Annotated in this window: 37 protein-coding genes; 22 read left to right on the forward strand and 15 right to left on the reverse strand. The window is 68.5% G+C overall.

Annotation, left to right across the window (positions count from 1 at the left end; translation table 11 throughout):
- The first annotated feature begins 171 nt into the window (after nt 1–171).
- Nucleotides 172–840, forward strand: a complete 669-nt coding sequence (locus AC3ERS_RS29660) for a S1 family peptidase (protein WP_431971419.1) — start codon at nt 172–174, stop codon at nt 838–840.
- A gap of 70 nt (nt 841–910) precedes the next feature.
- On the opposite strand, the gene AC3ERS_RS29665 is transcribed toward AC3ERS_RS29660, so the two are convergent.
- Both AC3ERS_RS29665 and lppU read right to left on the reverse strand, forming a co-directional pair.
- The gene (locus AC3ERS_RS29665) at nt 911–2398 is read right to left on the reverse strand and encodes an MFS transporter (RefSeq protein ID WP_431971421.1); all 1488 of its coding nucleotides are present in this window, start codon (nt 2396–2398) and stop codon (nt 911–913) included.
- A gap of 19 nt (nt 2399–2417) precedes the next feature.
- A complete protein-coding gene (gene lppU / locus AC3ERS_RS29670; RefSeq protein WP_431971422.1) occupies nt 2418–3035 on the reverse strand; it encodes an LppU family putative lipoprotein in 618 nt (205 codons plus the stop codon).
- 220 nt (nt 3036–3255) lie between these two features.
- Here lppU and AC3ERS_RS29675 point away from each other — a divergent pair, with 220 nt between their 5' ends.
- The 7 genes from AC3ERS_RS29675 to AC3ERS_RS29705 all read left to right on the forward strand — a co-directional run bounded on the left by AC3ERS_RS29675 (nt 3256) and on the right by AC3ERS_RS29705 (nt 10938).
- Nucleotides 3256–3774 carry a DUF6764 family protein gene (locus AC3ERS_RS29675; protein ID WP_431971423.1) on the forward strand — a complete coding sequence of 173 codons (519 nt, stop codon included), beginning with the start codon at nt 3256–3258 and terminating at the stop codon, nt 3772–3774.
- A gap of 45 nt (nt 3775–3819) precedes the next feature.
- Nucleotides 3820–5187 carry a cytochrome P450 gene (locus tag AC3ERS_RS29680; RefSeq protein WP_431971424.1) on the forward strand — a complete coding sequence of 456 codons (1368 nt, stop codon included), beginning with the start codon at nt 3820–3822 and terminating at the stop codon, nt 5185–5187.
- Between the two features lie 368 nt (nt 5188–5555).
- A complete protein-coding gene (locus AC3ERS_RS29685; protein ID WP_431971425.1) occupies nt 5556–6458 on the forward strand; it encodes a L,D-transpeptidase in 903 nt (300 codons plus the stop codon).
- 197 nt (nt 6459–6655) lie between these two features.
- On the forward strand, nt 6656–7585 hold the full coding sequence (locus tag AC3ERS_RS29690; RefSeq protein ID WP_431971426.1) for a carbohydrate ABC transporter permease: 930 nt from the start codon (nt 6656–6658) through the stop codon (nt 7583–7585).
- Nucleotides 7586–7598: 13 nt separating this feature from the next.
- Complete coding sequence (locus AC3ERS_RS29695; RefSeq protein WP_431971427.1) at nt 7599–8465, forward strand: carbohydrate ABC transporter permease; 867 nt, start codon at nt 7599–7601, stop codon at nt 8463–8465.
- A 31-nt stretch (nt 8466–8496) separates the two neighbouring features.
- Entirely contained in the window at nt 8497–9825 is a 1329-nt protein-coding gene (locus AC3ERS_RS29700) for an ABC transporter substrate-binding protein (protein ID WP_431971428.1), read from the forward strand.
- Nucleotides 9826–9855: 30 nt separating this feature from the next.
- Entirely contained in the window at nt 9856–10938 is a 1083-nt protein-coding gene (locus AC3ERS_RS29705) for an ABC transporter ATP-binding protein (RefSeq protein WP_431971429.1), read from the forward strand.
- A 16-nt stretch (nt 10939–10954) separates the two neighbouring features.
- On the opposite strand, the gene AC3ERS_RS29710 is transcribed toward AC3ERS_RS29705, so the two are convergent.
- The 3 genes from AC3ERS_RS29710 to AC3ERS_RS29720 all read right to left on the reverse strand — a co-directional run bounded on the left by AC3ERS_RS29710 (nt 10955) and on the right by AC3ERS_RS29720 (nt 14322).
- The gene (locus tag AC3ERS_RS29710; RefSeq protein ID WP_431971430.1) at nt 10955–12973 is read right to left on the reverse strand and encodes a M13 family metallopeptidase; all 2019 of its coding nucleotides are present in this window, start codon (nt 12971–12973) and stop codon (nt 10955–10957) included.
- A 109-nt stretch (nt 12974–13082) separates the two neighbouring features.
- Nucleotides 13083–13460, reverse strand: coding sequence for a DUF397 domain-containing protein (locus AC3ERS_RS29715; RefSeq protein ID WP_431971431.1), 378 nt, complete (start codon nt 13458–13460; stop codon nt 13083–13085).
- Between the two features lie 10 nt (nt 13461–13470).
- Nucleotides 13471–14322 carry a Scr1 family TA system antitoxin-like transcriptional regulator gene (locus tag AC3ERS_RS29720; RefSeq protein ID WP_431971432.1) on the reverse strand — a complete coding sequence of 284 codons (852 nt, stop codon included), beginning with the start codon at nt 14320–14322 and terminating at the stop codon, nt 13471–13473.
- A gap of 129 nt (nt 14323–14451) precedes the next feature.
- On the opposite strand from AC3ERS_RS29720, the gene AC3ERS_RS29725 reads away from it, so the two are divergent.
- Entirely contained in the window at nt 14452–14994 is a 543-nt protein-coding gene (locus AC3ERS_RS29725) for a hypothetical protein (protein ID WP_431971433.1), read from the forward strand.
- Between the two features lie 6 nt (nt 14995–15000).
- Here the strand turns inward: AC3ERS_RS29725 and AC3ERS_RS29730 are convergent, their stop codons facing one another.
- Nucleotides 15001–15495: a DUF4190 domain-containing protein gene (locus AC3ERS_RS29730; protein ID WP_431971434.1), complete on the reverse strand. Its 495-nt coding sequence runs from the start codon at nt 15493–15495 to the stop codon at nt 15001–15003.
- A 137-nt stretch (nt 15496–15632) separates the two neighbouring features.
- Nucleotides 15633–16421, reverse strand: a complete 789-nt coding sequence (locus tag AC3ERS_RS29735) for a pirin family protein (protein ID WP_431971435.1) — start codon at nt 16419–16421, stop codon at nt 15633–15635.
- Between the two features lie 251 nt (nt 16422–16672).
- Between AC3ERS_RS29735 and AC3ERS_RS29740 the strand changes: the two genes are divergently transcribed.
- Both AC3ERS_RS29740 and AC3ERS_RS29745 read left to right on the forward strand, forming a co-directional pair.
- Entirely contained in the window at nt 16673–17146 is a 474-nt protein-coding gene (locus AC3ERS_RS29740; protein WP_245668567.1) for an NUDIX domain-containing protein, read from the forward strand.
- A 51-nt stretch (nt 17147–17197) separates the two neighbouring features.
- Entirely contained in the window at nt 17198–18547 is a 1350-nt protein-coding gene (locus AC3ERS_RS29745) for an MFS transporter (protein ID WP_431971436.1), read from the forward strand.
- Between the two features lie 19 nt (nt 18548–18566).
- On the opposite strand, the gene AC3ERS_RS29750 is transcribed toward AC3ERS_RS29745, so the two are convergent.
- A complete protein-coding gene (locus AC3ERS_RS29750; protein WP_431971437.1) occupies nt 18567–19217 on the reverse strand; it encodes a hypothetical protein in 651 nt (216 codons plus the stop codon).
- Between the two features lie 134 nt (nt 19218–19351).
- Here AC3ERS_RS29750 and AC3ERS_RS29755 point away from each other — a divergent pair, with 134 nt between their 5' ends.
- Nucleotides 19352–21019 carry a glycoside hydrolase family 183 protein gene (locus AC3ERS_RS29755; protein WP_431971438.1) on the forward strand — a complete coding sequence of 556 codons (1668 nt, stop codon included), beginning with the start codon at nt 19352–19354 and terminating at the stop codon, nt 21017–21019.
- Here AC3ERS_RS29755 and AC3ERS_RS29760 read toward each other — a convergent pair whose 3' ends face one another.
- The 3 genes from AC3ERS_RS29760 to AC3ERS_RS29770 are packed head-to-tail and all read right to left on the reverse strand — an operon-like array spanning nt 21020 to nt 23339.
- Nucleotides 21020–21877, reverse strand: a complete 858-nt coding sequence (locus tag AC3ERS_RS29760) for a 5-oxoprolinase subunit C family protein (protein ID WP_431971439.1) — start codon at nt 21875–21877, stop codon at nt 21020–21022. It lies immediately after the preceding gene.
- Nucleotides 21874–22572, reverse strand: a complete 699-nt coding sequence (locus AC3ERS_RS29765) for a 5-oxoprolinase subunit B family protein (protein WP_431971440.1) — start codon at nt 22570–22572, stop codon at nt 21874–21876. Before AC3ERS_RS29765 ends, AC3ERS_RS29760 begins: the two co-directional genes overlap by 4 nt.
- A 14-nt stretch (nt 22573–22586) precedes the next feature.
- Entirely contained in the window at nt 22587–23339 is a 753-nt protein-coding gene (locus AC3ERS_RS29770) for a LamB/YcsF family protein (protein WP_431971441.1), read from the reverse strand.
- Between the two features lie 169 nt (nt 23340–23508).
- Here AC3ERS_RS29770 and AC3ERS_RS29775 point away from each other — a divergent pair, with 169 nt between their 5' ends.
- Nucleotides 23509–24324: a hypothetical protein gene (locus AC3ERS_RS29775; protein ID WP_431971442.1), complete on the forward strand. Its 816-nt coding sequence runs from the start codon at nt 23509–23511 to the stop codon at nt 24322–24324.
- A 12-nt stretch (nt 24325–24336) separates the two neighbouring features.
- Here AC3ERS_RS29775 and AC3ERS_RS29780 read toward each other — a convergent pair whose 3' ends face one another.
- Nucleotides 24337–25794 carry a CCA tRNA nucleotidyltransferase gene (locus tag AC3ERS_RS29780; RefSeq protein WP_431971443.1) on the reverse strand — a complete coding sequence of 486 codons (1458 nt, stop codon included), beginning with the start codon at nt 25792–25794 and terminating at the stop codon, nt 24337–24339.
- A 640-nt stretch (nt 25795–26434) separates the two neighbouring features.
- Between AC3ERS_RS29780 and AC3ERS_RS29785 the strand changes: the two genes are divergently transcribed.
- The 8 genes from AC3ERS_RS29785 to AC3ERS_RS29820 all read left to right on the forward strand — a co-directional run bounded on the left by AC3ERS_RS29785 (nt 26435) and on the right by AC3ERS_RS29820 (nt 38632).
- Nucleotides 26435–26971, forward strand: coding sequence for an NUDIX hydrolase (locus tag AC3ERS_RS29785; RefSeq protein ID WP_084501546.1), 537 nt, complete (start codon nt 26435–26437; stop codon nt 26969–26971).
- Nucleotides 26968–29499, forward strand: coding sequence for a DUF6049 family protein (locus tag AC3ERS_RS29790; protein WP_431971444.1), 2532 nt, complete (start codon nt 26968–26970; stop codon nt 29497–29499). Before AC3ERS_RS29785 ends, AC3ERS_RS29790 begins: the two co-directional genes overlap by 4 nt.
- 636 nt (nt 29500–30135) lie before the next feature.
- A complete protein-coding gene (locus AC3ERS_RS29795; protein ID WP_431971456.1) occupies nt 30136–34032 on the forward strand; it encodes a murein biosynthesis integral membrane protein MurJ in 3897 nt (1298 codons plus the stop codon).
- Nucleotides 34033–34251: 219 nt separating this feature from the next.
- Entirely contained in the window at nt 34252–34881 is a 630-nt protein-coding gene (gene sigM / locus AC3ERS_RS29800) for an RNA polymerase sigma factor SigM (protein WP_431971445.1), read from the forward strand.
- A 120-nt stretch (nt 34882–35001) separates the two neighbouring features.
- Entirely contained in the window at nt 35002–35838 is an 837-nt protein-coding gene (locus AC3ERS_RS29805) for a hypothetical protein (RefSeq protein ID WP_431971446.1), read from the forward strand.
- A gap of 88 nt (nt 35839–35926) precedes the next feature.
- Complete coding sequence (trxB, locus tag AC3ERS_RS29810) at nt 35927–36913, forward strand: thioredoxin-disulfide reductase (protein WP_431971447.1); 987 nt, start codon at nt 35927–35929, stop codon at nt 36911–36913.
- Between the two features lie 35 nt (nt 36914–36948).
- On the forward strand, nt 36949–37275 hold the full coding sequence (trxA, locus tag AC3ERS_RS29815) for a thioredoxin (protein WP_431971448.1): 327 nt from the start codon (nt 36949–36951) through the stop codon (nt 37273–37275).
- Between the two features lie 160 nt (nt 37276–37435).
- Nucleotides 37436–38632 (forward strand): N-acetylmuramoyl-L-alanine amidase, encoded by a 1197-nt coding sequence (locus AC3ERS_RS29820; RefSeq protein ID WP_431971449.1) that lies wholly within the window; start codon nt 37436–37438, stop codon nt 38630–38632.
- A 55-nt stretch (nt 38633–38687) separates the two neighbouring features.
- Here AC3ERS_RS29820 and AC3ERS_RS29825 read toward each other — a convergent pair whose 3' ends face one another.
- The 3 genes from AC3ERS_RS29825 to AC3ERS_RS29835 all read right to left on the reverse strand — a co-directional run bounded on the left by AC3ERS_RS29825 (nt 38688) and on the right by AC3ERS_RS29835 (nt 41713).
- Entirely contained in the window at nt 38688–39416 is a 729-nt protein-coding gene (locus AC3ERS_RS29825) for a GNAT family N-acetyltransferase (RefSeq protein WP_431971450.1), read from the reverse strand.
- A gap of 250 nt (nt 39417–39666) precedes the next feature.
- Complete coding sequence (locus AC3ERS_RS29830; protein ID WP_431971451.1) at nt 39667–40692, reverse strand: ParB/RepB/Spo0J family partition protein; 1026 nt, start codon at nt 40690–40692, stop codon at nt 39667–39669.
- Between the two features lie 70 nt (nt 40693–40762).
- Nucleotides 40763–41713 (reverse strand): ParA family protein, encoded by a 951-nt coding sequence (locus tag AC3ERS_RS29835; RefSeq protein WP_431954254.1) that lies wholly within the window; start codon nt 41711–41713, stop codon nt 40763–40765.
- 659 nt (nt 41714–42372) lie between these two features.
- Here AC3ERS_RS29835 and AC3ERS_RS29840 point away from each other — a divergent pair.
- Nucleotides 42373–42837, forward strand: a complete 465-nt coding sequence (locus AC3ERS_RS29840) for a hypothetical protein (protein WP_431971452.1) — start codon at nt 42373–42375, stop codon at nt 42835–42837.
- Nucleotides 42838–45375: the final 2538 nt, after the last annotated feature.

The raw sequence follows: 45375 nt of genomic DNA on the forward strand, positions 1-45375 counted from the left end.
AACACATTGGGCGTGTCGTCCAATTGAGCTCAGTAATAGAGATTAGCTATCGCGATTACGATTCGGCGGCACCTCCGAGGCATCCTCGGTACGAGACGCGCCCGAGACCGAATACTGACACGATGGGTGCGACAGATTGATATCGTGCGGGCTTCCGACATCTGGAGGGACATGTTCAGCAAACTCGTCAAGGCGGCCAACGCCGTCTTCGCCGTCGCCCTCGGCGCGGCGCTGCTAGGGACGGGCGCGGGCCCCGCGGCTGCCGCGCCGCCGGTGATCGGGGGCGGATCCGGCATCATCATCGACAATATGTTCGAGTGCACCGTCACCACGGTGGGTCACGACAGCGCGGGCAGACTTGTCGGACTGACCGCCGGACACTGCGGCGACGCGGGTGCGAAGGTGTACTCCGAGGCCGATCGCGGCGCGGGCCAGATCGGTCGTTTCGTCTACTCCAACTCCGAGCTGGACTACGCCGTCATCGAGTTCGACGGGGGCGCGATCACCCCGGTCAACCGGATCGGCAACGTCACCATCACCGGCATCGGCGCGCCTGCCCAGTTCCCGATGATCGTCTGCAAGGAAGGCCGCACCACCGGCAACACTTGTGGCATCGCGTGGGGCGACGTGTTCGGCACCAATGTCGAGACCTGGAGCCAGATGTGCGTCGTGGAGGGTGATTCCGGCGCTCCCGTGGTGGTGGGTACCACCCTGGTCGGCATGGTGAACGCCTACCTGGCCATCGCCTGCTTCGGTCCCGAAGTCGGCACCAACATGAGTGCGATCATGAACGACCTCAACGCGCGGGGCGGGCCCGGCTCGGGCTTCGTGCCGATCTGATCGGCCACCGTGCGGACGACGGGGAGCGGGCGATATCGCCCGCTCCCTTCTGTATCTATGGAGCTTCCGCCTAGGGGGCTTCAGCGCTCCCGTGCGTCGCGTCATCGACGAGGCTCCGCCGGGGTGCGATAGCAGGGCCCGCGACGGCGCACTGCGGCAGGCACTCGACGCTCTTCAGATCCGGCGCATGGCGCTGCGGACGCAACAGCACGGCGGCGATCAGCGCCCCGGCCGCCAACAGCCCCACGCAGATCCACATGGCGGTCTCGAACCCGTCGTCGAACGCGGCCGGGTCGGCGAGGGAACCGGAGATGCCCGCCAGCCCGGGCAGCGCGGCGACCGCGAGCAGCTGCGCGGTCCTGGCGACGGCGTTGTTCACCCCTGAGGCGATACCGGCCTCGGACGCGGGCACCGCGCCGAGCACGGCGCCGGTGAGCGGCGCGACGAGCACGGCGAGACCGAGCCCGAAGACCACGACTCCCGGCAGCACGTCGCCGACGTATCCGGCATTCGGTCCGATGCGGAGCAGCAGCACCAATCCCGCGGCGGCCAGCAGCGGTCCGAGCGTCATCGGAATGCGCGGTCCGTGCACCTGGGCCCATCGCCCGGCGGGCGCGGACAGCGCCAGCATGATCAGCGTGACCGGCACCGTGGCCAGCCCCGACAGCAACGGCGTATAGCCCGCCACCAGCTGGAGTTCCAGCACGAGCAGGAAGAAGACGCCGCCGAGCGCGGCGTAGACCGCCAGCGTCACCAGGTTCGCCGCGGTGAACACCCGCGAACGGAAGAGCGCGGGCGGCACCAGCGGATGGTCGCTGCGCAGCTCGATCACCACGAACACCGCGAGCAACAGCACGCCGGACGCGGCGAGCAGGGGCATCGCGTCGATCAGCCCGAAGGTCAGCGCGCCGAGCGCCAGCGCGACCACCACCGCGCCAGGGACGTCGAGCCGCGCGACGGCGTTGGGGTCGACGCTCTCCGGCACGTGGCGCAGCGCGACGACCACGACCACCGCGACCAGCGGCACGTTGATGAAGAAGATGGACTGCCAGCCGACCCAGTCGATCAGCCAGCCGCCGAGGAACGGCCCGAGCGCGCCCGCCACCCCGCCGAAACCGGACCACAGCCCGATCGCCGCGCCTCGATCGCGTTCGTCGAGCGAGGAGGAGATCAATGCCAGGCTGCCCGGCGTCAGCATCGCCCCCGCCACGCCTTGGAGCACCCGCGCCGCCACCAGCATCTCGATGTTCACGGCCGCGCCGCACAGCACCGAGGCGATCGCGAAACCGACCGCGCCCCAGACGAAGACCTTGCGCCTGCCGAGCTTGTCGCCGAGCGAGCCGCCGAGCAGGATGAACGAGGCCAGCGTCAGGGTGTAGCCGTTGAGCGTCCACTGCAGACCGGCCACGTCGGTGTCGAGGGCTTCCCCGATGCGGGGCAGCGCGATGTTGACGACTGTCGCGTCCAACGAGGCGACCGAGGAACCGAGGATGGTCGCCAGCAGGATCCACCGCCCGGTCGCCGAATGCAGCCGGGGTAGCTCCTGGGCGGTGGTCACCGGTCCAACCTAGTGCGAGTTACAGCTCCTCGACACAGACCACGAAGCGGCGCTCGGAGTACTCGAACCCGATGCCGCTGTCGCAGACGCTCGCGTCGGTCGCGCCGGTCTTGATGTTGGTCACCCGGACGCCCTGAGTACCGCGCTCGGTGCAGTCGATCCGCTTCGGGTCGTCACCGCCGACGTCCATGCAGCCGCCGACCACCCAATCGATGTCCAGGCACAGCGCGCCCTGCTGCACGCCGTTGATGGTCTCGGCGTAGTAGTTGTCGCGGTCCGCCGGGCAGCCCGAGCTGGTCGGCGTCTTGCCGATGACCTTGTAGTTCGATGCCCGGCTGCCGCAGGAGGCCTTCGCGATGGTGGCGTTGGTCGTGGTGCCGCCCAAGGTGACGCAATCGCCGATGGAGGCCTCGAAATCGGTGTTGCCGCCCGTCGGCGTCGGCCTGCCGGAGGTGGGCCTGGCGCTGGACCTGGGCGCGGAGGTCTTCGGAGTGCTGGTGTTGACCGCGTCGATGGTTCCGCTGTCGACCGCGGGCTGCGCGGTGCCGCTGATCGTCGAGCTACAGGCCACCAGGGCGAACACGGCGGCGGCGGTTCCGATCGCGAGCGCGATACCGGATAGCAGTTGACGAGACACGTACAGTCCTCCCGAGCTGTAACGCTCCGAACTCACACCCCCGTAAGAATCCGAAGTTGACGACCTGATCTTCAAATATCACGCCATGCATACACCATCAGCAACGCGGTAGTCGAGTCGGAACGGGCTCGGCAGGCACACTCGAGCGGGCACGCAGCGGCACAACTCCGCGGGCAACCGTCTCGGTATGGTGGGCACTACGGCGCGAAAGGGGTTGTCCGTGAAGCTGATCAGCGCACTCATCTGCTCGACCGCCGCGGTGGGCAGCTCGTTCGCGTTCCCCGCCCTCGCATCGGCAACCGATGCGCATTGCAGTGCGGAGTACGGCGGCGATATCACCGTCATCGATGGTCGCAGCGGTTGCCGTGCCGCCACCGACACACTCGGGGAAGCGCGTTCGGCCGGTTTCGACGGTGTGGGTTATGCCCGCGCAACCTCGGGAGCCACCGCGCTCGGCATCGGCGCCGCGGGCGGCATCGGAGCGAGCGAAGGCGCGGGCGGGATTCCGGTCGCCCTCGGCTTCGGCCCTGACGCACTCGCCCTCACCTCGATCACCGATCCCGATCCGGGCGACGGCAGGACCATCGCGTTGTCCATCGCCTTCGAAGGATCGCGCGCGCAGGTCAGCACCGAGGAGGGAACCGTGGTGTGCCTCGGCGCGGCGGCCCTCGCCTGGAACATGGCCACCGGCGCGTCCTGCCTCGCGACGCCGTTCGGGCGCTGGAGTTCGCCGCACTGACCTCTCCGGTCGAACCGCCGCCGCGGGCAACTCGTAGGTAAAGGCATGCCGACCGAGACCGCCGTCCCCGCGCCGCCGCGACTGTTCCCGTTGCACGCGCTCGCGGCCGGGCTGGACTTCGAACGGTATTTCCGCTGGCGGCGGGCCCGCGAGGGGGATCCTTTCTACGTCCGCTTCCCGGGCTTCGGTGCGGTGCTGTTCACCGGAACACCGGCAGGCGCGCGGGAACTGTTCCGCGCGCCGACGGAGCTGCTGGAACCGCCGCGGCCGAATCCGATCGAGCCGCTGGTGGGACCGGCCTCGCTGATCCTGACCTCGGGCGCCAGGCACCGGCGGGATCGGACCCTGCTCGCGCCCGCCTTCCACGGTGCGCGGGTCCGCGCCTACGGCGAGCTGATACAGGCCGCGACGCTCGACGAGATCGACGGCGGCACGACGCCGTGGCGACCGGGTAAGACGACGCCGTGGCGACCGGGGACGCGGATCGATTCGCGCGCCGCGGCGCGCTCGATCACGCTGCGGGTGATCCTGGAGGCGGTCTTCGGCGTGCGCGCCCGCGAGCGACGGGTCGCCTACACCGCCGCGATCACCGAGTTCCTGACCGCCTTCTCCGGCCCGCTGCTGCTGCTGCCCGCGCTGCGCCGCGGTGCGTTCGGCCGCGCGCCGTGGGATCGGTTCGTCGCGGCGCGCGAACATCTGGACCGGCTCGTCCAGGCGGATCTCGCCGAGCGCAAAGGCACTGCGCGCCAAGACGACTGCGACATCCTCGGCCTGCTGCTGAGCACGCGCTACGACGACGGAAGCGCCCCCACCGACGCCGATCTCGGCGATCAGCTGCGCACCCTGCTCGTTGCCGGGCACGAGACCACCGCGACCAGCTTGGTCTGGGCGCTCTACCATCTGCACCGCGTACCCGAGGCGTTGCGCAGGCTGCGCGCCGAACTGCGCGAGGCGGGTGATTCGCCCGCCGCTCTCCCCGGGTTGCCCTATCTCGACGCCGTCTGCCAGGAGACCTTGCGCCTGCACCCGCCGGTGCCGATCGTGCTGCGCCGGGTGACCGAGCCCGTCACGCTGCGCGGCGTGCGGGTGCGCGCCGGCGACACGATGGGCCTCGCGCTGCCCCTGCTGCACTCCGACCCGGACACCTGGGACGATGCCGCCCGATTCCGGCCCGAGCGATTCCTCGACCGTCGCTACGGTCCGTTCGAGCTCGCGCCGTACGGTGGGGCACATCGACGCTGCGTCGGCGCGAGCCTCGCCGACTACGAACTGCGCGTGGTGCTGGCCACACTGCTCCGCCGCGTCCGCCTCGCTCTGCCGCCGCGCTACGCGCGCGGACGGACGCCACTCTCGGTGCCGCACAACATCGCGACCGGGCCGCATCGGTCGATTCCCTTCGACGTCATCGAGTGATTTCGGTCACGAAATTGTTTGATCTTGCACAAAACCGGACGGACGGCAGGTTGCCGCCCCGGCACCGCACTTGCCGACCTGACCGGGCCGTTTACCGAAAGGCAATGACTGTCAATGGCTTATGTGTTCCATAACACATCCGACCGTGCGGGCGCATAACCGAATATCGCCACTGGCTTCATGTCGTGCCGGGACGGTAGGAATGAACGGGGTTGGGCTGTCATGCCCGTGGGTGCTTCGCAGGCCCCCGGCAATACCCATGGCAGCTCCGATGGACTCGCGACACGGTTCGCGGGCGCCCGAGCACCAAACCGATGAGATATCTCGCTCGCGTACGCGCGCGCGAGAGCTGGAATGGACGAAAACCTATGCAAGCCGCTTCGAACAACAGGTCGCTGTCGAGTTTCCGCGAGGAAAACCGGCTAGCCCGCCGCATTCGGCGGGGCGTCCTCTTGTCCGCGGCGATCGCGGCGGCCGGTGCCATGATCGTCGCTCCCGCTCAGGCCGAGCAGGGCGTTTCCGGAGTCGGTTCGGGATCGGCCGCCGCGGCCACCGATCCCGCTCCGCAGGCCAACTTCGCCCCGCCGACCATCAACATCGCCGACGGCGAGACGGTCGGCGTCGCGCAGCCGATCATCATCACCTTCCAGGAGCCGGTCACCGACCAGGCCACCGCCGAGAAGGCAATCAAGATCACCTCTGCCAAGGACGCGCCCGGCCACTTCTACTGGTTCAGCGACCGGCAGGTGCGCTGGCGGCCGTACGACTTCTGGCCGGACAACACCGACGTGACCGTGGTCGCGGGCGGCACGACCAGCTCGTTCCGCATCGGCGACGCGCTGATCACCACCGCCGACGACACCACCAAGACCATCACCGTCACCCGCAACGGCGAGGTGGTCAAGGAAATGCCGACCTCGATGGGCAAGCCCAAGTACGAGACCCCGAACGGCATCTACATCGTCGGCGAGCGCAACCGCAAGATGATCATGGATTCCTCGACCTACGGCGTGCCGATCGACGCGCCCGAGGGCTACAAGCTCGAGGTCGAGTACGCCACCCGCATCTCCAACAGCGGCATCTTCGTGCACGCCGCCCCGTGGTCGGTGGGCCAGCAGGGTGTGTCGAACGCCAGCCACGGCTGCCTGAACGTGAGCACCGAGGACGCTCGCTGGTTCTTCGAGAACGCGCAGAAGGGCGATCCGGTCATCGTGCAGAACACCGCGGGCGGGACGCTGAACTCGCGCGACGGCCTGGGCGACTGGAACTGATCCCCAGGTAATAGCCACGAAAACGCCGACCCCGCACCGCCGCGCGGTCGGCGTTTTCGTCCTTGCCGCCGTCTTCGCCACGAAATAGCTGGTCACGGATATCGGTTCGACGGCGGCACGCGAACTGGTCGAATGTTCAGCGCGCCGCCAGGCGATATTCACCGAACATTTGCTGCGCGCGTCGTAAAGTCTCCGCCGTGCGAACACGGCCGGAGCGAGTGCTACCGCAACCCCGCGACAGGGGGCTTCGGGGCAAGCCGTGGCAGGACTACGGGCTGTTCCTCGTGCTCGTCGCGCCGAATCTGGCGCTGCTGACGCTGTTCGTCTACCGGCCGCTGGTCGACAACATCCGGCTCTCCTTCACCGACTGGAACATCTCCGACCCGGTGGCCCGCTACATCGGCTTCGCGAACTACCGGGAGTGGTGGAGCCGGGCCGATTCCTGGGAAATCGTCACCAACACGGTGGTCTTCACGCTGGCCGCGGTACTGGGCAGCATGGCGCTCGGCTTGGCGCTCGCGCTGCTGCTGGATCGGAAGCTGTTCGGCCGCAACGTCGTCCGATCGGCGGTCTTCGCGCCGTTCGTCATCTCCGGCGCCGCGATCGGGGTGGCCTTCCAGTTCGTCTTCGATCCCAGTTTCGGGCTGGTCCAGGATCTGCTGCGCCGCGTCGGCGTCGAGCGGGTGCCGGATTTCTACCAGGACCCGAACTGGGCGCTGTTCATGGTGACGGTCACCTACATCTGGAAGAACCTCGGCTACACCTTCGTCATCTACCTGGCCGCCCTGCAGGGCGTGCGGGCGGATCTGATGGAAGCCGCCGAGATCGACGGCGCGAGCCGCTGGACCATGTTCGCCGAAGTGCTGCTGCCGCAACTACGCCCGACCACGTTCTTCCTGTCCATCACGGTGCTGCTGAACTCGCTGCAGGTCTTCGACATCATCAACGTGATGACGCGCGGCGGGCCGCTCGGCACCGGCACGACGACCATGGTCTACCAGGTCTATCAGGAATCGTTCCGCAACTTCCGGGCCGGGTACGGCGCCACCGTCGCCACGCTCATGTTCCTGGTGCTGCTGGTCGTCACGCTGATCCAGGTACGCGTGATGGATCGGGGCGAGCAATGAGACCCGGCGAACGATGAAAAACACAGGGCCGCAGACACGTTCGTACCGCCGACGGCAGCGGGCGGCGACCCTGCTCGGGTACGCGGCCATGGTGTGCGTGCTCGCCGTCGTCGGCGTCCCGCTGTTCTGGATCGTCATCACCTCGTTCAAGGCGCGCCCGGACATCTACACCCAGCCCGCCGTGTACTGGCCGCACAGCTGGCATCCGGAGAACTACACCGAGGCCACCTCGGCGCTGCCGTTCTGGACCTTCCTGCGCAATTCGCTGCTCGTCACCGGGACCATCGCCGCGGTGAAGTTCGCGCTCGGCGTGCTCAGCGCCTACGGCCTGGTGTTTCTGCGCTTCCCGGGCAAGACGGTGATCTTCCTGGTGATCATCGCGGCGCTGATGGTGCCGAACCAGATCACGGTCATCTCCAATTACGCGCTCGTCGCGCAGTGGGGGTGGCGCAACACCTTTCAGGGCATCATCGTGCCGCTCTGCGGCGTCGCCTTCGGAACCTTCTTGATGCGCAACCACTTCCTCTCGCTGCCCACGGAGATCATCGAAGCGGCCCGCATGGACGGCGCCAACTGGTGGCGGCTGCTCACCAGGGTGGTGCTGCCGATGTCCGGGCCGACGATGGTCGCTTTCGCGGTGGTCACGCTGGTCAACGAGTGGAACGAATACCTCTGGCCGTTCCTGATGGCCGACGACACGCGCGTCGCGACGCTGCCGGTCGGCCTGACGCTGCTGCAGAACACCGAGAATCCCAGCGTCACCAACTGGGGGCCGGTGATGGCGGGGACGCTGCTCACCATGCTGCCGATCCTCGTCGTGTTCCTGCTGCTGCAACGCCACATGATCAAGGGCCTCACCTCCGGTGCGGTCAAGGGTTGACGGGCAGATCCGTCGGAAAGTGAGGAATCACGTGACCGCAGCACCGTTCCCCGGGCTGTCCCGGCGCGGATTCATCGGACTGGCGGGCGCGGCCGCCGCGGGAGTGGCGCTGACCGCGTGCGCGGGCACCGGCGGCGGGGGTGAGCAGGGCGGAGACGCGAACACCATCACCTTCTGGTCGAATCACCCTGGCACCTCGAAGGAATTCGAGCTGGAGCTGATCCGGCGGTTCCACGCGAAATACCCTGATCTGCGGGTCGACCTGGTCGACGCGGGCAAGAACTACGAGGAGGTGTCGCAGAAGTTCAACGCGGCACTTTCCGGCGGTGCGCTGCCGGATGTGGTTGTGCTCTCGGATGTCTGGTGGTTCAACTACGCGCTGAACGGCACCATCGAACCCCTGGACGGGCACTTCGCCGACGCCGGGGTGCGGCTGGACGACTACGTCGATTCGCTGGCGGCCGACTACCTGTTCGACGGCAAGCATTACGCGCTGCCCTACGCCAGATCGACGCCGCTGTTCTATTACAACAAGGATGTCTGGGCCGCGGCCGGACTGCCCGATCGCGGTCCGGAGAGCTGGCCGGAGTTCGACGAGTGGGGCCCGAGGATCCAATCCGTGGTGGGCGAGGGCAAACTCGCGCACGGCTGGGGCGATGCGAAGAACTACCTGGCCTGGACCTTCCAGGGCCCGAACTGGACCTTCGGCGGCGCGTACTCCGACGGCTGGACCCTGAAGTTCACCGAACCCGGCACCATCGCGGCGGGCAACTTCCTGCGCCAGATGATCCACACCAAGAAATACGCGGGCATCGAGCCGCAGATCGCGGTCGATTTCGGCGCAGGCGTGATCGCCTCCACCATCGCCTCCACCGGAGATCTGCGCGGGATAAAGAAGAACGCCGAGGGCAAGCTGAATTTCGGCACCGCGTTCCTGCCGCATCCCACCGGGCCCGGCGTCACCACCGGCGGTGCGGGACTCGCCATCCCGTCGCGTATCTCGGACGAGCGAAAAGTCAACGCGCTCAGATTCATCGAATTCGTCACCAATGTCGAGAGCACCGCGTATTTCTCGCAGAACACCGGGTACATGCCGGTACGGAAATCGGCCGTGCACGACCCGAGCGAGCAGCGATTCCTGGCCGAGAATCCGAACGCGAAGGTCGCGATCGAGCAACTGCCGCTGACCAAGTCGCAGGATTACGCTCGCGTTTTCGTGCCCGGCGGCGATCAGATCATCGGAACAGGATTGGAGCAGATTGGACTTCGGAATGCGGATCCCGCAACGGTTTTCGCGAATGTCGCGCAGCAGTTGCAGACGATTGTCGACCGCCAGGTCACGCCCAAGCTACCCAAGTAAGTTCCCGCGACGACACGAGGAGACTTCAGCATGGCGACGGTGCATTTCGACCGGGTGACCCACCGATATCACGGTGCGCCCGCGCCCGCTGTCGACGATTTGGAGCTCGAGATCGCCGACGGGGAGTTCCTGGTCCTCGTCGGACCGTCGGGCTGCGGCAAGTCCACCAGCCTGCGCATGCTGGCCGGGCTGGAATCGGTGGAGAGCGGGCGCATTCTGATCGGCGGCCGCGACGTCACCGGACTGCCGCCGCGGGCGCGCGACGTGGCCATGGTGTTCCAGAGCTACGCGCTCTACCCGAACATGACCGTCGCGCAGAATATGGGATTCGCGCTGCGCAATGCCGGAGTCGACAAGGCCGAGGCCGCCGTCCGGGTCAAGGAGGCCGCCGAGATGCTCGAGCTCGAGGATCTGCTCGACCGCAAGCCCGCCAAGCTCTCCGGCGGGCAACGCCAGCGCGTCGCCATGGGGCGGGCAATCGTGCGCAGGCCACAGGTCTTCTGCATGGACGAGCCCCTGTCCAACCTGGACGCCAAACTGCGCGTGAGCACCCGATCTCAGATCGCCGCTTTGCAGAAACGCCTCGGCGCCACCACCGTTTACGTCACCCACGACCAGGTGGAGGCCATGACGATGGGCGACCGGGTCGCCGTGCTTCGCGAGGGCAGGCTTCAGCAGATCGCCGCCCCGCGCGCGCTCTACGACGACCCGGTCAACACCTTCGTCGCAGGCTTCATCGGCTCGCCGGGCATGAACCTCCTCGACGCGCCCGTGCGCGACGGCGCCGCGGTGCTCGACAACCTCCGAATCCCGCTGCCCCGCAGCGCCGCAGCGGGCCATCGCGTCATCGTCGGCATCCGCCCCGAATCCTGGGAAGTCACCGCCGATCCCGCGACCGGCCTCACGGTCACCGCCGAAATCCTCGAAGAAATCGGCGCCGAATCCTTCGTCTACAGCCACGGCGCCTCGGAGGACTGGCGCAGCCGCACCGGCAAGGTGGTGGCCCGCGTCGACCGCCGCTTCCACCTCGCCCTCGGCGACCGACTCCACCTACGCGCCGAACCCGACGAGATCTTCTTCTTCGATCCCGAAGACGAATCCCGCCTCCGCTGAAGCGATTTCGACAGGACTACCAGATTTTCACGCGTTCGGCGGGTTCCAGGTAGAGGGCGTCGCCGGGGTTGACGTCGAAGGCTTCGTGGAAGCTGTCGATGTTGCGGACGACGGCGTTGCAGCGGAATTCGGGCGGGGAGTGGGGGTCGACGGCGAGGCGGCGGATGGCCTCCTCGGAGCGAGCCTTGGTGCGCCAGACCTGGGCCCAGCCGTAGAAGACGCGCTGCAAACCGGTGAGCCCGTCGATGACCGGGGGCTCGGCGCCGCTCAGCGAGATCTTGTACGCCTCCAAGGCGATGGAGAGGCCGCCGAGATCGCCGATGTTCTCGCCGATGGTGAATTCGCCGTTGACGGTGTGCTCGTCGGCCAGGTCCTTCGGGGAGAGCACGCTGTACTGATCGATCAAAGCCTTGGTGCGCTTGGCGAATTCGGCGCGGTCGGCATCGGTCCACCAGTCGATCATGTTGCCGTCGCCGTCGTACTTGGCGCCCTGATCGTCGAAGCCGTGGCCGATCTCGTGGCCGATCACCGCGCCGATGCCGCCGTAGTTGGCCGCGTCGTCGGCGTTCATGTCGAAGAACGGCGGCTGCAGAATCGCGGCGGGGAAGACGATCTCGTTCATGCCCGGGTTGTAGTAGGCGTTCACCGTCTGCGGGGTCATGAACCATTCGTCGCGATCGACCGGCCCGCCGAGCTTCTTCAGATCGCGATCGTGCTCGGCCGAGTACCCGCTGCGGTAGTTGCCGACCAGGTCGGCGGGATCGATCACCACGGCGGAGTAATCGCGCCAGCGCTCCGGGTAGCCGATCTTCGGGGTGAACTTCTCCAGCTTGGCCAGCGCCGCCTTCCTGGTGTCCGGCCCCATCCACTCCAGCTCGGAGATGTTGCGACGGTACGCCTCCTGGAGATTGGCGACCAGCTCGACCATCCGAGCCTTCGCCTCCGGCGGAAAGTGCTCGGCCACATACAGTTTGCCGACCGATTCGCCGAGCAGTTCCTGCACCAGGGAGACGCCGCGCTTCCAGCGCTCCCGGTTCTCCTGGGCGCCGGTGAGCGTGCGGCCGTAGAAGTCGAAGTTCTCCTCGACCACCTCGTCGGTGAGATACGCCGCGCGCGAACGCAGGACGCGCCACGCGGCCCAGGCCCGCCAGTCGGCCGGATCTTCCTCGGCCCAGGTCTGCGCGAAGGCGCGCAGGTACGAGGGCTGACGCACCACCACTTCGGCGAACAGCTCGTCGGCCGGCTTGCCCGCGCCTGCGGCGAGGGCCGAAGTCCACGCGGCCCAGTCGAATTCGGGGTTCTCGGCGACCAGCGCGTCGAATGTGGTGAGGTTGTAGCTCAGTTCGGCGTCGCGGCGGCGGACCACGTCCCAGTGGCCCGCGGCCAGCTTGCGCTCGAGCTCGAACACCCGCTGCCCGATCGAGTCCAGGTCTTCCGGCAGCAGCGCGGCGATGCGCGGATCGGCCGCGGCCAGCGCGAACATGCGGCCGATGTGCGCGATGTACTTCGCGCGGATCTCGGCGAATTCGTCCTGGCGGTAGTAGGACTCGTCGGGCAGGCCGATGCCGGACTGGCCCGCGTGCACCAGGTAGCGGCTGGAGTCCTTGTCGTCGGTGTCGACGTAGACGCCGACCGCGCCGCCGATGCCGGTGCGCTGGAGCCGCCCGAGCAGCGCGGCGAAGGCGCTGCGATCGGCGACCTCGTGCACGGCCGCGAGTTCGGCGGAGATCGGCGCGAGCCCGGCGGCGGCGACGGTCTCGGTGTCCATGAAGCTCGAGTACAGGTCGCCGATCTTGCGCGCGTCGGTGCCCGGCTCGGCCGCCTCGGCCGCGGCGTTCTGGATGATGGCCTTGACGTCCAGCTCGGCCTGGTCGTACAGCGCGCGGAAGGCGCCGTCGACCGCGCGGTCGGCCGGTATCCGATAGTGGTCCAGCCATTTGCCGTTGACATGCACGAACAGGTCGTCCTGCACCCGGACGGAGTCGTCGAGATGGGACAGGTCGAGGCCGGAGGGGCTGATCGGTTCGGAAGTCACGATGTCCAGTATGCCGATCCGGCGCGAGCGCGCGAGGCGATAACCGCCGCGGACGCGGCCCGTTCACGCAGAGTGAACCCCCGGTCGCGCGGCGACCGGGGGCTGGCGATCAGGCGGGCAGGATGATGCTGTCGAACTCGCCGTCGTGCGCGCCGGCGAGGAAGGCTTCCCACTCTTCGGGGGTGTAAGTGAGGGTGACGTCGCCGTGGCGGAGCGTGGTGGCGCCGTCCGCGGCGGTGTGGACGATCAGGTCGGTGTGCGCCCGTCCACTGTTGAGCAAGGTCAGGAACGAAGTCCATGCGCTCGCGGTGACGGTGATGATGGGCTCTTCGGCGGGGCGGTTGGCCGGGTTGCGGCGGTATTTGCTGTCACGGATGAGCACCGCATCACCATCGAACCGGACCTCGACGCATTGGTTGCCGTTGTTCGATCGGCTCGACGTGAACCAGCCGGTGGAGCCCGGCTGGGGGCTAGCGGTGGTGGCCATGGGCAGGATTTTACCCGAGCGCGTACCGTCTGATCAGGGCCAATGATTCGTCACGGGTCAGCGATTGCTCCAACGCGCGCAGGTAGGCGAAGCTCAGATCGCGCACCAGATCGGGGTCGTCGACCGCACCGCCGAACACCGCGCTCTCGGCCCAGCCGAAGGTGGGCAGCTGCACTCCGACGAAGTCGATCAGATGGAAGCTGCAACCGCCGAGAGTGGCGCCCGCGGTCGCGGCGAACGGGATGACGCGCACCTCGACACTGTCCAGTTCTTCGATCAGTTTGGCCAGGTGTTCGAGCTGGCCGTGCAGCACGGCCGGGCCGCCGGTCTGCTGCAACAGCGCGGCTTCGCCGATGACGGCGGTGAGCTCGACGCGGTCCGGACCGCGCAACCGTTCCTGGCGACGCATGCGGATGGACACCAGCTCTTCCACCTGCACGGGACGGATCATCACGTCGGCGCTGATGAGTGCGCGGGCATAGGCCTCGGTCTGTAGCAAACCCGGCACGATCAGGCTGTCGTAACTGCGGATGCTCTGCGCGCCGTGCTCCATTCCGTACAGCCGCTGGAGTTCCGGGCCGATCAGCGCGGAGGACTTCGCCCACCAGCCGCGCTGTTTGCTGGCGTCGAGCAGGGTGAGCAGTTCGGTGCTCTCCTCGGCGGTCACCTCGAGCAGTTCGAGCACGGGACCGATGGTGTTGCCGGTGAGTACGCGCCTGCCCTTCTCCACGTGCGACCAGTTCGCCGGGGTGAAGCCGACCAGCTTGGCGAAGGTGGCGGAATCGAAGCCACGCTGCTCACGCAACTCGCGAAGGCGCAGCACCAGCTCCCAACGCGCGACAGTGGGCGAGACGGGTGCCATAGCACGGGATGCTACGCCTCGGCAACACGCCAGCGTGTGACTATTGTCAACCCAGTTGCGCAGGGCTAGGGTCGACACCAACGGCCGATTCACCCGTCACGTTCACTCCGTATCGAGGCGAGGTTCGTCATGAGCACGTTCCGCATTGAATCAGGCAGTCACGGTCCACTCGGATCGCCGGACGCCTCGCCATCGCATGCGGCCGCTCAGGAGTACACGGCCAACCAGGACGCCTTCGCCCGCTGCCGCCACTACCGCAAGGACAACGGGCTGTACGCCGTCGTCGACCCGGCGCTCGGTCGCATCATGCTCGAGGTCGGGGCCGTCGGCGCGGTCGTCATGCCCGCCTCCCTCGGCACGAAGGTGCGCGGGTTGCTCACCACCGGCGGACGACAAGGCGGACCGATCATCGCGCATCCGCGTTCAGGGCGCTGGACGTTCCTGACCGGTCCGACCGACAACTCCTACCTGGACATGGCGCTCTTCGCCGACCTTTTCCGGGTCTGCGCCGCGGTCGCCTTGCCCGGCAGCCGAATCGTGCTGCCATCGCCCGCCGATGAACACACCGGTTACCGCACCTGGGTCGCGCGGCCGAACCGGGACTACCGGCCGGAGCTACCGGAGGTGATCGCCGCTACCAGGGCGGCGACGATCCCGCCCAAGCACGAATGAACTCGCCTATGGCGTCGGCCGCGGCGTCAGCGTGACGCTGAAGCGATCCTCGATGTTCTGGTTCCACTTCCGCTCGCACTCGTCGATCTTGGCCTGATCGTTGCCGGCCTTGTCCAGGCAGTCGAGCAGATCCTTGCCGCCGGAATCGACGAAGAAACTCCAACCGACGATGGCGATCAGGACCGTGCCGATCAGGGCGAGCACGCTCAAGATCGAACCGGTGACGGCCATTCCGGTCCCGCCCGCGGTGCCCCTCCTGGCCTTGGCGAAGGCGATGATGCCGAAGATCAGGCCGAACAGGCCGAACACGGCGCCGCCGAGGATGGTCCAGAAGCTGAGCAACGCCAGGATGCCGAGCACCAGCGCGGTGATGGCGAGCCCCTTGCCCTTCGGCGATTCCTGCCAGTAGCCGCCCTGTCCGGGCGGGGGATACCCGCCGGGCGGCGGATACTGTCCGGGCGGCGGCGGAGGGTACTGTCCGGGCGGGGGATATTGCGACATGGACTTCCTCTCAGTCGGTGCCGCTGGGGAACTCGCTGCGGGTCTCGCGGGTTCTGCTGGGGCGCTGCGCGGCGGTCGCCTACTGATCGCGCTCCGTACATTCGGATGTTAATCGGACATACCGAACGAGGGACCGCTCATTGTCCGCCGAGTCGCGCGTGCATCTCCCAGACCAAGACCTCCGCCGGGCCGTGCGCGGTGATGCGCTGGCCGCCGCTGCGCGTCAGGCGCACCGCGTCGCCTTCGTACAGCGGTCCGACGCCCTCCATCTCCACCTCGCCGCGGGCGACGAAAAGATGCAGGTACGGCGCGTCCGGCAGGTCGATCACCTGCGGCTCGGCGCCGGGCTCCGCATCGGCCATGCGGGCCACGTGCAGCGCGGAATGGCTGCTGTTGATCGCGATGGCGGTGCGATCGCGGTAGCGCGGCAGGCCCGAGGCCACGGTGACCAGGCCGCCGCCCGCCAGCTCGTCGTCGATCTCCAGCTGCTCGTAGCCGGGGGTGAGGCCGGGCTCGTCGGGCACCACCCACATCTGTACGAAATGCACGGGCTCCTGGTGCTCGGCACTGTTGTCCAGCCGCCAGGAGTCGTTCTTCTCCGAATGCAGGATGCCGGTGCCCGCGCTCATCCGCTGGGCCAGGCCCGGGTAGATGACGCCGCTGTGCCCGAGCGAATCCTGGTGCACCAAGCTGCCGCCTAGGACCCAGGTGACGATCTCCATGTCCCGGTGCGGGTGGGTGTCGAAACCCTGCCCGGGCAGCACGATGTCCTCGTTGTTCACCAGCAGCAGGCCGTGGTGGGTGTTCTCCGGGTCGTAGTGCTCACCGAAGGAGAACGAATGCTTCGAATCCAACCAGGACACCCGCGTTTTCATGCGGTCGCCGCCACGGTGGACATCGATGTGGGGCGTCGTGAGTGTGGACATCTGGGTCCTCCTCTCTCCGACCGTGCACCGATCACCTTTCAGGGTAGGAGCACTCGAGGTCGACGTACTCCTGATTCCTAGTAAATTGTCCTGCACTCGGCATTTTACGCGAGCGACCAGCGGGTGAACGGCAGGCAACCAGTACCGACCGGTGCGGCGACGCGAGAACAGGACACGTAGGGTAACCGGCGACGGAGCCCTCTCCCGACGGCACCGGGTTCGTAACACGATGCGCCCCAACGGAACCGGAGGTGAGAGCCGAAATGCGACGGGAGGCGCTCGATCGCATCGAGCGGCAGCTCCGCTCCGAGGCGCGCCGCGACGGCATCAGCGACTTCGTGGTCGGTGTCGCCGTGTTCCGCGACCGGAAGCTCCTCGTGGTCCGGCGGGTGCCCGACGACTACCACGGCGGCATGTACGAACTGCCCGGCGGCGGCGTGGAATCGGGGGAGACCTTCGCCGAGTGCGTGGCGCGCGAATTGTTCGAGGAGACCGGGCTGCGGGTGCGCAGCATCACCGAGTTCCTCGGCGGCATCGACTACGCCACCCGCACCAAACCGAGGGTGCGCAAGTTCAGCTTCCTGGTCGAGGTGGAGCCCGGCGAGGTGGCGCTGGCGCCGGGCGAACACGACGCCTTCGCCTGGATAGACGCGGGCGCACTCGACGAGCTGCCGATGGCGCCGGATATGCGCGCGGCCGTCAGTTCCCTGGTCAGCTGGGGCTGACTGAGGGACGTATCTCCGCCCGTGCTCGGTCGAGAGGGCACAATCAGGGCGGTGTCGATCGGTCGCCAAGAAGACAGCCCGCTCGCCGACGCGCCGCGCGTTCGGCTGCGCACGGCGCTGCGCGAGAGTCCCGGCGTGGTGCGCTTGGCCATCGTGCGCTTCGCCGGACAGTTCGGTGACGGGATGTTCCAGGCGGCGTTGTCCGGCGCGATCCTGTTCAATCCCGAGCGCGAGACCGATCCGCTGGCCATCGCCGCCGGCTTCGCCGTCCTGCTGCTGCCGTATTCGGTGATCGGGCCCTACGCGGGCGCGTTGCTCGACCGCTGGGATCGGCGCGCGGTGCTGCTGGTGGCGAATGTGCTGCGTGGCGTGCTGATCGGCGTGACGAGCGTGTGCCTGGTCGCGGGGGTCGCCGAGCCACCGGTGCTGCTGCTCGCGCTGGCCGTGATCGGCATCAGCAGGTTCGTGATGGCGGGCGTCTCGGCGGCGCTGCCGAAGGTGCTCGCCCAGCAGTGGCTGGTGCCGATGAATTCGGTGCTCGCCACGGTGGCCTCGGGGTGCGCGGCCGCGGGCGCAGCCATCGCGGTGGCCGCCATCGGGGTGATCGGGGCGGGCGATTTCGGGTCGGCCGTCGCCGTCGCGATCAGCGCGGCCGGTTCGGTGCTCGGCGCGCTCCTCGCGGCGGGCTTCCGGTCCGGCGTGCTCGGCCCGGAGGACGGCAGCGAGGTCCGGGAAGGGACCGCGCACGCGATCATCACCGGGTTGCGCACCGGCGCGATGGCGGTGTGGCAGTCGGTCTCGGTGACCACGGCGATGATCGGCATCGGCACGCACCGCGTGGTGTTCGGGGCGAACACACTGATCATGGTGCTGGTGTTGCGGCATGTGCCCGAGGGTTCCGGGCTGAGCAGCGGGCTGATCGGGTTCGGTGTGGCGATCGCCGCGACGGCCGCGGGCATGCTGGTCGCCGCCGTCGTCGCGCCGCTGGTGATCCCGCGGTTGGGCCGATCGCGCACGGTGGTCACCGGGCTGGTGGCGGCGATGGTCGTGCAGTTGACCCTGGTGACGCCCATCGCCGTGGCCGAGGCGGGTGCGGCGGCCGAGCGCGCGCATCATCTGCTGCTGGCGGGCGCCTTCCTGTTCGGGCTGGCCGGGCAGACGATCAAACTCACCGGCGACGCCACCATGCAGATAGATATCGACGACGCGCGACGCGGACAGGTGTTCGCCCTGCAAGACACCGTCTTCAACATCGCGTTCGTCTCGGCCATCGCACTCGCCGCCGTGCTGATCCCCGACGACGGGCGTTCACTGCCGGTGGTCGTGGCGGGCGCGGTCGGGTATGGACTGGGGATTCTCGCGATCGCGCTGAACAGCAGGCGGCGGACGACCGCGCGTTAGAACGGCGGGCGCTCGCGGATCACCAGCGCGAGTGCGAATCCTCGAACAGGTCGGGTGCCTGCGCGGGCGGTTCGCCCATCGGCGCGGTCTCGGTCGGCAGCGGCGGGTCGCCGGGGCGGGCCTGGCGGTCGGACCACATCGGATACTCCGACCCGAGCATCGAATGATGCTGCGGCTCGGGATGATTCGGGGCGGGCGGCAGGTCTCGCGGCGACGCCGGGTGGTCCCACGGGGGAACCTGGTGCACGGCGCCTGCGTGCGCCATCGGTTCCGGGTGGATCGGGTAGTCGGCGAGGGCTTCGGTGACGGTGGGGGCCGCACCGTACTGCGGGGCGGCGAGGGGCTCGGGGCCGGTGCGCACGATCCAGTCGAGCGGTTCGCTGGACGCGTCGGCGGCCGAGCCGGTGACCTGGTGATTCCAGGTGCCGAGGCCGGTGGGATCGGTATAGAAGTGGTCGAGCACGCCGTCGTCGTCGAGATCCAGCGCGGTCACGTCGGCGATGCCGGTGCCGTGCGAATCCCACATCGCGTCGTCGACCAGGCCGTCGCCGTCGAAATCCAGCTGGATGGCGTCGGCGGTGCCGGTGCCTGCCAGGTCGAGATCGGCCGGTGACGACCAGACGTGGACGGTGCCGTCGCCCGTCCCGAAGCCGTACTCGATGTCGTTCATATCTGCTTGGACGCGACCGGCCCGAATACGGTTCCATCGCGATCGCGATCGGCGCCGCACGGCGCCCGGCCGGAGCACGTCCGTTCCGGTAAGTTGATCGAGCTGCGACCAATTCGACCAGGGAGTCAACAGATATGGGAGCGCTGCCGCGGAAGCTGGAATCCCCAGCGCTCTTCGGGGTACTGCTCGCCGGAGTGCTGACGGTCCCCGCGCCCGCGCAGGCCGCTCCGCATCCGTGGGCGCCTCCACCGGTGAATCTGTGCGGCGAGACGGGATTCGATCCGCTTGCCCGTGAGCCCGACCCGAACCTGCCGCCGGCACCGCCGATCGTGCTGCCGCCGCAGATCGACATTCCCGTGCCGATCCCGGAGATCACCCCGGTGCCGGTGCCGGACCCGCCGCAGGACACCACCCGCATCGTTCCCGAGCCGCTGCCCGAGGATCCGTGCCGGAACCCGTGTCCCGACATCCGCGACACGCCGAAACCGGAGACAGCGGCTTCGGACCCGGAGACGCCCGAGGCGCCCGCCCCCGGCACCGGATCGAGCTCGGGCAGCGGCAGCGGTTCCGGCACGGGCAGTGCGGATACGGGCAGTGCGGACACAGGCAGCTCCGGCACAGGAAGTTCAGGCACGGGCAGCGGCACCGGCTCGGGCAACGGCGGAATCCAGTTGTCGCGCATCGAGTTCCGCCCGGAGATCGAGCCGATCCCCGTTCCCGTGCCGGGCGGTCCCGGCGAGAAGCCCCAGGATCCGCCGCCGCTGGTCGTGCATCCGGTCGAACCGGGGCCGGTGGCCGAAAGCGTCGGCAAGCCGTTGGTCCACGAGGTCGAACTGGTCGGCCAGGTCACCGGGCACGGCTCGGACAACCGCACCGACATGCGCTGGCAGGTCGACGGCACCGACCTGGGCCTGATGTGGGAGACCAAGCCCGGCGAGGTCGCCGTGGTCTTCGGCGACACCTTCGGCGAGGGCTGGGTCACCGGCGGCGCGGGCGGCCCGGACTGGCGCAGCAACGTACTCGCCTACAGCACCGACCGCGACCTGTCCGACGGCCTGACCATCGACACCATGGTGCAGGACACCCGCTGCCACGCGGCCGAGATCCTGAGCAGCCGCAAGATCAAGAACTGGGAGACCACCGTGATCCCGACCTCGGGGTTCGCGATCGGGCAGCGCCAGTACCTGAGCTACATGTCGGTGAACAGGTGGAGCCGTATCCCCGGTCTGTGGCGGACCAACTACGGCGGCATCGCCTGGTCCGACGACAACGGCAGCACCTGGACCAAGGATCAGTACGCCAAGTGGGACAACCTCTTCGGCATCGGCCAGTTCCAGGTCACCGCGATGGTCCCGCAGGGCGACTACGTGTACATGTTCGGCACGCCCAACGGGCGGGTCGGCATGGTCGGGTTGGCCAGGGCGCCGAAGAATCAGGTGCTGAACAAGACCGCCTACCAGTACTGGGTGCACGGCAGCTGGGCGCCGGTCATCGAAAACCACGCGACGCCACTGTTTCTCGGCATAGCGAGCGAGGTGTCGGTGCGCTACGACGCGGCCGCGGGCACATGGCAGATGGTGTACCTGGATTCGGCGCAGGGCGCCATCGTGCTGCGCGAAGCCGCTGCGCCGCAGGGTATCTGGACCGAATCGGTGCCGCTGGCGTACACCTCGGACTACCCGAAGGCCTACGGCGGCTTCATCCACCCGTGGTCGTCGGGACGGGATCTGTACTTCACCATCTCGGCCTGGGACACCTACAACGTGTATCTGATGCGCGCCGACGTGAGCGTGCCGAAGTGATCAGCTGACCCGCAGGAAGCGCAGTCGCTGACCCGGCCTGGCCTGGGCCACCGCGTCGACGTCGGCGTCGAGTACCACCGCGATCACCGGATAGCCGCCGGTGATCGGGTGATCGGCGAGGAAGATCACCGGCTGACCGCTCGGCGGCACCTGCACCGAGCCGAGCGCCATGCCCTCGGTACGCAATTCGCCGGTGATCCGCCGCCGCAACGGCGGTCCGCTGACGCGGCCGATGCGGGCGCCCACCCGGTCGGTGTCGGGTGAAACCGCCCACTCGCCCGCGAAAAGCGCTGCGGCGTCGTCGAACCAGTCGTCGCGCGGGCCGAGCAACGCACGCACCGTGACGAGCCCGCCGGACGGACCGGCGACGGGCGCGACATCGACGAGCGGCAGCTCGCGCGGCACCGGCCCGATCGGCAGGCGAACGCCCGCGCGCAGCGGTTCCGGCCCGATGCCGGACAGGGTGTCGCGGCTGCGTGATCCGAGCACCGGCGCGACGTCGATGCCGCCGCGCACCGCGACGTAACTGCGCAGCCCGTTCGGCGCGAAGTCGAGCCGAAGGGACTGTCCCTCTTCGATTTCCAGCACGCTGGCATGACCGACCGGGGTACCGTCGAGCACCGCCTGGGCGGGCGCGCCGGTGACGGCGACGGTGTGGTGCCGTTCGGCGCGCAACACCAGGCCGCCGAGCAGCACCTCGATCGCCGCGGCGCCCTCCGGATTCCCGACCAGCCGATTCGCCAGGCGCAACGACGCGCGATCGGCCGCGCCCGAAGGTCCGACGCCGGAATCGAACCAACCCGGGCGGCCCAGATCCTGGATGGTGGCCAGCGGACCGACCCACTCGACGAACATCATCCGGCCACCTCGAAACGGACCAGACCGCCCGCGCGGATCAGCGCGGGCGGATCGCGGTCGACATCCCACATCGGCAGCTCGGTGCGGCCGATCAACTGCCAGCCGCCCGGTGTGCTGCGCGGATACACCGCCGAGTAGCCGCCCGCGAGCGCGACGGCGCCCGCGGGTATCGACGTGCGAGCCGAGTCCCTGCGCGGGACGCTCAAACGGCCGTCGGGGGACTCCAGGTAGCCGAAGCCCGGTGCGAATCCGACGAACGCGCAGCGCCACACCGTGCCGGTGTGCGCGGCGATCACCTCGTCCTCGGTCATGCCGAGCAGTTCGGCGACGCCGGCCAGATCCGCTCCGTCATAGCGCACCGGAATGACGATCGGCTCGGGAGAATCGTTGTGCGGCAGTGTTTCACGGGAAACATCCGGCGAATCAGGCTCGTGCTGGGCGTCTTCCAGCAGTGCGCAGATCTCGCGGCGCACCGATTCGGCGTCATCGGCGGATACCAGGGTCACCAGCACGGTCTCGGCGGCGGGCAGCACGTCCTGGACGCCCTCGGGTGCGCTGTCGCGTAGCCCGTCCGCCAACCTGGCAGCCAGGGCGGGCTCGCTCGGCGTGACCAGCAATGCTCGATCCCCAGCGGCACGAATGTACTGCTGCCAGGGCGATTTTCGATCCCGCAGAGCGGCGCTGGGATTTCTCATCGCATCGCTCCGGTTTACGCGAACGGCTCGACCGGCACACCCGACTCGGCGAGCGACGCGCGAATCCGGCGCGCCATCTCCACCGCGGCGGGAGTGTCGCCGTGCACGCACAGGCTGGCCGCGGTGACCGCGACCGCACCGCCCTCGATCGTGCGCGCGGTGCGCGACGCCGCGATCGACATCGCCTGGGCCACGGCCTCGTCGGCGTGCAATACCGCGCCGGGCTGTCCGCGCGGGGCGAGCGAGCCGGACGGGGTGTAGGCGCGATCGGCGAAGCCCTCGCCGACGAATCGGATCTTCGCTTCGGCGGCGGCCGTCTCCAGCTCCGTCCCGGCCGGGCCGAGCAGCGCGAGCTCGGCGTCGTAGTCGGCCAACGCCGTGAGCAGCGCCTCGGCCAGCTCCCGATCCGCCGCGGCGGCATGGTAGAGCGCGCCGTGCGGCTTCACGTAGCGGACCCGGTCGCCCGCCGTCTTGGCGAAGGCATCCAGCGCCCCGATCTGATACAGCACCTCGTCGCGCAGCTCGGCGGGCGCGACGGCGATCGCGCGCCTGCCGAATCCGACCAGATCGCGGTACCCGACGTGCGCGCCGATCCGCACTCCCTTGCGCACCGCCGTCGCGCAGGTGGCGCGCATGATCGACGGATCGCCCGCGTGGAAGCCGCAGGCGATGTTGGCGCTGGTCACGATGTCGAGCATCGCCGCGTCGTCGCCCATCGTCCACGGGCCGAAGCCCTCGCCGAGATCGCTGTTGAGATCCAGCGCCATCGGTGTCCTCCCGCCGTCGATCCTGCGCGTGCCCCGACATTGTCGTCCTCGCGCGCCGCACCGGCCAAAGAATCGGCAGACCGGCGCCGATGGCCGCCTCCTCGAGCAGACGATCGCCTCCCCGTACGAATGGTCGCACCGCTCGGCGGCAAGTACCCTCGAAGCAATCATGGCCACGTATTTCGATCCGAAGTCATGGTCACCGCTGTGGGCCGTCGACTTCGGCAAGCGCCTGTTCGATCAGTCCTGGCTGGAGCAATGGATCGCGACGACCACCTCGTGGATGGATCCGGTCGTCGACCTCGGCTCGGGCACGGTCACGGCGCTGATGCCGGACGCACTGATGACGGTGCTGAGCGAAGGCATCCTCAGCAGGTTCGGCGGCCAAGAGGTCAACGCCACCCTGCTCGGCCACGAGGTGAACGCGACGCTGCAGGTGTTGAAGGTGCGCAGGCGCGGAGCGCACTTCCAGACCAAGACGGTGCTGTCGCGGCTGAGCTGGGACGAACACCCCATCGAAGCGGTGACGGTGATCGCGCACGGCGTCCGGTTGATCCCCGGCGTCCCGACCAAGTTGCGGGCGTCTCAGCTGGACGTGGAGGCCACCGTCACCACGGCGGCCCTGGTCGGCTGGCTGAACACCCTGCCGCTGGATTGGCAGCTGAGCGTGCACCAGAGCGGCCTGATCGTGGCCAGGCACCGAAAACGCAGGCTGACCGCGCTGGTCGACGCCGCGGTCGAGAACAACCTGCTCACCGTCGAGATCCACCGGGCCAACTGGCTCGGCGTCCGGATACCGCGGCGCGCGATCACCGCGCCCGCGCTGCTGCTGGAGAACCTGCCGCGGCACGCCCGCATCGCACACGCCGTCCGCGAGGGCGACCTGGTCCGATTCCGCGCGGACCTGCCGGAGACGACCGGCTCGTTCGACCTGGCGCAGATCCGCAACGCCATCGTCGCGGGCACCACGCTCATCGTCTTCTGAGCGAAAGCCTTTTCAGCTCTGCGACTTCCACCATTCCAACAACGCCGCCTCGGCTTCCTCGCGGGTCAGCGGGCCGCGGTCGAGGCGCAGCTCCTTGAGATAGTTCCACGCCTTGCCGACCTCCGGGCCGGGCGGCAGGCCGAGCAGCTCCATGATCGCGTTGCCGTCCAGGTCGGGGCGGACCTTGGCCAGGTCCTCCTCCTGCTGGATGCGCTCGATCCGCACCTCGAGCTCGTCGTAAGTGGCCTGTAGCGCGGCCGCGCGGCGCTTGTTGCGGGTGGTGCAGTCCGCGCGCACCAACTTGTGCAGCCTGGGCAGCAGCTCGGCGGCGTCGGTGACGTAGCGGCGCACCGCGGAATCGGTCCACTGCCCCTTGCCGTAGCCGTGGAAACGCAGGTGCAGGAAGACCAGCCTCGCCACGTCCTCGGTGAACTGCTTCGGATACTTCAGCGCGCGCATCCGCTTGCGCACCATCTTGGCGCCGACCACCTCGTGATGGTGGAAGCTGACGCCGCCGCCCGCCTCGTTGCGCTTGGTGTCGGGCTTGCCGATGTCGTGCAGCAGCGCCGCCCAGCGCAGCACCAGGTCCGGATCGCCGTCCTCGAGGTCGATGGCCTGCTGAAGCACGGTCAGGGAGTGCCAGTACACGTCCTTGTGCTGGTGGTGCTCATCGATCTCCAGCTTCATGGCGGGCACCTCGGGCAGCACCCGCTGGGCGAGACCGCTCTCACACATCACATTGATGCCGTCGATCGGATGCGCGCCGCCGATGAGCTTGTCGAGTTCGGTGCGCACCCGCTCGGCGGTGATGCGATCGATCTCGCCCGCCATCGCCTCGATGGCCACGCGCACCCGCGGCGCCAGTTCGAAGCCGAGCTGGGAGACGAAGCGGGCGGCGCGCAGCATGCGCAGCGGATCGTCATGGAACGAATCCTCCGGCGCCGCAGGGGTGTCCAGCACACCGGCCAGCAGCGCGTCCATGCCACCGAGCGGATCGATGAACTCGAGCGAACCGTCCGCGGCGATCTTCACGGCCATCGCGTTGACGGTGAAGTCGCGGCGCACAAGATCGCCTTGGAGCGTGTCGCCGAAGGTGACCTCCGGATTGCGCGACACCCGGTCGTAGGAGTCGCTGCGGAAGGTGGTGATCTCCAGCTGCTGATCGTCCTTGGCCGCGCTGACCGTGCCGAACGCCAGGCCGCCGGTATCCCACAGGTGGTCGGCCCACCCGCGCATCAGCTCCTGCACCTGCTCGGGCCGCGCGCTGGTGGTGAAGTCCAGATCCGTGCCGAGCCGCCCGAGCACCGCGTCGCGCACACTGCCGCCGACCAGATACAGCTCGTGCCCGCGCGCCGCGAACAGTTCACCGAGTGGCGTGAGCACATCGGCGAGCCCGCCGAGAGTGACCGCCGCCGCGGCCAGCAACCGGGTACGCCGCTCCTCGGAAGACAGCGGAGCTGGATCGGTCACTTGCGCATCCTCGGACTTGGGCGAAACCACGAAGCAGCAGCTTACCGAGCCGGGAAAAGCGATTTTCCGGGACGCGACCGAACAACCGCCTCGGACGAAAGGTGACGTCCATCCCACCTGACAAACCGATGGTCACAACCACTCCGGGCAGCCCATGAAGCGAACTCCCACATCCCCAACCACCCCGAGGGTGAGTCTTACGAGCCCGTTCGCGGCCGTCTCGCTTCCCAGCGGCCGAGACGCATGCGACGCAGTCGCGAGTCTCGCCCCAAGCAAGCCAGCCGCAAAGATCTGGAATCCACGCAACATCCCATCCCCACTCACCCACCACGGAGCGAGCCCGACAAGCGACCGTTCGCGGCCATCTCGCTTCCCAGCGACCGAGACGCATGCGACGGCAGTCGCGAGTCTCGACGCCTACCAAGTCAGATGTAAGAGCCTTGAACTCACGCAACATCGCACCCTCACCTGCCCCACCACGGAGCGAGCCCGACGAGCGACCGTTCGCGGCCGTCTCGCTTCCCAGCGACCGAGACGCATGCGACGCAGTCGCGAGTCTCGGTCGCTGGGAAGCGAGACATAGAGGGCCGCGAACCCGCCGCGCGCCAGCGCGGCAAATTGAACACAGTAGGATTGCTTGGTGTCTCCGGCCGATCGCGCGAACAGTCGACGCCGCCAGCCTCGGCGCCGCGGTTCGGCGGCCAACGCGGCGAAACCGCGCATGCGTACCGTCCGGGAGACTTCGGCGGGGGGATTGGTCGTGGACGGTCTGGACGGACCGAGCGATAAACGCAGCGCTGCCTTGATCGGTCGCACCGATCGCCGTGGCCGGTTGCTGTGGTCGTTGCCGAAGGGTCATATCGAGGAAGGCGAGACGGCGGAGCAGACCGCGATCCGTGAGGTGGCCGAGGAGACCGGCATTCACGGCGTGGTGGTGGCCGAGTTGGGCAGTATCGATTACTGGTTCGTCACCGAGGGCCGCCGGGTACACAAGACCGTGCATCATTATCTTTTGCGTTCCGTCGGCGGCGAGTTGTCCGATGCCGACGTGGAGGTCACCCAGGTCGCGTGGGTTCCGTTGACGGAACTGGATTCTCGTTTGGCCTATGCCGACGAGCGCAGACTGGCCGAGGTGGCGAACCGGTTGATCGACCGGATGGAGACCGGCAAGCGATGACGCGTGGACTGTTCCGGATCATCGTGGCGGTCCTGACCCTGCTCGGTTCGATGACGGCCGCGCCGGTGTTGCTCGCCGCCCCGTCGGGTGCGCAGCCGAACGGGTCGAACAATTCCACGACGCCCAAATTCTTGAAGCTGTCGCTGGATTCGGTTTCGCCCTCGGCGGTGACCACGACCAGTGATTCGCTGCTCACGGTGTCGGGCACGGTGACGAACATCGGCGATCGCGTCGTCGACGACGTCAGCGTCCGTATTCAACGGGCCGCCGCGGTGTCGGCGCCGAGCGGGTTGCGTTCGGCGCTGCGGCTGGACCAGGTCAACTACGAGCTCACCGGTCCGTTCGAGGACGTGGTGGAGCGGCTCAGTCCCGGGCAGCGCAAGCAGTTCACGTTGAGCATTCCGCTGCGGTCGGACGACGACGCGTCGTTGCAGATCACCGAGCCCGGCGTGTATCCGCTGCTGTTGAACGTCAACGGCGAGCCCGCGTACGGCAGCCAGGCGCGGCTCGACGACGCACGGTTCCTGCTGCCGGTGCTCGGCCTGCCGCCGGCCGGGCCGAACGCCCCGCAGCCGGTGCCTGCGCCGAGCGACGCTCCGGTGGCGACGACGTTGCTGTGGCCGCTGGCCGACCGGCCGCGGATGGTGGCGGGCGTGCCGGGTTCGGTGAACGGGAACGTCGAGCTGACCGACGACGAGCTGGCCGCTTCGCTCGGCAAGGGCGGGCGCCTGGAGCAGCTGCTCGGCGCGCTGGAGTCGGCGCTCGGTTCCGGGGCGAGCCGGGATCGCGGCCTTGCCTCGGCGGTGTGTGTCGCCGTCGATCCGGATCTGCTGCTCACCGTGCAAGCGATGACCAGGGGTTACCGCGTGCTCGCCAGCCCGTCGGATCCGGACGGCGCGACGCGCGAGGGCACCGGCGCGGAGCACGCGCAGACCTGGCTGGACCGGTTGCGCACGCTCGCCTCGTCGGTGTGCACGGTGGCGTTGCCGTTCGCCCAGGTGGACGTGACCGCGCTGGCAGCGGTGAACGATCCCGAGCTGTCGGCCCGCGCGTTGCACGCGCCCGCGGAGATCATCGATTCGATCCTGGCGACCCGCTCGCTGCGCGGGGTCAGCCTGCCGGATTCCGGCAGCATCGACACGAGTGGCGGGAAGTTGTTGCGCAGCCACGGTTTCGGCACCGCCGTGCTGGCCGGCACGGCCGCAGTGCCGGTCGGCGAGGCGGGCTCGGCGGATTTCAGCAACGGTCGCGCGTCCGCGGGCGCGGAGACGGACGTCGCCGAGTCCGCGGCGCCCGAACTGGTCCGGCTACCGGACGTCACCGCGCACCCGACGCCGGAGCAGTCGCCCCCGGCCCCCGAACCCGGCGCACCGCCCGCCGCACAGCCGGACCCGGCCCTGCACGCGGCGACCTTCGACATCTGGTCCGCGACGGCGCTCGCCGCGGTCGGTTCGAATCCGCCGACGCCGTCGTTCACCCCCGACCGGGTGCGCTACGACGTCACCAACGACTCGCGCGCCGCCCGTCTCCAGGACGCGCTGGGCGCGGTCTCGTGGAGCGCGCTGCATCCGGAGCCGGGCAAGCCGCGCTCGCTGCTGCTGATGCCACCGCAGCAGTGGGGCGCCAACCGGGACGAGGCCGCCGCGCTGCTCGCGCAGCTGGAGCTGCTGGTCAGGAACAATCTCGCGGTGCCGCGCTCGTTCACGGACCTGCTCGCGCAGCCGCCGGACGCCCAACCGCACGAGCTCGACTATCTGCCGCAGGCCGCCGAGGACGCGGTGCCCGCGCGATTCGTGTTGCCGACCCGCGACCAGGGCCACCGAATCACCGAACTGATGCGAGCGCTGGTGGACGTGCCGGAGATCGAGCCGACGCCGCGCCAGTTCCTCACGCCGTTGCGCGACGACCTGCTGCGGGTCCTCTCCCTCTCCGATCGCCGCACCGGCAATGCCACCCAGCCGGACACCTTCGCGCAGCGACGGCTGGATCAGACGACCCGCACGATGGACAACCTGTACCGGTCGGTGACGGTGCTCCCGCCCGGCGGCGTGTACACGCTGGCCTCCGAGCAGAGCCCGCTGCTGCTGGTCGCGCGCAACGACCTGCCCGTCGCGATCCGCATCAGGTTCCGTATCGAGGCGCCCGCCGAGACGAATATCACCGACATCGGCGAACAGCAGCTTCCACCGAAGGGCACGCGGTCGTTCCAGATTCCCACCGAGGTCAGCGACAGCCGCAACCTGGTGATTCCGATTTCCCTCACCACCTCCGACGGTGTCGCGCTCGGCAACGCCACCTCGGTCTCGGTGCGTTCGAACGCCTACGGCCAGGCCTTGGCCATAATTACGGCATGCGCCGGACTGCTGCTCTTCCTGTTGGCCGGCCGCCGGCTCTGGCGGCGCTTCCGTGGCAAGCCCGATCCCGCGGACGAGGGTTTCGACCCGGGCATCAGGCGTCGGGTGAACAGGTACCGGCGTGCGCGCAAGCGAGTACTACGCGAACAGGATCACGGACACGATGAGGGATGATCGATCGGATGCCCTCACCGTGCGGGACAATCGGAGCATCGTCGTGCCCGCTCCGGCGCGGGCGCGTAAACCAGCACGGCGGGGGAGGCTCGATGGGCGAAACGCCGATCGGGCATGCCGGATGCGCAGGTCCGGTACGACACAGGAGGCATGATGAGCGACGATGATTTATCCGCTCATCGGTCTCGACCTGATGAACGACCTGACGGGCCGCCCGCCCGCCGGGCGCCCGCCGCACCTTGGGAGCGGGTCCGGCCGCAGAGCGAACCGCAGGAGGATCCCGGCATGACGCACCGGGACCCCTACGGCGAGTATCCGAGAGTGCCTCGGGTCAGCCGCCCGTCCGGGCCGCCGCAAGGCGGTCGGATGGCGCCGCCCTCGGGGCCCATGCCCGCGCAGCGCGGCCCGCTTCCCGGACAATCCGGCCCGATGCCCGCGCAGCACGGACCCGTCGGCCGTCCGCCCGTGCCGCCGCAACGGCCCGACGCCGCTCCGCATCCCGGTCAGCATCATTACCCGCCGCAGCCCGCCGGTCCCGGCGGACCGCGTCCTACGCCGCAGGGCCGCCCCGCGCCGCCCGCGCAGCAAGGCAGGCCCGCACCCCCTCCGCAGGGACGACCCGCACCGCCGACCAGCATGCCGCCCGGCCAAGGCAGGCCGATCCCGCGCACCCCGGCGCCGCCACAGCGTTTCGCGCCGCCGCCCCAGTACGCGCCGCAGCAGCCGAACCCGGCGCCGCTGCGGACCCGGACCGGGCCTGCCGCGCACAGCTCGGCCCAGGCCGACCGTCCGCCGGCCCACGACTGGGCGGTCACCGAGGCCGAGCCGGAGGCGGCCGAGAGCACGGAGAACACGAACGCTCGGCTGCTCAGGGACTCCGGTTCGATCGCGATCGCGACGCTGATCAGCCGAATCACCGGATTCGGTAAGCAGCTGCTGCTCGCCGCGGTACTCGGTCCGGCGATCGCCAGTGCTTTCACCTCGGCGAGCCTGATCCCGAACATGATCACCGAGCTGGTGCTCGGCGCCGTGCTGACCGCGATGGTGGTGCCCACGCTGGTGCGCGCCGAGAAGGAGGACCCCGACGGCGGGTCGGCCTTCGTCCGACGCCTGGTCACGGCCGCTTTCGTGGTGTTGTTGGGCGCCACGTTGCTGGCGACGGCCGCGGCGCCGTTGCTGGCGACGCACGTCTTCGTCTCCGCCGACGGCAAGGTCAACACCCAGCTGACCACGGCGCTGACCTTCTTGTTGCTGCCCGCGATCCTCTTCTACGGCATGTCGGCGCTGTTCACCGCGATATTGAACACCCGCCAGGTGTTCAAACCCGGCGCATGGGCGCCCGTGCTGAACAACGTCGTCGTGCTCGTTGTGCTCGGCCTGTACGCGGTGACGCCCGGTGAGATCACGCTCGATCCGGTGCGGATGAGCGATCCGAAGCTGCTCGTCCTCGGTATCGGCGTCACGCTGGGCGTGTTCACCCAGGCGGCGACCCTGCTGCCCGCGATCCGCCGCGAGGGGATCGACCTGCGGCCGCTCTGGGGCGTCGACACCCGGCTCAAGCAGTTCGGCATGATGGGCGCCGCCATCATCCTGTACGTGCTGATCAGCCAGGTCGGCCTGGTCTTCGCCAACCACATCGCCTCGACGGCGGACGAGGCGGGCCCCGCCATCTACTCGCTGGCCTGGCTGCTGCTCCAGCTGCCCTACGGCGTCCTCGGCGTCACGGTGCTCACCGCGATCATGCCGAGGCTGAGCCGCAACGCGGCCGAGGGCGACACCCCCGCCGTCGTCGACGACCTGTCCGTCGCGACCCGCCTGACGATGATCGCGCTCGTCCCCGTCGTCACCTTCCTGACGCTCGCGGGACCCCAGCTCGGCGAGGCGCTGTTCGGGTACGCGCGCTTCACCGGCGACGCCGAACGCCTCGGCTATGCCGTGAGCTGGTCGGCCTTCGCGCTGATTCCCTACGCGCTCGTGCTGATCCACCTGCGGGTGTTCTACGCGCGGGAGCAGGCGTGGACGCCGACCTGGATCATCCTCGGCATCACCGCCGTCAAGATCGCCTTCTCGGCGCTGGCGCCGGTCATCGCGGACAACAGCGATCAGGTCGTCATCGTGCTCGGCGTCGCCACCGGCCTCGGGTTCACCGCGGGCGCCATCATCGGCGGCTACCTGCTGCACCGCAGCCTCGGCGATCTGCGGATGGCGAACGTCGGCCGCACCGTCACCCGGGTCGTGCTCGCGTCGATCGCGGGCGGCGCGGTGATGCTGATCGTGGACAAGGTGCTCGGCCTGGAGCGGCTGTCGGAATCCATGGGCGGTCCCGGCTCGCTGATCCGCGTGACGATCACGGCGATCGTCATGTTCGCGACGGCGTTCGGGCTCATGCGTCTCGCCGGTATTCCGGAGATCGTCGCCATCACCGTGGCCATCTCCCGTCGCCTCGGCATCACGCCGCCCGCGCCGGATCTGGACCTCGATGGACCGGTCGAGGACCAGTACGCCACGCAGGTGTTCCGCAGGCCCGATCCGTACATGTACTCCGGCTTCGATCCGTACCTGGATTCGCAGGCCACGATGGTCTTGCCCGTGATCAGACCGGATGCTGTTGACCGCACCGGGCGGGGGGAGTTCCCGTACCCTGTTCGGCAGAGAAGCACAAGTGGCGAATTCGCCGGATCTTCGACATACCAGGGCGAAGGAGGAACCAGGGTGAGCGACGACGCGGCGGTGGGCGGCGTCCCAGCCGCCGATCCTTCTGCGCCCAAGGTCGGTGGCCTGTCCACCGACCATCCGCCCGCCGCGGAGAACCCGTCGGACCCCGAGCATACGAACGAGGAAGCGGTAGGCACTCCCTCCACCGACGGGCAGCACGGTCCGCGCGAGACCTCGCGCCAGGCGCCGCCGCGCGACCCGATGTACGACACCGGAATGATCCCCATTCCGCAGCTGCCGCCCACCGCGCCGGAAACGACGGCTTCGCGTCGAACTCCGCGCGGCCCCAAGCTGATTCCGGGCGCTTCGGTCGCGGGCGGCCGCTACCGCCTGCTCGCCAGCCACGGCGGCGCGCGTGGACTGAAGTTCTGGCAGGCGCTCGACATCAAACTCGACCGCGAGGTCGCGCTCACGTTCGTCGACGCCGATCAGAAGGCCACCGACAACTCCGGCCACGACGGTCCGCAGGCCATCCTTTCCCGCACGCTGCGGCTCGGCCGCATCAATTCGCCCGGCCTCGCCCGCGTTCTCGACGTGGTGCGCGGCAGCTCCGGCGGCATCGTGGTCGCCGAGTGGACCCCGGGTCGCTCGCTACGCGAGATGGCCGAGACGGTGCCGTCGCCGATCGGCGCGGCGCGGGCGATCCGCGCACTCGCCTCGGCGGCCGAATTGGCCCACCGCAGCGGCGGTTCGCTGTCCATCGACCACCCGGACCGGGTGCGGATCAGCGCGTCCGGTGACGCGGTGCTCGCCTTCCCCGGCACGCTATCCGATTCCGACGCGCAATCCGACGTGCGCGGTCTCGGCGCCATGCTCTACGCGCTCATCACCGCGCGCTGGCCGATCCGCTCCGGCGGTCTGACCGGCACCGCCGCCACCGTCGGCGGCTTGCGCCTCGCCGACTTCGGCCCGGACGGAACGCCGATGGAGCCGAGACAGATTCGGCCCGAGGTGCCCTTCGAGATCTCCGCGGTCGCGGTGCGCTCGCTGGAGTCGAACAAGGGCGTGCGGACCGCGGCCACCGTCCAGCACGTGCTGGAACAGGCCTCGGTCGTCGACCAGAAGACCGATTTCATTCCGGTGCTGCGGCTCGGGCAGCGGGCGCAGCCGGTCAACACCGACGATTCGCTGGCCGATCCCGAACTGCTCGCCGCGGAACGCGAGCGGTCGCAGCGCATGATGTGGATCATGGTCGGCCTCGGCATTCTGGCCGCGCTGGTGGTCGGCATCGTGATCTGGTGGATGGTCAGCGTTTTCGCGCCCGGCGCGTCCGAAGCACCGCTCGACGAGCAGCGCAATATCGGTCTGACCACCAACAGTTTGCCCTCGCCGACCACGCCGGCCGGAGCGATCCCTGGCAACCAGGCGTCCGAGGGCGGCGTCCCGGTCCCGGTGACCGGAGCGACCGTGTTCTCCCCGGAGGGCACGCCGGACAACGTCAGCGGCGTCGGCGCGGTGCTGGACAACGACCCGGCCACCGTCTGGCGCTCCGATCAGTACTTCCAGCAGTTCCCCGCCCTCAAGAAGGGCGTGGGGCTGCTGGCCACGCTGCCGAGCCCGGCGAAGCTGACGAACGTCTCGATCACCTCGCCGAGCCCCGGTACGTCCGTGGAAATCCGTACCTCGCCGACGAATTCGCCGACACTGGATCAGACCCAGCTGATCGGCACGGCCCAGCTGGCCGACGGCGTCACCGAAATCCCGGTCAGCGCAGACCAGTCCGCTCGTTACGTGCTGGTCTGGATCACCGGTCTCGGCCGCTCGGGAAACCAGTTCCAGACGACGATCGCCGATCTGCGGTTCGACGCCGCACCCTGATTCCACCCGGCCCGCGCGCCGAATTCTCGCCTGTTCCGGCGTATCCCATCCCGAGCGGTCTTGTTGCTGCCACTTCGGCATCCCCGATATGATCGGCTCGCGCTCTCAGTAGGGGAGCTTCCCGGGACCTGGTTTTTTCGATCCCGGATGCTGCGAAATTTTTTCGGCGACGACCGCTTCGCGCTGTCGTCAGTTGAGCGCACGTCCAAGGGGTTGGTCTTGTCGTCCGAATTGAACGAGGATTCCCACGCGGGAAGCTCGCGGGTCGCGTCCCGCGAGCGCTCGTTCGCGCTCGGCGAGCTCACCGACAAAGAACTGCTGAGCGCCCACGCGCGCGGCGAGCGCCACGCCTTCGCCGAACTGCTGCGCAGGCACAACGACCACCTCTGGCAGACCGCCCTGCGCACCTCCTACACCCGCGAGGACGCCGCCGATTCGCTCCAGGACGCATTGCTTTCCGCGCACCGCACCGCGGGATCGTTCCGCGCCGAGGCCGAGGTACGCAGCTGGCTGCACGCGATCGTGGTGAACGCCTGCCTGGACCGGATCCGGCGCAACAAGACCCGGCGGGCGATCCCGCTGTCACCCGAGACGCTGCCGGAGCCGCGCGACGAACGAGACGAGTTCGCCGAACTGGAGATGTCGATCGTGGTGGACCGCGCGCTGTTCTCGCTGCCGCCCGATCAGCGCACCGCTCTGGTCGCGATCGATCTGGAGGGGTATAGCGTGTCGGAGGCGGCCGCGATGTTGGGGGTTCCGGAGGGCACCATCAAGAGTCGCTGTGCCCGCGGCAGGCAACGCCTGCAAGAACGGTTGGAATTTCTCCGTGATCCGGGGAACCGGAAGTAGTGGCGATGCGTCATTAATAGTGACGAACACCTGAGCGATGTACATACGGTGCCCGCGAGTTCCCGCGGCCCGACCGCGGCAGACAAGACAGTTACGTCGGATGAGAACACTGGAGGTGCGATGGCGACCCGGTCCGTACCGCAGCCTCCATTTTCGCCGGAGCTGCTGGCCGACCTGCACGCCGACAACGTGGACCCCGAACTCGGCGCGCGACTGTGGCCCGCCGTCCGCGCCGACTCGGACGCCGTGCGCTACCTGCGCTCCCTGGACGAGGTGACGACGCGGATTCGCGCCCTGCGCGCCGACGAGCGCGTCGTCCATCCGATGCCCGAGGACGTCTGCGAACGGCTCGCGGCCTTCGTCACCGAACTGGAACTGGACGAGGAGCCGACCGAACGGGTCGCCACCATTCATCGGATCGGCACCGCGGCATCCTGGAACGGCGCCGCCCCCGGACACGACGCTGCCGTCGGAAGTCACAGCGCGCCAATGCCTTCCGAAGAGCGGACGGATAACCTCGCGGCGCCCGTCTCGCTCGACGAGCGTCGCGGAAGACGGTTGCGCTGGCTCGCCGCCGCGGCCGCCGCCCTCGCGGTGATCGCGGGGACCGCCATCGGCGCCCAAATGCTCCGCGTCGACGAAGTGACGCCCACCGCACAACCGACGCCGAGCAACGGTCCCCTCGGTGATGATCTGACCCCCACCGCCGCGCTCGCCGCCCTCGGCCGCAACGACGTCACCGGACCACTCGGCAACCGAGCCGCACTCGACCGCTGCGTCGCCGCCACGGGCATCGACCGAGCAGTCCTCGGGTCGATGAACATGAAGTATCAGGGCAAGGACGCGGTGCTCATCCTGCTCACCGGTCCCACCCAGAACAAGGTCACGGCGTTGGTCGTCGGCCCCGGCTGCACCACGAGCGACCCGCAGGTGAAGCAAGTCACCGACATCGGCTGACCGAGCACGGGCCGCCCGGCGCGGGAACAACAGCGTTTAGGCTGTTGTTGACCGTCACGTTCCCCCCAGATCTTCTCGGAAGGGCCCCATGAGCACGCCAGTTCGCGACCTGATCATCGTCGGCTCCGGCCCCGCGGGCTATACCGCGGCCGTCTACGCCGCCCGCGCCGAACTCGAGCCGTTGCTGTTCGAAGGCACCCAGTTCGGCGGCGCGCTGATGACCACGACCGAGGTCGAGAACTTCCCCGGCTTCCGCGACGGCATCATGGGCCCCGACCTGATGGACGAGATGCGCGAGCAGGCCAAGCGTTTCGGCGCGGACATCCGCACCGAGGACGTGGACGCCATCGACCTGAGCGGGCCGGTGAAGACGGTCACGGTGGGCGATCAGACCTACCAGGCGTACGCGGTCATCCTGGCCATGGGCTCGGCCGCGCGCTATCTGAACGTCCCCGGTGAGCAGCGACTGCTCGGCCGCGGCGTGAGCGCCTGCGCCACCTGCGACGGCTTCTTCTTCAAGGGCCAGGACATCGTGGTGGTCGGCGGCGGCGACTCGGCCATGGAGGAAGCGACCTTCCTCACCAAGTTCGCGTCGAGCGTCACTATCGTGCACCGCCGCGAGGAGTTCCGCGCGTCCCGGATCATGCTCGAGCGCGCCAAGGCCAACGAGAAGATCAAGTTCGTGCTGAACGCTGAAGTGCTCGAGGTGCACGGCGAGAAAGCGGTGACCAGTCTCACGCTGCGCGACACCCGTACCGGCGAGACCTCCGAGCTGGCCGCGACCGGTCTGTTCGTGGCGATCGGTCACGACCCGCGCAGTGAGCTGGTGCGCGGCCAAGTGGAGCTGGACGACGAAGGCTACGTGCAGGTCGAGCACCCGACGACGGCCACGAAGATCCCCGGTGTGTACGCCGCGGGCGACCTCGTCGACCACACCTACCGGCAGGCCATCACCGCCGCGGGTACCGGCTGCCGCGCCGCGATCGACGCCGAGCGCTGGCTGGCCGAGCAGGGTGACATCACCGCGAACACCCTGGACGCCGCGGGCCGGCCGGTCGCCGTGCCGACCAACTGATCTTCGCTCTCACCGATTCACCAAGGAGAAAACCCATGTCCGAGAACACGGTCACCGTGACCGACAAGTCCTTCGCCGACGAGGTGCTGCTCAGTGAGAAGCCCGTCCTCGTCGACTTCTGGGCGGCTTGGTGCGGTCCGTGCAAGATGGTCGCCCCCGTGCTCGAGGAGATCGCGAGCGCGAACGCGGACAAGCTGACCGTCGCCAAGCTGGACGTGGACGCCAACCCGGAGACGGCCCGCGAGTACGAGATCCTTTCCCTGCCCACTATGATGCTTTTCCGCGGCGGCAAGCCGGTCAAGCAGATCGTCGGCGCCAAGGGCAAAGCGGCCCTCCTCCGCGAACTGGAAGGCGAGATCTGACGACGCGAATCCACGACGCGCCGTAGGATGCCTGCACCACCCCCGTAATTGTCGGATTCCGGGGCAGGTCTGAGACAATCGACCGACGCTCCGTCGTGCGAGGGTGTATGCCGTCGCATGAGTGGGTACCCGGGTTGACGGAAGGAAAGGGCTCTCACGCATGCACCGACTTCGTCACGGTGATACCGGTCCAGCCGTCGCAGAGGTTCGGAGCACCCTGGCAAGTCTCGGCTTCCTGCACGCACACGCCATCGGCGCCGATCAAGGCGACGCGCGCGAGTACTGGAAGGACACCGAAGCCTCCTTCGATCACCACCTCGACTCCGCGGTCCGCGCGTTCCAGCAACATCGCGGGCTGCTCGTCGACGGTGTAGTGGGTCCGGCCACATACCGGGCCCTGAAGGAGGCGTCCTACCGGCTGGGCGCGCGCACGCTGATCTATCAGCTGTCCGCGCCGCTGTACGGCGACGACGTCGCCACGTTGCAGCGCAAACTGCAGGACCTCGGCTTCTACGTTCATCGAGTGGACGGGTACTTCGGCCCGCACACCCACGACGCGCTCACCGCGTTCCAGCGCGAGATCGGTCTGGCCGCCGACGGCATCTGCGGTCCGGACACGCTGCGTTCGCTGGAGTTGCTCGGCGCGCGCGTCACCGGCGGCAATCCGCACCGCATCGCCGAAGAAGAGGTGGTGCACCGGGCGGGGCCGCAGCTCACCGGCAAGCGGATCGTCATCGATCCCGGTCTCGGCGGTCCCGACAAGGGGTACGCGGTGCCGAGCGAATTCGGCGACGTCTACGAGTCGGAGATCCTGTGGGATCTGGCCAGCAGGCTGGAGGGCCGGATGGCCGCCACGGGTATGGAGACCTTTCTCTCGCGGCCGTGGGGCGCCAACCCCACCGACGCCGAGCGTGCCGAGACCTCCAACGCCTTCGACGCCGACCTGATGATCTCGCTGCGCTGCGCCACCAACCCGAGCCCCTCGGCGAACGGTGTGGCCAGTTTCCACTTCGGCAACTCGCACGGCTCCGTCTCGATGATCGGGCAGGTGCTGGCCGGGTTCATCCAGCGCGAGGTGGTGGCCCGCACGTCGTTGCAGGACTGCCGGACGCACTCGCGCACCTGGGATCTGTTGCGGCTCACCAAGATGCCCACGGTCCAGGTCGACATCGGCTACCTCACCAACGACTACGACGCCTCGGTGCTCACCAATCCGCGCATGCGCGACGTCATCGCCGAAGCCATCCTGATCTCGGTGAAGCGCCTGTACCTGCTGGGCCAGGACGATCAGCCCACCGGCACGTACACCTTCGCCGAGCTGCTGGCCGAAGAACTGGCCGCCGCCGACCGGGCCTGAGCTCCATCTCGAACGAAAGCCCCTGCCGACTCCGGTCGACAGGGGCTTTCTCGGCTCAGCGTGCGCCCACCCTGGTAGGAGCTGTCATGGACGCGGCGGCGAGCAGCTGGTCGAGCGCGCGCTCCACGTCTTCCTTCCAACCGTGATCGGAATCCAGCTCCAGGCGCAGCCGCGGGAAGCGATGGTGCGGCGCGACGACCTTGAACCCGAAATCCTCCAGCAAGTCCGCATCGATCATGCAGGTCTGCGGTGAGCATTCGGTGGGGGAGGCCGCGGCGGAACCGCGGACCGGTGCGCCGATCCGTTCCATGAGCGTCATCGAACCGACCAAACGGTCCGAGAGGCGGGTGGCCGGCGGCTCGGTGCGAATGCCGAACGCCTCCAAGGCCCGGACACCGCGACGCACCAGATCCGCCACCACGGCCTGCACCAAGCGGTGGGCGACGTCCTCGTCACGGTGCGGAAATTCGGTGCGCAGTGTCGTCAGCAGAATGGCGTCCGGGCTGACGGGGGAGGTGGGGAACAGCGACGCGCGCGGCACGGCACTGGGCGGCGAGTACAGCGCACAGCCCGCCACGCTGCCGTCCACGTTCGCCACCTGGCCGCACGATCCCCACTCGAGCATGACCGTCGACAGCCAGGCTTCCTTTTCGAAGACCGGATCACTGAATGCTCGCGAGTCCTCCGCGACGGCGGGATCGATCTCCCAGAAGACACAGCGACGAGCATGCGCGGGCAGCTTGTCCAGTCCGCCGAGGGTAAGTGCTGTGACGCTGGTCGACACCGCTCTGCTCAGCCTCCAGCTGTCCGATTCATCCACGCTCACGCCGCATCAACGTCTTCTCGCCAGCAAGAATAAGCGATCAAGCGAACCCGCCTCATTCCACGTCGCTGTGCTGTTGGTCGAAGCCCTCGTGCCGGGCCGATTGCGCGCGGAATGCCGGTGTGGCACCGCGGTTTTCGACGCCGTCACAGTGACGTTTCGACGCCGGGCCCGTACTTACCGTTAACACGGGGTTATTTTGCCTTTTCTGTTACTGACCGAGCTGCTCTTGTTCCATCAGACCGACGATGCGTTCCAGATCTTCCACGGACCCGAACTCGACGACGATCTTGCCCTTGCGTTTGCCGAGGCTCACGGTGACTCGGGTGTCGAACGAATTCGACAGGCGCTCGGCCACGTCCTGTAAACCGGGCATGTGGATCGGCTTGCGCCGGGGAGCCGGGGGAGTGGCCGCATCCGGGTCGCGGTTGGCCAGCGTGACGGCTTCCTCGGTGGCCCGCACGGAGAGTCCCTCCGCGACGATGCGGGCGGCCAGCACCTCCTGTGCGTCGGCGCCCGCGTCCAGTCCGAGCAGGGCGCGCGCGTGGCCTGCGGACAACACGCCCGCGGCGACCCGCCGCTGCACCGGGATCGGCAGCTTCAGCAGACGGATCATGTTCGTGACGACCGGACGGGATCGACCGATCCGGGTGGCCAGTTCTTCGTGGGTGACGTCGAATTCTTCGAGCAGCTGCTGGTATGCGGCCGCCTCTTCCAACGGATTCAGCTGCACCCGGTGGATGTTCTCCAGGAGGGCGTCGCGCAGCATCGACTCGTCGGCGGTCTCCCTGACGATCGCCGGGATCGCTTCCAGACCGGCCTCCTGGGAGGCCCGCCAGCGCCGCTCACCCATGATCAACTGGTAGCGGTCGACGCCCGGCTCGACGCGGCGCACCACGATCGGCTGCATGAGCCCGAATTCGCGGATGGAGTGCACCAGCTCGGCGAGCGCTTCTTCTTCGAACACCTGTCGCGGCTGCTTCGGGTTCGGCTCGATCTGATCGGGCGGAATCTCGCGGTAGATCGCGCCGCCGGGGGAGGCGAGATCGGCCTCGTCGGCGGTTTCGGTGGGATCGGGGACGCGGTGCAGATAGGCCGAAGCGGGCTGCGGACCGACGGGATCGAGACCGATCACGACGTTGGCCGCGGCGCTGCCGAGACCCTGCGTGGCCGCGGGGCCCGTCGGGATCAGCGCGGCCAGACCGCGCCCTAGCCCACCCTTCTTCGCCTGAGTCATCGGCCCACCGATCCCTTCCCTCGTTCGCCACCGACCCGGGTCACGCCGACCCGGGTCACCAGTACCCGAATCACTCCGCGCCGTTCGCGGCCTGCCGGGCCATCGCCCGCTGGGCCATTTCACGTCCGGCGTCGAGGTAGCTCATCGCACCCCGGGAGCCTGGATCATAATCGAGCACGGTCATCCCGTAGCCCGGAGCCTCCGAGACCTTCACGCTGCGCGGAATCACCGAGCGCAGCACGACATCGCCGAAGTGGCCGCGCACCTCCTCCGCGACCTGGTCGGCGAGCTTGGTGCGGCCGTCGTACATCGTGAGGATCACCGTCGACACGTGCAGCTCGGGATTCAGGTGGGCCTGCACCAGCCCGATATTGCGCAGCAGCTGACCGACGCCCTCCAGCGCGTAGTACTCGCACTGGATCGGGATCAGCACCTCCTTGGCGGCAACCATCGCGTTGACCGTCAGCAGGCCGAGGGACGGCGGGCAGTCGATCATCACGTAATCGATGTCGTAGCCCGCGATATTGGCCTCCTGGATAGCCCCCTTGAGGCGGCCCTCCCTGGCGACCATCGAGACTAGTTCGATCTCCGCACCCGCGAGATCGATCGTCGCCGGGATGCACAGCAGCCGCTCGTTGTGCGGACTCTGCTGGATAGCGTCCTTGACGGAGACCTCGCCGATGAGCAGTTCATAGCTGGAAGGGACACCCGAGTGATGCTCGATGCCGAGCGCAGTGCTGGCATTGCCCTGCGGATCGAGATCGATCACGAGCACCTTCATCCCCTGATGCGCCAGGGCCGCGGCAAGATTCACCGTCGTGGTCGTCTTACCGACCCCGCCCTTCTGATTCGCGATGGTGATGATCCGTTGCTCGCGAGGTTTCGGCACTGTCACCTTTCCTGGATGCAAGATCTGACTGGCGCGCTGAGCTTCGGCCGCAATCGGGGTCTCACTGGGGGAGATGTGCCCGAACGGTGTGCTTCCGAAGGCCTCCGCATCGAAGTTGCTGGAGTCCAGCATCCCCGGCACGCGCGACATGGTTTCCCGTGAAACATTCGCCGGACCGCTCGACATAGACAGCTCCTAACCAGAGAACTACAGACCACGTGCTCTCGGCCCATGCCGACGCCGTGTTTCAACAGCCTGTGTCGGATCGAACATGATGCTCCATCGGGATGGCGTCCGATCAACCGAGCGGAGCTGTCCCGCACACCACATCCCACCGTGGCACCAACGCTCACGCCCGACGCACACTAGCTTGCCAGCACTGAGCGCTAGAAGAAAGTTGAATCGCGGCGACACGCAGATAGCCGCGAATCAGCGTTGCGCACCGCAGGAATTCCGGCGGGGAGGTGGTTTGCACTGGGGGGATGGGGGTTCGGGGGCGTCCGGTTTCGGTTTTCGGGCGCGTGGAGGTTGGTCCGGCAGTGCAGTTTGGTTGAGATAGGGGCTCGTCTTTTCGATGTTGGGGCTGGTTGCGGCGATGTCGTGGGTAGGGATCTGCGCATCTGTTGCGGCAACGGGTGGGCGATGTTTCACGTGAAGCAATGTGTTTGTTGGTGCGGTGCCGGATCGCTGTTGCGTTAGTTCCGAAGGGGCGGTGGTGCTTCGGGAGGCGGCTCTGGAGTCGTCCGCTTGGGGGATCCGCCGGTTGTCGTCGGTCTGCTGTAATCGGGCGAGTGTGGGGATGGCGTTGCTCGTCGGTTGTCCTGTTATTGCTTGTCAGTCATCGCTTGTCATCAGTTGGCTTGTCGCTGGTGGCTTGTCGCTGGTGGCTTGTCGCTGGTCGTTGGTCCGCCTTCGGTTTCGGCTCCGCCTTCGGTTTCGGCTCCGCCTTCGGCTCCGGCTTCGGCTTCGGCTTCGGCTTCGGCTTCGGCTTCGGCTTCGGCTTCGGCTTCGGCTTCGGCTCCGGCATCGGCTCCGGCATCGGCTCCGGCATCGGCTCCGGCATCGGCATCGGCTCCGGCTCCGGCTCCGGCTCCGGCTCCGGCAACGGCAACGGCAACGGCAACGGCAACGGCAACGGCAACGGCAACGGCATCGGAGGGCGGGTTACCAAGAGCAGCAGGGGAGTCCAGAGCGCGAGTTGCCGATGCGCGGTTGACGGCACGCCGCCGCTCCCACCAATGAGCCGCCCGACGTAGCCGACAGGGAAGATCCGTCCCTCGAATCGCTCCGAATCCTCCAGCAATGACAGCGCTCCGAGCTCCGCACTGTTTCGACGCAACTGCTCTAGTGCAAGTACCTCCGGCGCGACTGCTCTGCTACAAGTACCTTCGGCAGCGCCGCTCTGCTGCGAACACCCCCCGTCTGACTGCTCTGCTACAAGTACCTCCGGCACCGCCGCTCTGCTGCGAACACCCTCCGTCTGACTGCTCTGCTGCGAACACCCGCAGTACGACTGCTCTGCTGCAAGCGCTCTCGGCAGGACTGCTCTGCTGCGAGCTCTCTCGGCACGATCGTTCTGATGCACGCACTCCCGGCACGACCGCTCTGTCGCAGCTGGTCCCAGCGCAACCGCCGGCGCGACTGACTCATCGGCACCACCATTGGGGGCTGCCGTCCGCCTCGGCGAGGAAGGGCGCGGAAAGCAACTGCCGGTCCTCGGGGAGCGGGCCGCCACTTTCGACTACACGTCCGCGCACGGCATTCGCGGCGACACTGCACTATTGCGAGTTCACGAGAGAAGCGGTCGGGCTCCGCGGGCTCCGTCCCACGCTGGCGGCAGCCGCGAGCCAACCACCGCAGCTGAACAGTTCGGAGCCCCACGGCGAAAACATCCAAACCACAACACCCATCAGCGCGCGCAGAGCGACTCGACTCCGAAGGAAGTCCGGGAACCCCTCGCGCATCGAACTCTAACCAGCTCGAGCGCCGACGCCCGGCATCGATGCTTCACGTGAAACATCGATCGAACCCTCCCCATCCCCCAAGGGAAGTCTCCACTCGCACCCACGTCCATCCGCACAGCCGCTCCGCTACCCCACCACACCCCCACCCATCTCCCGACGACGGTGCGAATCGGCTTGATACTGCGCCGGATACCCCAGAGACACAGCAATGCTCGCCCCCGGTCGCGCTCACTACACGGCAGATCCAAGCCGACCATGCCAACGGGTCAACGCACCAGGACGACTCTGTCGATCCGAATCGCATCCCTCTCCCGGCTGGCTGAACCACGACTCGACTCCGCCCCCGACTTCAGCCTGAGCCTGGCCCCGACTTCAGCTCCGGCCACGCTACCGCCGACCCTCCGACTCTGGCTGCGGCGACGGCTCCGCCTCGTGCGGCGGCTTCAGCTCCGGCTTCGGTTCCGCCCTGGCTCGAGCCCCGGCCCCGGCCCGGTCTTCGGCCCCCTGCCCCGGCTTCGCCTCGGCCCCGGCCCCGGCTACGGCTTCAGACGCGGCCCCGGCTTCAGCCCCAAGCTGCGCCACCGCTACCGGCCCCGGCACCGGCTTCAGCTCCTGGCCCCAACTTCACCTCCAGGCCCCGGCGCCGACTTAAGCCCCCACAGGTCCGGCTGCGGCGCCGCCTACGGCACCGACTTGAGCTCCGGCCCCGACCGGAGCTCCGGCTCCGGCTCTGATTGCGGCGGCCGCGGCTCCGGCAGCGGCTCCGGCCTCCGCCCTGGCTGTGGCTGCGGCTGCGGCTGCGGCTGCGGCTGTGGCGCAAGCTCCGGCTCCAGCCCCTCTGCCCCTCCGGCTGCGGCCGAGGTCCGCCTACGGCGCTGGCTTCGGCTCTAGCCCCGGCCCAGTTCCGGGTCTGACTGCGGCGGCCCCGGCTTCAACTCCTCCTCCGGCCCCGGCTTCGGCTCCTTCTCCAGCCCCGGCTCGAGGTCCAGCACCGGCTCCGGCTCAGCTTCAGCTCCTGTCCCCGGCTTCAGATTCGGGCTCAGCTCCACCTCCACCTCCGCCGCCCCTCCGGCTGCGACTCGGCGTCAGCTCCAGCCCGTGCCGTAACTCCGGCCCCATCTCCGGCCCCATCTGCGGCTCCAGTTGCGCTTCAGCTCCAGATTCAGCTCCAGATTCGGCCCCAGCTCCGGCTTCAGATCCGGCTCCTCGCCGCCCCTCGAGCCTCCAGCTGCGGGTGCGGGTGCGGCGCTGCCTTCAGCACTGGCTCCAGCTTCGGCTCCGGCGCCGCCTCCGGCCTCGGCTCCGCGTCCCGGCCCAGCTCCGCCTCCGACCCCGCCGCTCCTCCACACCATCACCCGCGTATCTCCCGACGATGCGAATCTGGTTACTGCTGGGCCGGATAACGCAGAGACACGGGAACTCTCGGACCTCACAGCAACGCGCCACGCGGCAGGCGCGAACCCTGCCATCCCAACGGAACAGCGCGCCAGGAAAGTCCTCTCGCTGATACGAATCGCAGCCCTCGCCCCGACTGGCTGGACAACGGCTCGACTCCGCCCCGGCTTCGGCTCCACTCCGGCCCCGGATCCAGCTTCGGCTCTAGCATCGCCTCCGGCCCGGCTTCAGCTCCGCGCCGCGTCCAGCTGCGGGTGCGGGCGCGGCGTGGGCTGCGGCTCCAGCACCTCCTCCAGCTTCGGCTCCAGCACCGCCTCCGGGTCCCGGCCCCGGGCTCCAACTCGGGCCTCAGCCGCAGCCTCAGCTCCGGCTAGAGCCGCTTCGGCCCCGACTCCAGCACCGGCTCGAGCTCCGCTTCGGGCTCCGGCTTCGGCT

It is taken from the genome of Nocardia sp. bgisy134, from assembly GCF_057708325.1.

Excerpts from the sequence above, each read along its gene's own strand:
- trxA (WP_431971448.1), top strand. The coding sequence starts at position 36,949 with ATGTCCGAGAACACGGTCACCGTGACCGACAAGTCCTTCGCCGACGAG.
- AC3ERS_RS29725 (WP_431971433.1), top strand. The coding sequence starts at position 14,452 with ATGAGCACGTTCCGCATTGAATCAGGCAGTCACGGTCCACTCGGATCG.
- AC3ERS_RS29820 (WP_431971449.1), top strand. The coding sequence starts at position 37,436 with ATGCACCGACTTCGTCACGGTGATACCGGTCCAGCCGTCGCAGAGGTT.
- AC3ERS_RS29790 (WP_431971444.1), top strand. The coding sequence starts at position 26,968 with ATGACGCGTGGACTGTTCCGGATCATCGTGGCGGTCCTGACCCTGCTC.
- AC3ERS_RS29765 (WP_431971440.1), bottom strand. The coding sequence starts at position 22,572 with ATGAGAAATCCCAGCGCCGCTCTGCGGGATCGAAAATCGCCCTGGCAG.
- AC3ERS_RS29705 (WP_431971429.1), top strand. The coding sequence starts at position 9,856 with ATGGCGACGGTGCATTTCGACCGGGTGACCCACCGATATCACGGTGCG.
- AC3ERS_RS29695 (WP_431971427.1), top strand. The coding sequence starts at position 7,599 with ATGAAAAACACAGGGCCGCAGACACGTTCGTACCGCCGACGGCAGCGG.
- AC3ERS_RS29755 (WP_431971438.1), top strand. The coding sequence starts at position 19,352 with ATGGGAGCGCTGCCGCGGAAGCTGGAATCCCCAGCGCTCTTCGGGGTA.
- AC3ERS_RS29735 (WP_431971435.1), bottom strand. The coding sequence starts at position 16,421 with ATGTCCACACTCACGACGCCCCACATCGATGTCCACCGTGGCGGCGAC.
- AC3ERS_RS29750 (WP_431971437.1), bottom strand. The coding sequence starts at position 19,217 with ATGAACGACATCGAGTACGGCTTCGGGACGGGCGACGGCACCGTCCAC.
- AC3ERS_RS29715 (WP_431971431.1), bottom strand. The coding sequence starts at position 13,460 with ATGGCCACCACCGCTAGCCCCCAGCCGGGCTCCACCGGCTGGTTCACG.
- AC3ERS_RS29795 (WP_431971456.1), top strand. The coding sequence starts at position 30,136 with ATGCCGCCCGGCCAAGGCAGGCCGATCCCGCGCACCCCGGCGCCGCCA.
- AC3ERS_RS29835 (WP_431954254.1), bottom strand. The coding sequence starts at position 41,713 with ATGCTGGACTCCAGCAACTTCGATGCGGAGGCCTTCGGAAGCACACCG.
- AC3ERS_RS29685 (WP_431971425.1), top strand. The coding sequence starts at position 5,556 with ATGCAAGCCGCTTCGAACAACAGGTCGCTGTCGAGTTTCCGCGAGGAA.
- AC3ERS_RS29770 (WP_431971441.1), bottom strand. The coding sequence starts at position 23,339 with ATGGCGCTGGATCTCAACAGCGATCTCGGCGAGGGCTTCGGCCCGTGG.
- trxB (WP_431971447.1), top strand. The coding sequence starts at position 35,927 with ATGAGCACGCCAGTTCGCGACCTGATCATCGTCGGCTCCGGCCCCGCG.
- AC3ERS_RS29805 (WP_431971446.1), top strand. The coding sequence starts at position 35,002 with ATGGCGACCCGGTCCGTACCGCAGCCTCCATTTTCGCCGGAGCTGCTG.
- AC3ERS_RS29830 (WP_431971451.1), bottom strand. The coding sequence starts at position 40,692 with ATGACTCAGGCGAAGAAGGGTGGGCTAGGGCGCGGTCTGGCCGCGCTG.
- AC3ERS_RS29730 (WP_431971434.1), bottom strand. The coding sequence starts at position 15,495 with ATGTCGCAATATCCCCCGCCCGGACAGTACCCTCCGCCGCCGCCCGGA.
- AC3ERS_RS29720 (WP_431971432.1), bottom strand. The coding sequence starts at position 14,322 with ATGGCACCCGTCTCGCCCACTGTCGCGCGTTGGGAGCTGGTGCTGCGC.
- AC3ERS_RS29680 (WP_431971424.1), top strand. The coding sequence starts at position 3,820 with ATGCCGACCGAGACCGCCGTCCCCGCGCCGCCGCGACTGTTCCCGTTG.
- AC3ERS_RS29760 (WP_431971439.1), bottom strand. The coding sequence starts at position 21,877 with ATGATGTTCGTCGAGTGGGTCGGTCCGCTGGCCACCATCCAGGATCTG.
- AC3ERS_RS29775 (WP_431971442.1), top strand. The coding sequence starts at position 23,509 with ATGGCCACGTATTTCGATCCGAAGTCATGGTCACCGCTGTGGGCCGTC.
- AC3ERS_RS29660 (WP_431971419.1), top strand. The coding sequence starts at position 172 with ATGTTCAGCAAACTCGTCAAGGCGGCCAACGCCGTCTTCGCCGTCGCC.